The 57671-nt window shown below is 68.1% G+C and carries 45 protein-coding genes and 1 pseudogene (2 of these 46 running past the window's edge); 20 read left to right on the forward strand and 26 right to left on the reverse strand.

The window, feature by feature from the left end; translation table 11 throughout:
• Positions 1-782: the 3' portion of an ATP-binding protein gene (locus tag KY501_RS10315; RefSeq protein ID WP_224362599.1), read on the forward strand. It extends 1300 nt beyond the left edge of the window; 782 of the gene's 2082 nt are visible here — the last part of the coding sequence; its start codon lies beyond the left edge, outside the window; it ends in the stop codon at positions 780-782.
• Entirely contained in the window at positions 779-1891 is a 1113-nt protein-coding gene (locus KY501_RS10320; protein ID WP_224362600.1) for a hybrid sensor histidine kinase/response regulator, read from the forward strand. Before KY501_RS10315 ends, KY501_RS10320 begins: the two co-directional genes overlap by 4 nt.
• Before the next feature lie 32 nt (positions 1892-1923).
• On the opposite strand, the gene KY501_RS10325 is transcribed toward KY501_RS10320, so the two are convergent.
• From KY501_RS10325 to KY501_RS10345, 5 genes are all read right to left on the reverse strand, one after another.
• On the reverse strand, positions 1924-2073 hold the full coding sequence (locus KY501_RS10325; protein ID WP_224362601.1) for a hypothetical protein: 150 nt from the start codon (positions 2071-2073) through the stop codon (positions 1924-1926).
• Positions 2074-2195: 122 nt separating this feature from the next.
• Complete coding sequence (locus KY501_RS10330; protein ID WP_224362603.1) at positions 2196-3482, reverse strand: sensor histidine kinase; 1287 nt, start codon at positions 3480-3482, stop codon at positions 2196-2198.
• Positions 3483-3521: 39 nt separating this feature from the next.
• On the reverse strand, positions 3522-4709 hold the full coding sequence (locus tag KY501_RS10335; protein ID WP_224362605.1) for an FIST signal transduction protein: 1188 nt from the start codon (positions 4707-4709) through the stop codon (positions 3522-3524).
• Positions 4706-4930 (reverse strand): hypothetical protein, encoded by a 225-nt coding sequence (locus KY501_RS10340; protein WP_224362607.1) that lies wholly within the window; start codon positions 4928-4930, stop codon positions 4706-4708. Before KY501_RS10340 ends, KY501_RS10335 begins: the two co-directional genes overlap by 4 nt.
• A 214-nt stretch (positions 4931-5144) precedes the next feature.
• Positions 5145-7700, reverse strand: coding sequence for an ATP-binding protein (locus KY501_RS10345; RefSeq protein WP_224362608.1), 2556 nt, complete (start codon positions 7698-7700; stop codon positions 5145-5147).
• Between the two features lie 367 nt (positions 7701-8067).
• On the opposite strand from KY501_RS10345, the pseudogene KY501_RS54255 reads away from it, so the two are divergent.
• Positions 8068-8244: pseudogene (locus KY501_RS54255) on the forward strand (terpene synthase family protein); the annotation flags it as partial.
• Positions 8245-8344: 100 nt separating this feature from the next.
• Here KY501_RS54255 and KY501_RS10355 read toward each other — a convergent pair.
• Entirely contained in the window at positions 8345-9916 is a 1572-nt protein-coding gene (locus tag KY501_RS10355) for an FAD-dependent oxidoreductase (protein WP_224362610.1), read from the reverse strand.
• An 84-nt stretch (positions 9917-10000) separates the two neighbouring features.
• On the opposite strand from KY501_RS10355, the gene KY501_RS10360 reads away from it, so the two are divergent.
• Positions 10001-10933 (forward strand): TetR/AcrR family transcriptional regulator, encoded by a 933-nt coding sequence (locus tag KY501_RS10360; RefSeq protein WP_224362612.1) that lies wholly within the window; start codon positions 10001-10003, stop codon positions 10931-10933.
• A gap of 596 nt (positions 10934-11529) precedes the next feature.
• A complete protein-coding gene (locus KY501_RS10365) occupies positions 11530-12135 on the forward strand; it encodes a TetR/AcrR family transcriptional regulator (RefSeq protein ID WP_224362614.1) in 606 nt (201 codons plus the stop codon).
• Positions 12136-12139: 4 nt separating this feature from the next.
• On the opposite strand, the gene KY501_RS10370 is transcribed toward KY501_RS10365, so the two are convergent.
• The 12 genes from KY501_RS10370 to KY501_RS10425 all read right to left on the reverse strand — a co-directional run bounded on the left by KY501_RS10370 (position 12140) and on the right by KY501_RS10425 (position 27042).
• Entirely contained in the window at positions 12140-12991 is an 852-nt protein-coding gene (locus KY501_RS10370; RefSeq protein WP_224362615.1) for an NmrA family NAD(P)-binding protein, read from the reverse strand.
• On the reverse strand, positions 12988-13908 hold the full coding sequence (locus KY501_RS10375; RefSeq protein WP_224362617.1) for an SGNH/GDSL hydrolase family protein: 921 nt from the start codon (positions 13906-13908) through the stop codon (positions 12988-12990). The genes KY501_RS10370 and KY501_RS10375 overlap by 4 nt, the downstream gene beginning before the upstream one ends.
• A 603-nt stretch (positions 13909-14511) precedes the next feature.
• Positions 14512-15285, reverse strand: a complete 774-nt coding sequence (locus tag KY501_RS10380) for a hypothetical protein (protein WP_224362618.1) — start codon at positions 15283-15285, stop codon at positions 14512-14514.
• Positions 15282-15491 carry a hypothetical protein gene (locus tag KY501_RS10385; RefSeq protein WP_224362620.1) on the reverse strand — a complete coding sequence of 70 codons (210 nt, stop codon included), beginning with the start codon at positions 15489-15491 and terminating at the stop codon, positions 15282-15284. The genes KY501_RS10380 and KY501_RS10385 overlap by 4 nt, the downstream gene beginning before the upstream one ends.
• A gap of 553 nt (positions 15492-16044) precedes the next feature.
• Positions 16045-17388, reverse strand: coding sequence for a cellulose binding domain-containing protein (locus tag KY501_RS10390; RefSeq protein ID WP_224362622.1), 1344 nt, complete (start codon positions 17386-17388; stop codon positions 16045-16047).
• 64 nt (positions 17389-17452) lie between these two features.
• On the reverse strand, positions 17453-18490 hold the full coding sequence (gene cheB / locus KY501_RS10395; RefSeq protein ID WP_224362623.1) for a chemotaxis-specific protein-glutamate methyltransferase CheB: 1038 nt from the start codon (positions 18488-18490) through the stop codon (positions 17453-17455).
• A complete protein-coding gene (locus KY501_RS10400) occupies positions 18487-19311 on the reverse strand; it encodes a CheR family methyltransferase (RefSeq protein WP_224362624.1) in 825 nt (274 codons plus the stop codon). The genes cheB and KY501_RS10400 overlap by 4 nt, the downstream gene beginning before the upstream one ends.
• Positions 19311-21665: a HEAT repeat domain-containing protein gene (locus KY501_RS10405; RefSeq protein ID WP_224362625.1), complete on the reverse strand. Its 2355-nt coding sequence runs from the start codon at positions 21663-21665 to the stop codon at positions 19311-19313. The genes KY501_RS10400 and KY501_RS10405 overlap by 1 nt, the downstream gene beginning before the upstream one ends.
• A complete protein-coding gene (locus tag KY501_RS10410; RefSeq protein ID WP_224362626.1) occupies positions 21662-24208 on the reverse strand; it encodes a methyl-accepting chemotaxis protein in 2547 nt (848 codons plus the stop codon). Before KY501_RS10410 ends, KY501_RS10405 begins: the two co-directional genes overlap by 4 nt.
• Positions 24198-24635 (reverse strand): chemotaxis protein CheW, encoded by a 438-nt coding sequence (locus KY501_RS10415; protein WP_224362627.1) that lies wholly within the window; start codon positions 24633-24635, stop codon positions 24198-24200. Before KY501_RS10415 ends, KY501_RS10410 begins: the two co-directional genes overlap by 11 nt.
• On the reverse strand, positions 24632-26662 hold the full coding sequence (locus KY501_RS10420; RefSeq protein ID WP_224362938.1) for a chemotaxis protein CheA: 2031 nt from the start codon (positions 26660-26662) through the stop codon (positions 24632-24634). The genes KY501_RS10415 and KY501_RS10420 overlap by 4 nt, the downstream gene beginning before the upstream one ends.
• Positions 26663-26664: 2 nt before the next feature.
• A complete protein-coding gene (locus KY501_RS10425; RefSeq protein ID WP_224362628.1) occupies positions 26665-27042 on the reverse strand; it encodes a response regulator in 378 nt (125 codons plus the stop codon).
• 382 nt (positions 27043-27424) lie between these two features.
• Here KY501_RS10425 and KY501_RS10430 point away from each other — a divergent pair, with 382 nt between their 5' ends.
• The 3 genes from KY501_RS10430 to KY501_RS10440 all read left to right on the forward strand — a co-directional run bounded on the left by KY501_RS10430 (position 27425) and on the right by KY501_RS10440 (position 31267).
• A complete protein-coding gene (locus tag KY501_RS10430) occupies positions 27425-27940 on the forward strand; it encodes an Hsp20/alpha crystallin family protein (RefSeq protein ID WP_224362634.1) in 516 nt (171 codons plus the stop codon).
• A gap of 118 nt (positions 27941-28058) precedes the next feature.
• A complete protein-coding gene (locus KY501_RS10435) occupies positions 28059-29831 on the forward strand; it encodes an RCC1 domain-containing protein (RefSeq protein WP_224362636.1) in 1773 nt (590 codons plus the stop codon).
• Positions 29828-31267, forward strand: a complete 1440-nt coding sequence (locus tag KY501_RS10440; RefSeq protein WP_224362638.1) for a di-heme oxidoreductase family protein — start codon at positions 29828-29830, stop codon at positions 31265-31267. The genes KY501_RS10435 and KY501_RS10440 overlap by 4 nt, the downstream gene beginning before the upstream one ends.
• A gap of 12 nt (positions 31268-31279) precedes the next feature.
• Here the strand turns inward: KY501_RS10440 and KY501_RS10445 are convergent, their stop codons facing one another.
• Positions 31280-33256 carry an ATP-binding protein gene (locus tag KY501_RS10445; protein WP_224362640.1) on the reverse strand — a complete coding sequence of 659 codons (1977 nt, stop codon included), beginning with the start codon at positions 33254-33256 and terminating at the stop codon, positions 31280-31282.
• Between the two features lie 186 nt (positions 33257-33442).
• Here KY501_RS10445 and KY501_RS10450 point away from each other — a divergent pair, with 186 nt between their 5' ends.
• Positions 33443-34507, forward strand: a complete 1065-nt coding sequence (locus KY501_RS10450; protein ID WP_224362642.1) for a LysR family transcriptional regulator — start codon at positions 33443-33445, stop codon at positions 34505-34507.
• Here KY501_RS10450 and KY501_RS10455 read toward each other — a convergent pair.
• Positions 34426-35421, reverse strand: a complete 996-nt coding sequence (locus KY501_RS10455; RefSeq protein ID WP_224362644.1) for a cyclase family protein — start codon at positions 35419-35421, stop codon at positions 34426-34428. The genes KY501_RS10450 and KY501_RS10455 overlap by 82 nt on opposite strands.
• A 435-nt stretch (positions 35422-35856) precedes the next feature.
• On the opposite strand from KY501_RS10455, the gene KY501_RS10460 reads away from it, so the two are divergent.
• Positions 35857-36834 carry a hypothetical protein gene (locus KY501_RS10460; RefSeq protein WP_224362645.1) on the forward strand — a complete coding sequence of 326 codons (978 nt, stop codon included), beginning with the start codon at positions 35857-35859 and terminating at the stop codon, positions 36832-36834.
• 12 nt (positions 36835-36846) lie between these two features.
• On the opposite strand, the gene KY501_RS10465 is transcribed toward KY501_RS10460, so the two are convergent.
• Positions 36847-38496 (reverse strand): sigma-54-dependent Fis family transcriptional regulator, encoded by a 1650-nt coding sequence (locus tag KY501_RS10465; RefSeq protein WP_224362646.1) that lies wholly within the window; start codon positions 38494-38496, stop codon positions 36847-36849.
• A 163-nt stretch (positions 38497-38659) separates the two neighbouring features.
• Between KY501_RS10465 and KY501_RS10470 the strand changes: the two genes are divergently transcribed.
• The 7 genes from KY501_RS10470 to KY501_RS10500 all read left to right on the forward strand — a co-directional run bounded on the left by KY501_RS10470 (position 38660) and on the right by KY501_RS10500 (position 47347).
• On the forward strand, positions 38660-39862 hold the full coding sequence (locus tag KY501_RS10470; protein WP_224362647.1) for a cytochrome P450: 1203 nt from the start codon (positions 38660-38662) through the stop codon (positions 39860-39862).
• Positions 39863-40108: 246 nt separating this feature from the next.
• Positions 40109-41548 (forward strand): glutamine synthetase family protein, encoded by a 1440-nt coding sequence (locus KY501_RS10475; protein WP_224362648.1) that lies wholly within the window; start codon positions 40109-40111, stop codon positions 41546-41548.
• A gap of 343 nt (positions 41549-41891) precedes the next feature.
• Entirely contained in the window at positions 41892-42344 is a 453-nt protein-coding gene (locus KY501_RS10480) for a Fur family transcriptional regulator (RefSeq protein ID WP_224362649.1), read from the forward strand.
• Between the two features lie 174 nt (positions 42345-42518).
• Complete coding sequence (locus tag KY501_RS10485; protein ID WP_224362650.1) at positions 42519-43685, forward strand: TonB C-terminal domain-containing protein; 1167 nt, start codon at positions 42519-42521, stop codon at positions 43683-43685.
• Positions 43686-43832: 147 nt separating this feature from the next.
• A complete protein-coding gene (locus KY501_RS10490; protein WP_224362652.1) occupies positions 43833-44519 on the forward strand; it encodes a hypothetical protein in 687 nt (228 codons plus the stop codon).
• A 182-nt stretch (positions 44520-44701) separates the two neighbouring features.
• A complete protein-coding gene (locus KY501_RS10495; RefSeq protein WP_224362654.1) occupies positions 44702-46183 on the forward strand; it encodes a hypothetical protein in 1482 nt (493 codons plus the stop codon).
• A 267-nt stretch (positions 46184-46450) separates the two neighbouring features.
• Positions 46451-47347: a metallophosphoesterase gene (locus KY501_RS10500; protein WP_224362655.1), complete on the forward strand. Its 897-nt coding sequence runs from the start codon at positions 46451-46453 to the stop codon at positions 47345-47347.
• Here KY501_RS10500 and KY501_RS10505 read toward each other — a convergent pair.
• Both KY501_RS10505 and KY501_RS10510 read right to left on the reverse strand, forming a co-directional pair.
• Positions 47307-48473: a sensor histidine kinase gene (locus KY501_RS10505; RefSeq protein WP_224362656.1), complete on the reverse strand. Its 1167-nt coding sequence runs from the start codon at positions 48471-48473 to the stop codon at positions 47307-47309. The genes KY501_RS10500 and KY501_RS10505 overlap by 41 nt on opposite strands.
• A 195-nt stretch (positions 48474-48668) precedes the next feature.
• Positions 48669-51494 carry a TonB-dependent receptor domain-containing protein gene (locus KY501_RS10510; protein WP_373691586.1) on the reverse strand — a complete coding sequence of 942 codons (2826 nt, stop codon included), beginning with the start codon at positions 51492-51494 and terminating at the stop codon, positions 48669-48671.
• A 226-nt stretch (positions 51495-51720) separates the two neighbouring features.
• Between KY501_RS10510 and KY501_RS10515 the strand changes: the two genes are divergently transcribed.
• Positions 51721-52515 (forward strand): hypothetical protein, encoded by a 795-nt coding sequence (locus KY501_RS10515; RefSeq protein WP_224362658.1) that lies wholly within the window; start codon positions 51721-51723, stop codon positions 52513-52515.
• Positions 52516-52537: 22 nt separating this feature from the next.
• On the opposite strand, the gene KY501_RS10520 is transcribed toward KY501_RS10515, so the two are convergent.
• The gene (locus tag KY501_RS10520; RefSeq protein ID WP_373691581.1) at positions 52538-53026 is read right to left on the reverse strand and encodes a helix-turn-helix transcriptional regulator; all 489 of its coding nucleotides are present in this window, start codon (positions 53024-53026) and stop codon (positions 52538-52540) included.
• Between the two features lie 338 nt (positions 53027-53364).
• On the opposite strand from KY501_RS10520, the gene KY501_RS10525 reads away from it, so the two are divergent.
• Both KY501_RS10525 and KY501_RS10530 read left to right on the forward strand, forming a co-directional pair.
• Positions 53365-54522 carry a serine/threonine protein kinase gene (locus tag KY501_RS10525; RefSeq protein WP_224362660.1) on the forward strand — a complete coding sequence of 386 codons (1158 nt, stop codon included), beginning with the start codon at positions 53365-53367 and terminating at the stop codon, positions 54520-54522.
• A gap of 105 nt (positions 54523-54627) precedes the next feature.
• Positions 54628-55020 carry a response regulator gene (locus KY501_RS10530; RefSeq protein ID WP_224362661.1) on the forward strand — a complete coding sequence of 131 codons (393 nt, stop codon included), beginning with the start codon at positions 54628-54630 and terminating at the stop codon, positions 55018-55020.
• Between the two features lie 10 nt (positions 55021-55030).
• Here the strand turns inward: KY501_RS10530 and KY501_RS10535 are convergent, their stop codons facing one another.
• Together KY501_RS10535 and KY501_RS10540 are read right to left on the reverse strand one after the other, a co-directional pair.
• Complete coding sequence (locus KY501_RS10535; protein WP_224362663.1) at positions 55031-57472, reverse strand: PAS domain S-box protein; 2442 nt, start codon at positions 57470-57472, stop codon at positions 55031-55033.
• A gap of 44 nt (positions 57473-57516) precedes the next feature.
• Positions 57517-57671 carry the 3' portion of a hypothetical protein gene (locus KY501_RS10540; RefSeq protein ID WP_224362664.1) on the reverse strand. The gene runs 118 nt beyond the window's last position, so only the last 155 of its 273 coding nucleotides appear in the window; its start codon lies off the right edge, out of view; it ends in the stop codon at positions 57517-57519.

Raw genomic sequence — 57671 nt, forward strand, 5'->3', positions numbered from 1 at the left:
CGGAGGCACAGATCCGCGAGCTCAACGCCACCCTCGAGAAGCGGGTGGAGGAGCGCACCCGGCAGTTGGAGGAGAGCAACCGGGAGCTGGAGGCCTTCAGCTACTCGGTCTCCCATGACCTGCGCGCCCCGCTGCGCCACATCACCGGCTTCGCTCAACTCCTGGACAAGCGGGCCCGGGCAGCGCTCGACGCCAAGTCCCAGGGGTACTTGAAGACCATCTCGGAGGCGGCGCAGAAAGGAGGGCAGCTCGTGGACGACCTGCTCGACTTCAGCCGCATGTCGCGCGCGCAGATGCGGCTGGCGACGGTCCCCTTGAACACGCTGGTGGACGAGGTGCGGCGAGAGCTCCTGCCCGACATGGAGGGCCGCCGGGTGACGTGGAAGGTGGAGCGCTTGCCCGAGGTCCAGGCGGACGCGGCGCTGCTGCGGCTCGTCTTCAGGAACCTGCTGTCCAATGCCCTCAAGTACAGCCGGCCCCGGCCCGAGGCCGTCATCGAGATCTCCGCCCGCATGATTCCCGGAGAGCAGGAAGTCATCGTGCGAGACAACGGGGTGGGCTTCGAGATGCAGTACGTCGACAAGCTCTTCGGTGTCTTTCAGCGGCTCCACTCGGCCGAGGAGTTCGAAGGCACAGGCATCGGGCTGGCGAACGTGCGGCGCGTCGTGCAGCGCCATGGGGGCCGCGTGTGGGCCGAGAGCAGCCCCGGCGAGGGCGCCACGTTCCACTTCACGCTGCCCAGCTCTGGGGCTTCTCAGCAGAAGCAGGAAACGGCCTCATGACAGCAGCCAGGCGCGGGCCGCTGCGCATCCTCCTGTTGGAAGACAGCCCCCAGGACGAACAGCTCATCGAGGCCCAGCTCGAAGAGGCCGCGCTCGACTTCGAGCTGACGCGGGTAACGGGACAGGTGAGCTTCCAGAGAGCCCTCGGTGAGGGTCGCCATGACATCATCCTCTCCGACTACACCGTCCCCGGCTTCGACGGAGAGACGGCGCTCTCCCTGTCGCAGAGCGCCCACCCCGATGTGCCCTTCCTCTTCGTCTCGGGAGCGCTGGGCGAGGAGCGAGCCATCGAGCTGCTCAAGCGGGGGGCGACGGACTACGTCCTCAAGAACAGGCTGGAGCGTCTGGTCCCAAGCATCCAACGCGCGCTGCGCGAAGCGCGGGAGAAGGCCGACCGCAAGCGCGCCGAGGAGGAACTCCGCGCACGCGTCGAGTTCGAGCAGCAGCTCATCGGCATCGTGAGCCATGATCTGCGCAATCCGCTCAGCGCCATCCTCCTGGCGGCAAGCAACCTCTTGCGGCGGGAAGACCTGGACGACCGTGTCCTCAAGTCGATCCTGCGCATCCAGACCTCGGGCGAGCGCGCGGCGCGGATGATTCGAGACCTGCTCGACTTCACCCAGGCGCGAATGGGAGGGGGCCTGCGGCTGGAGCGAAAGTCCGTGGCCCTCAGCGAGCTCGTCCAACAGGTCGTCGAGGAGGCAGAGACCGTTCATCCCGGCCGGCAGATCCGCACGCACCACGAGGGCGACAGCGAGGGAGAGTGGGACCCGGATCGCCTGTCCCAGGCGGTGGACAACCTCGTGGTGAATGCCCTGCGCTACAGCCCCGAGGCCACGCCCGTGACGGTGAGGACACGGGGCGAAGGGGACTTCGTGACGCTCGAAGTCCACAACGAGGGGGAGCCCATCTCCCCCGAACTCCGCGCGCGCCTGTTCCAGCCGATGCAGCGAGGTGTCACCCGAAGCAGCGCCAGCCGAAGCGTGGGCCTGGGCCTGTACATCGTGGACCACATCGCTCGGGCCCACGGCGGGGACGTGGACGTCCACTCCTCGCATTCCGAAGGCACCACCTTCCGTCTCCGCATCCCCAGACACACGGGGAGATGAGACGCATTCAGCAGCCCATGGCGCTCCAGGGCTTAGCTGTCGTCCCCGGAGGAGAGCCCGCGGACAGCCATGATTCCGCCCCAGATGATGGCGCCGTACCAGATGTAGCCGGTGTTGACGATGAAGGTGAAGAAGATGCCGGCCGCGCAGATGGCCAGACCCATGATGGCTCGTCCGTTCATGAAAGTACCCCCTCAATGGCGGGAGACACTCGCCCCCGTTGCACTAACGGGAGAGCCAGCGAGGGGAAAAATGATGCAGAGAATCTGCAGTGCCTCGATAAAGGACCGCCAACAGGGCGTGTTCACTCCCCGCCGATGGGCAGGAAGACCCGGAAGGTGCTGCCACGGCCTGGCTCGCTCTCAACGGAGATGTGCCCGCCCAGGCCCGAGACGATTCCATGAACAATGGACAGGCCCAGTCCCGTGCCCACCCCCACGGGCTTGGTGGTGAAGAAGGGATCGAACAGCCGGTGCCGGTTCTCCGGTGCAATGCCCACACCGGTGTCCTTGATCGCCACCTCGATCCCTCCCTCCGCGCGCCTCGTGGTGATGCGCACCTCGTGAGCGTTCACGTCCTCTCCCTCGGGGATGGCCTGCGCGGCATTGACGATGAGGTTCAGGAAGAGCTGCGCTAGCCGGGACTCGCTGGCGTGGATGGGAGGCAGCTCACCGTAGTCCTTCACCAGACGGGCACGGTGGCGGAGCTGGTTCCGAGCGATGTTCGCGCACAGGTCCAACACCGCGTGGACATCCACGGGCCCTCCCCTCCCTTCATCCCCTCGCGAGAAGGTCCTCAGGTCGCGCACGATGTCACTGACCCGATCGCCTCCCGTGAGCGTCTCCTCCAGTGCCTCCTGCACTTCGCGGAGACGCTCCTGCGTCCGAGCATCCGCCACCTCGGCGAACTCTCGCAGTTCGTCCCGAACGAAGCGCACGTTGCTCAGCATGAAGGACAGAGGGTTGTTGATCTCGTGAGCCACACCCGCCGCCATGGTCCCCAGCGAGGCCATGCGGTCGGCGGAGTTCAGCTTGTCCTGCATCTGCTTGCGCTCGGTGATGTCGCGCACGATGGACACCCGGACCCTCTGCCGCTCGAAGATCACGGTGAAGGTGACGACCTCTCCCAACACCTGCCGGCCCGAGCGGTGCAACCAGCGGATCTCGCGAGGCACGCCCTCTTCCTCAGGGCCTGTCAGCAACGAGAGCTCTTCGGGTAGCACCCACGCGTCGATCTGCCGGCCCTGGAGCTCCACGGCCCGCTCGTACCCCAACAGCGCGGCCGCCGCCGCGTTGGTGAACACCACCTGGCCGTTCCAGTGGATGAAGATGGCATCGGGCGAGCGTTCGATCAGCGTCTGGAAGCGCTCTTCGTTCTCCTCGAGCCGCTCGCGATTGCGGCCGATCTGCTCGGCGATCTCTTCGAAGGCCCGGCGGCGGAGGCGGCGTCCCCGGAGAAACTGGAAGATGAGCCCCACTCCTCCTACGAACACCAGCAGCGCGGTGGAGCGGACCACTGCGGACACGCCCAGCAGCAACAGGGGGAGGAGAAAACTCCAGAGCCAGTCAGAGCGCGGGGGCGAGGTCCTCATCCGTCGGAGCCAGGGGGGACGCGAGCTTCCAACCGAAGCTCAGGCAAACAGGGTGAGACACAGAGACAGATCCTGGTGCACGTTCCCCAATTCCGGGATGTAGCCCTGCTCGCCGAAGGTACACAGCCCCAACATGGGAACCCCCGGCAGCAGACGATGGAAGGAGCGCAGCCCCTCGTTGATGCGATTCCCCAGGGCACCCGCGCACCCAGCGCAGAAGATGAGCGTTGCCCCCTTCACGTCTCGCGTCGTGAGGTTGCCCTGCTCCAGAGCCACGTCGATGAGATGCGCCACCTCACTCACGAGCGCCTCCGGGCTGCTGGACATCAAGCACACCTCGTCCCCCGGCTCGATGCGGGCAAAGACGTCCACCGTCCCCGCCTCCGCGTGGATCTGGGCTGGATGCACGGTGACGTAGTGGTCCTTCTTGCCAGCGGTCCGGCGCACGGCGATGGGGCGCAACGCGGTCTGGGCCAGGATGTTGCCACCCATGCGAACCTGGCGCTGGATGGCATCCCCGAGCCAACCTCCCAGCACCTGCGAGGCCGGCTGTCCGTCGAGCGTCTTCAAAGAGCGCCCCTCGGCGCCCGTGGCCTTGGCCCGAATCCCCGTGGGGGCGTAGGGAGTCGACAACGCCGTGCCGAGCTTCACCTCGCCGAAGAATCCCAGGAGCGAGACTCCCTCCAAAGCCACACCCTCTCGGGTGAAGACGCGCCACTGTCCAGCGATGGCGTGATCCGCGGCGCTTCCGCCCTGGCAGGGCACTCCAGGGCAAACCTTCTCCAATCCCTGGAGCATGTCCTCCTCCAGACCGGGCGAGGCGTTGAAGAGGATCAGCCTGGGCTGCTTCCCACCGGCCTGCTGCACGAGCGCTTTCGCTGCGGCCTCCCCTGCCTGGCGCCCATCCTTCTCCAAAGAGGAAGCGGCGAAGACAGCCCCGGGCTCGCCGCCAAAGAGCATCACCGCCACCGCGCCGCTCCCCGGGTTGAGGACTCCCTCCGGCGTGAGGACTCCCAGCGAGGTGGTGACTCCGTGCAGAGCCACCTCTCCCAGCGCGCTCTTGAAGGCGGCGTGCACCTGCGCGGCATCGTGGTCCACGGTGCAGGTGATGTAGGCCGCCAGCGGAGGTGTCCGGCCCAACTGAGCCCGGGCCTGCTCTACCGCGGAGCGAACGGCCAGCACGGCGTCCGATTGATCCCCGACTCCCACTCCGATGCAGAGCGTCATCTTCCTTCCTCCTCGAGAAAACGTTCGAGCTCCTGGAGCTCCTTCTCCGACAACAGTTCGGGCAGCGCCTGCTGGACGCGCGCGAGGGGTTCGGGTTGCTCCGAGTCATGAGGGCCGAACGAACGCACGTTCACGCCGCTCATCATCATGAGTCGCGCGATTCCGAACCCGGTCTTCCGCTTCTCGACGAACTGGGTGATCAGGCAGATCCGATTGAGCATCGTGCCCCCCATCCCCTGGGCAATGGGACCGGCCTACAAGGTATCAAAGGGCCATGCTCCTCGGATACTGAGGGACGAACATCACCACATCTGCACCCAACACAGCCCTGCCGACTCGAACTCACTCCGTCATCTGAGGTGTCGACCTCAAATCTGCCCACTGGCAGGCCCATGCTTGGGCTGTCCGGATAGTCCGAACTGCTGAAGGCTGCCCCTAAGGGGCGGGGATTCGGGGCAAGCGGACGAAGAAGGTGGTGCCCTGATCCGGGGCCGTCTCGAAGCGGATGTCTCCGCGCATGCGCTCCACCAACATGCGCGTCAGGTACAAACCCAGGCCCGTGCCGCGCTGACGCCGCGAGTCCGAGCTGTCCGCCTGGGAGAACTTGCGGAACACCAGCGGCTGGAACTCCACCGGAATCCCGGCGCCATGGTCCCTCACGCTCACCTCCACCCAGGCCGGCTCCAGCTTCAGCCCCACCTCCACCATCCCTCCGGACGGTGAGAACTTGATCGCGTTGGAGAGCAGGTTGCTCATCACCTGGCCGAAGCGACCCTCGTCCACCTCGGCCCACGCACTGGCCCCCTCGGCAACCAGCAAGCGCAGGGTCACCTGGAAACGCTCGGCATAGCCGCGGTTCTCCTCCTGAGCTCGAGCCAGCAGGGGGGACACCTCCGCCGGCCGACACCTCAGGGCGAGCTCCCCCGCCTCCATCTTGTCCACATCCAGCAGATCATTGATGAGGTGCAGCAGCCGCTGGGCGTTGGTCTCCGCGATGGTGAGCAGCTGAGGCGCCACATCGGGCTGCTCGCCCATGCCTCCACGGTTGATGAGGCTCAGCGCGCCCAGGATGGACGTGAGCGGGGTACGCAACTCGTGGCTCACCGTGGACACAAACTCATCCTTCATGCGGATGACACGCGTGCGCTCGGACACATCGTGCAGCAGGCACACGTAGGTCCGCCGACCGCTCGTCGAGGCATTGCTGAGCGCCACCTCCACGGGCACCTCGGTGCCATCCCAGCGCCGAGCGTGGGTCTCCCGCCTGAGGCCCGGCGACTGGCTCGAGAGCCCGTCCAGCTCGGCGCTCAGCGAGGCCCAGTCCAGCGAGGGCAGCACCTCGACCAGGGAGCGCCCCTCCCACTCGGGCCCGGTGAGCCCCAGCAGACGGCACGCCGCCGGGTTCGCGCTGTGCACCCTCCCCTCCTCATCCAGGGTGAGCAGGCCGTCCAGTGCGGACTGCAGCACCGTGCTGAGGAACAGCTCGCGCTGGTGCAGCGTCTCGGTGCGCTCGGCCACCAAGGAGGCCACGCGTGTCTTCTCTCCGCCCTGCTCCATCAGCAGCACCGCGAGGAGCGCCGTGAACAACAGGCAGGACACCATCAGCCCCCAGAGTTGCCAGTGAGAGAAGCTGCGGAGAGGGCCCGGCAGCGCATGAGCCCGCAGCTCCCACCGGCGGCCTCCCACCTCCAGCGGTATGCGGACCAGCGGCTCCTCCTCCCAGGATTGCGGCCCCACCGAGCCGCCGAGTCGCTGAGGCGACAGGCCCGTCATGTCCCAGAAGGAGAAGGCGAGCGAGCGCACCTGCTGGGGCCCGACGCTGCGGGCGATGATGTCCTGCGGCCGCAGGGCCACCGCGAGCACGCCGTCCACATGTCCGGAGCCATCATGGAGAGGGAGGATGGCGAGCGTGGCCCCTTCCGTCTCGGGCTGCCCCGGCAGTTGCAGCCACGCGCTGAGGGACAGCTCATCCCGCGCCAGCGCCGCGAGCACGGCCTGGCGGCGGACCGGCTCCGAGAGCAGGTCGCTTCCGCGCAGTTGCAGAGCCAGCGAGGCGGGCTCCACGAAGGTCAGCGGGAATGACTCGGTGCCTCCCTCAGTCACGACCCGGGACGCCCAAGCCACCATGCCGAGCCCTGGCAGGAGCGACAGCTCGCCCCGCACGAAGTTTCGAAACCGCTCCTCCCGATTGTGCTCCGCCAGCTCCAGCGAGCGTCCCATCGCAAGAGCGGAATGGAGGGAGTGCTTCACCTGGGCCTCGATGACCCGTGCGGTGCCCTCGGCCCGAAGCGTCAACTCGGTCCGGGGCCGGCTCCGCTCGAACCGGGCGACGTAGGTGAAGAGCACCATCGTCCCAGCCAGGCACACCACCACGGGCCACAGCACGCTGTGTCGGCGTCCCGTCCAGGCCTGCGCGGGCCAGCCGCACACCGCCAGGGTGAGCGGCAGCATCACCAGGACGCCGATCGTGTCGCACACCCAGAAGAGCAGCCAGATGATGGGGGTCTCGCTCGGAGGAAAGACGCCTGCCTTGCGGAGCATCAGGGTGGTGATGCTGGCGTTGATGACACAGGCGACTGGCCCTCCCCACCCCAGGACGGAGAGGATCTCCCGGAGCTTCTGCAGCTTCGGCTCGCGCCCCACGAATCTGCGGATGAGGAAGAGGCCCGCGGAGACCTGAAGCGTGGCCGCCAGGCCGGAGAACACGGCCACCACGATGAGCTGCGGCGAGACTCGACCCTGCAGCTTCCACGTGAGCCACAGGGACAAGGCGCTGGCACCGAGCCAGACCCCGGGCGCCATGCGATAGCCGCCCATCATCATCCCGGCCAGCCCCACGCCGACCGACGGCATGAAGATGGTGGCCAGGTAAGGAGGGATCGCCAGCTTCAGGCTCGCGATTCCCAGCAGGGCGTAGGCCAGCGCAAGGAGCAGCACTGCCAGCCCGTATGGCAGCGCACTTCGTCGATGCGGAGCGCGAAGCGCCGGCATGTGTCTCCTATCCTCAGCCTGCGTAGACCGCCCGTGGGCGCCCAGCATAGAAGGCCCGTGGACGCCCCCCAAGGGCCCTATTCTGGTGAGGTTGCTCCTGCTCGCGCTCCTCGGGTGTGCGACTCCTCAGCCAGTCGCTCCCACCCAGGAGCTGCACATCTCGGACGACGCCGTTGGACGCGCCCGGCCTGTATGCGGAGCTGGCTCGGTATAAGGAAGCGCTTCCCTCCGAACTCCTGCACGGAGACCTGCTCTCCACCGAGACCAACACCAGTCCCGCCACGGAGAAGATCAACTTCTCCGTCAACGCCAAGCAACCTTTCAATTGCCAGACTTCTACGTCCCCTGGCCGGCGCGCCTGAATCCCAACCTCGAGGAGCACGCCGTCTTCGCGGAGATTCCCGACCGGATCGCGGAATCCCGGCCGATGCGCGTCCTCAAGGACTCGTTCTCCGACGGCGTGCACCTGCGCAACGAGCTCTTCTCCTACGAGCGAGAAATCCTGGAGGAGGGGGAACTCTCCAACTGCGTCCTGGTAAGGGAGCTCACCTTGTGCCCCTTCTTGAGACAGTTCCGGCCGATCGCCTCGACCCGCTGGGCAGTCACCTCCCAGGAATTGGGTGAGAATCGATCGAACTGGCCGTTCATGGTTCCACCTGGAGTTGTGTAGATGCGATCGCGGCGAGGTAGTCCGATACTGCCGCGACGTCGCCAGCATCGGAGATCAGCGCGACATAGCCGTCGGGACGGATCAGCACGAGGGTGTGGTCGGCCGCGCCATAGGCGCTGGCAAGATGGCCTTCCGTGTCGGCGATGTCGTTGGGACCGGTCGGTTGCCCAACGACATGGAGAGTCCTGAGGTCGAACGGAGAGGCTTCGACCGCAGGGGTGGCCCCAAAGCTCAGTAACGTGAACCGCCCACCGCGCGTCAGGTCGAACAGCCGGCGTTCGCCTTCCACCGTCGTCAGCCTGGTCGCATCGGGGGCGCGGTCGCCAGCGCGCAGCAGGGCCATCTCGTCGCGGTCGTCGCGCGCCAAGGCAGAGCCGCGATAGTTGATGTCGAGCTGGATCGTGCTCGCATCGCGGCGGGCGGCAATGCCCTTCTGCTCGATCGCCTGCTTGAGGCGCGCGTTCGAGAGCGCGAGCACGCCGACTGCCACCGGTCGCCGCTCGGCCTCGTAGCTGTCGAGCAGCGCTGGCGAGGCGCCCTTCACGACCGCCGCGAGCTTCCAGCCGAGGTTGTGCGCGTCCTGGATGCCGGTGTTCATCCCCTGGCCGCCGGCAGGCGAATGGATGTGTGCCGCGTCGCCGGCGATGAACACGCGACCCTCGCGATAGCGATCAACGAGGCGGATGTTGGCGCGCCACAGCGACGACCACTCCGGCCCGTGGAGGCGGACGTCGGTGCGGCCGCTCCGCCGCTCGAGGATCGCCTGCATGTTTGCGAGGCTGAGCTCTGGGTCCTGTCCCGGCGCGATGCTGGCCTGGTATTGGAAGGCGTTGGTCGAGGGCAGTGGGCAGAGGCTGACCAGGCCCTCCTCATGCCGCCACATATGCCAGGCGTCGCGATCGAGGCCGTCGACCTCGACATCAGAGACGATCATCCGCACCTCCTCGCGGGTCTCGCCTTCGAAAGCGATACCGGCCTGCTGACGGACGAGGCTGTGGCCGCCGTCGCAGCCGACCAGCCAGCGCGCGGTGACCGTCTCGGCCTCGCCGTCCTTGACGACCACCGCCGACACGCCCTCGTCCGACTGCTCGAAGCGGCTGAGCGCAGTGCCAAACTCGACCGCGCCGCCGAGCTCCGCCAACCGCTGCCTCAGCGCTTCTTCGGTCCGCCATTCGGGCGTGATCAGGCTCGCCGGATAAGGCATGTCTGGGCGATCCCTCAACGCCTCGGGGATGGCGCCTCCCAGCGTCACCCGGCCATCGGGAGCCGTCGAACAGATCGGCATCGCCATCCGGCCGTTGGCGATCACGCGATCGACGATGCCGAGATCGCCGAACACCTCGAGGGTGCGCGGCTGGATGCCCTTGCCGCGCGAGCCGGGCTGCGGGCCGGGGGCAGCCTCGATCAGGCGGAAGGAGACGCCGCTGCGGGCGAGCTCGCAGGCCAGCGTCAATCCGGTCGGGCCGGCGCCGACGATCAGCACCCTCAGCGCGTTCCGCACTTGCGGCGACAGCTTCGTCTCAGGCTCTGCGCGCATCGCGGTCATTTGTTCGTCTCCGGGCGAAGAGGGTTATTTCTCTCTTATCATGGGCGCCTTGATAAGAAAGTAAAGCCTCTCTAAAGTGGGCACATGACGACCGGAACGCAGAACCCAGTCCGGCACCGACGGCGCGGCCAGCAGCTCGAATCCGAGCTCCTCGACGCGACCTGGGATGAGCTGGTCAAGGTCGGCTTCGCGAACCTGACCATGGAATCGGTTGCCGCACGCGCTCGTACCGGGATCGCCGTGCTGTATCGCCGGTGGGCCAACAAGGACCAGCTCGTGTTCGCCGCCCTCGGGCACCACCGGAACAGCAACCCGGTCGCCGTCCCCGACACCGGCGGCCTGCGCAGCGACCTGATCGCCCAACTGACGGCCTTGAGCGAAGCCCTTGCCGGCTTCTTCGCCATCGCCGCGGCGGCCGCCTTCTCGGGGCTGCTGGCCAACACCGGCCTCACCCCCTCGCAGGCCCGCAACAAGGTCATGAACACCCAGCGGCTTCCGGGTGTCCGGATCATCTATCAACGCGCTCACGATCGCGGCGAGCTCACCCTCGAGCGCATCCCCTCAGCGGTGCTCGCCATGCCGTTCGACCTGGTGCGACACGACCTGCTCATGGACCTCCGCCCCCTGAAGCCCGCACGCATCCAGTCGATCGTCGACGAACTCTTCCTACCCCTCGTGCAGAACCATCAGGCGGGCCAACCTCGTGTCGACTCCAAAACGGAGGGGTTCGCCCGGGAAACGGGTGACTTGCGGGTCCAGCTTCCTTCTCAGCTTCGGGCGGCCATCTCGGCTCTCGGTGGACGCCCGGCGCCCACGGCACTTCGCAAGGTCATCGTGTCCCTCTGCTCGCTGCGATGGTGGACACCGGCGGAGCTCGCCCGTGTGCTGGGACGGAAGAAGGCAGCTCACCTCACGGAGAAGCACTTCGGGCCACTCGTGAAGGAGGGCCTGCTGGAGCGTCGCTACCCCAACAACCCGGCACACCCGCACCAGGCGTACCGCGCCGTCGGTCGCTGAAACATGGTGACGATCCAGGGGAAGCGCGGAGTTTCGCTCGCGGCGAGCGGGATCGCCCAGGCCCCGGGGACGCTTCGCGTCGGATCGAGCACTGCGAGGCGAGCTCGCTCGTGCGTTGCCTGAACTCGGACTGTATGGGTTGGGAAATCCTCCAATCCATTGCTTGAAGCGCGCGTGAGAGGGTTTTCATGTCAGGGCAGGCAGATATGGAGAGGGTGTTTCATCTCCCTCTCAGCGAGCCCTATGACAACCTCAAGCCCGCCCATGCTCCCGGCGCTGATGCTGAGCGCCCTGCTGCCTCTCGCCCTCTTGCTCGCGGGATGCCCTTCCTCCAACCCCTGTGACGCGTCCAATTGCTCTAGCTACTGCCAGGATGACGGCACCTGCGCGCCCGGCAACCAGGCCTCGGCCTGCGGTGGCGCTGCCTGTGGCAGTTGCGCGGACGGCCAGCAGTGCAGCAGCGCCGGGGGGTGTGGGTGGGGCAGGACTGTGCAGCGATCGTACTTTCAAGTATTGACATGGTTTCAAGTCCTGTTCGCCTGACGTTCGGTGGCTTGAGCTGTCCCTGGCGTGGTAGTCCCTGAACAGGTCCTCAAATGAAGAACGAACAGAGCACGCAGAGCCGCCGCCAGCCGCAGCAGGATCGCTCGCGGCAGACGGTGGAGGCCGTCCTCGATGCCGTCCCCAAAGTGCTCAAGAGGCACGGAGCCGGAGCGGTCACCACCAACCGCATTGCGGAGGTGGCGGGGGTCAGCATCGGCTCTCTGTACCAGTACTTCCCGGACAAGCAGGCCATCTTCAACGCCCTTCATGAGCGCCATGTGGAGGATGTGAAGCACAGAATGGAACGTGCCGTGGCACAATGCGCCTCGAGTACCATCGAGGAGTTTGCGGCCTGCCTGGTGGAAGGACTGGCGGATGCCCACATCGTAGAGCCTGAGCTCCACGAGATGATCTCCGCCGCAGTCCCGGCTTCCTCGCTCGGGTTCAAGGAAGCCCTTCAGATAGCATTCGAGCTGGTGATTCCATCGCCCGAGTTCGGCACGTCCCGCCCGCATACGGGCGACCGGATGTTGTTCGTCCTGCCTCACCTGGTCGAGGCGCTGATACACGCTGTGCCCCAGGCGCGCCCTCCCTTCACGGTTGATCGCGCCAAGGGCGAAGTCATCCGGACGGTCCTCCATTACCTGGACCGGCCATGACCCCTCACTGAAAGGCTTCGGCGTTCTGATGGATCCAGCGGTCGAAGGCGAGGGGCTTGCGGCCGAGGATCCGCTCAACGCCGTCAGAGACAGTCGTCAGTCTGCCGTCTCGGATGGCACGCCAGATGTCCACAAGAGCGTCCGCATACTGCCGCCCACCCCCGTATGCGAGTGCAGCCTCGTGGGCTTCTTCGTCTGAGAGCTTCTCGTAGCGGACCTCCTTCCCAATGACCGCGCCAATCTTGGCCGCCATGGCTGCGTAGCTCAGCGCCTCGGGTCCGGTGACCACCCGTGACTCTCCTATGTGCTCGCCCGTCGTGAGTGCGTGGGTGATGACGTCGGCGAGGTCGTCGGGATGAATGAATGCGATCCTCCCTTGCCCGGTAGAGGAACGGAGGACCCCCTCCGTGGCAATCGACTGAGCCCAACCGAGCACGTTCGACATGAAGGCGGCTGACTGGATGAACGTGTACGGGATACCGCTCTGCCGGACCGCGTCCTCGCCGCGCGCGTGCCATGGGCCGGTCCCCACCCCGGTCCGGACATCCAGCGTCGAGAGCTTCACCATGTGCTTGACACCCGCATCCACAGCGACCTGAACGACGACTCGGTCCCGACCGGCGAGGCGTGGCCCGCTGTTGAGGAGAAACACGCCGTCGCTGCCGGCGAGTGCCTTCCGTAGAGCGGGGCCTGGCTTGGCCAGGTCGCCGACGTGCATGTCAACCTCGTCGCCGAACAGCGCCCGTGCTCGGGCTGCATCCCGGACAAAGACGCGGGGACGATGCCCACCTCTGATGAGGCGATGGGTGACGAGAGAGCCGATATTTCCTGTCGCGCCAGTCACCAAGAATGTCATTGAACGCGGCTCCAGGTTCGCATGAGCTCAAGGACGACCTTTCGCTGACCGGCAAGCGAGAGGTGCAGGCCATCCTCCGTGAAGAGCTCAGGCGATGGAGATGCGCCGAAGGCCGCAAAGAGGTCGACCGTGGGCTCCTCGAGGGCACGGATGGCCTCCGCGACACGGCGGACGTCCTCGTTGCGGAAGTGGACTCCGAAGCGGGAAAGCCCCCAGTGCTTCGACGCGCGATCCTCAAGGACCGGGGGTGGCGTCATCCACAGGCGACGTGCCTGCGTCCCCTGTGCAGCACGGGAGCGAAGCTCCTCAAGGTTGCGCGCAGTCTCACGGGCGTCAACGAGAGTCTTGCCCGCGTTCGGGCCTTGAGTCCGCGCGTCATTCACGCCGATGAAGAAGATGATCCAATCCGGCTCCTGGATGAGGGCGTTCCCTATCCGCACCAACCCATGCGTGGTCGTCTCACCACCTACAGCATTGATGGCCACTGAGACATCATCATGGGGACGCTGAGCAGCCACCAGCTCCTGGAGAATGACCGCCCAAGATTGAGGATCTGCCGTGTGACTGTCGCCGAACGTGACAATGCGTGCGCTCTTGCGCAACGGTAGTTTTTCCAGCATCCGGCTGAACTCGGGTTCCGCGAGCAGCCCCTGTGCGGCTTCTCTTGCGCCCTTCTGGCTCTGAGCGAGCTCGGCGCGGTACGTCTCCAGCTCGAGGCCGAGCAAGGCGGCGCACGTCTCGGCAGATACTTTGCCGCCGCCCGGAAGCGACGAGACGGTCCTCTCCGGTTGAAGGACTTTCACGAGCCAGCGCCTCTGTTCAGTTGACCATTCCATGTGCTCCATCTCCGGCGATTGGGGAGGCATAGAGGTACCGGACAGGGACCGCACGGTCAGCTCGCGTTGCCCCGCGGCCAAACCCTTGAAATGACTCCTTCCTTTCGCAGCGGCGAGTGACTTGCTCAGGTTCCACGCCCAAACGCGCAGGGGTCGTGCTCGCGGAGGCCCGTGATCGTCAGGCCATCAGCCGTCATTGGGGAATGAGACATAGGTCCGTGGCCGTCGCGGCGAGCAGGTGCAGGACACCGCTCTGGTTCACTACCGTGCGCGTCCCCTCTAGGGGACAAGGAAGGCCTCGGGCTCGACATCGAACTCGGGGCCTTCTTGCTTTGGGTCATTCATCTGCGGCAGCGCCGGCGTGCGACGGCCCCCTACCGCGCCACCCATGGGAGGGCGGCCTGGGCAGGCGTGTACCTCAGCCCTCGTTCTCAGAGGGTGGCGCCTTGAAAGCGGCGGGTTGCTCTGTGTAGAAGCGGCGGGAATCCAACCTGCTGCTCGGAGTTTCTGGCGAGAGCGATCCAACTCGGTCGAGCGCCGTTTCCGTTAATTCGTGGCGGGCGCTCTGCCACAGACATCACCTTTCCGCTCTTCGTGCGCGACTCCCTGGCGTGGACGGAGACCTCGGGAGCGCGCGTGTACCTGGTCTTCGCGGCGCACGGGCTGAGCTGATGCCTCTGGCTCTTAAGCCGAGGCCTCAGCGTCCTCGACCATGGAGAGTGGGTAGAGGGCTCGATGGCCGATGTTGGGGTAATACGCCGCGAGATAGAGTTCGCCTGCGATGGACACCCACGCGTGCGTGGCGGGCTCGGGCTGCTCCCAGAGCCAGGCTATTGCCTCCTCACGTGTGGCGAAGGATGCGATGGCAACGGGCGGCTCCACTTGCTTGAGCTCCGCGAGATAGTCATGGATATCGCGGTTCCGTGGCAGACGGCGGATGTTCGTCTTCCGATCATGAACCACGTCGTGAGAACGATCCCCAATCAAAATCCTGGCGGGATCGGGTGGATGCGGGTGGTTTTGGAGCCAGAACTCTGCCTCGCCTGGCGTCTCGAACCAGGCCACTACGAAAGGGGGACCATGAGACTCCACATGCTTCAAGTACACATCCAAGGCTTGGTACTGGTTGGTCACAGAAACGAAGCGGATGGCTTCAAGGATGGCATGGATTCGAGCGGCCTCGCCAGCGGTTGTTGGCGGCTGAAGGAGTCTCTCGAAAAAACTCGCTGCGCTCTTCAGGCGGAGACTCAATCCTGTCAGGCCCTGCGGGGGAGGTTCAACGCTCTCCTGGAGATGATGCGAAAAATCCTCGAAGCGGTGACTCTGCCCAGTGGCGAAAATGAAGTCCAGGATGTCTCGCGCCAGCTCGAGGGTCCGCTTTTCATCGGGTGAAGGACCACCGCTCCACCGGATTCCGATGAGTTCATGAGCATCCGCCAGTTCAGAGAGTGTCGTCACGGCTCTTTCTCTACGGCGTAGGGCATGGGAGGAACCTCGGAGGAGACGAGAAGCACCGCCGGCACAAGAACCAGGGCAGAGCCTGCGCTGCCAACGATGACCACGGTGAAGGCTACCCCTGCGATGACGATAACCGTCCCCAGCAAGAGCTCCTCGCGATGCCGTTTGAGCCAATCCACTGCTTTGTCAGTGACTGGGAACTTCACAGCATCGGCTTGCTCACGGAGCCGGCTGCAATCCAGATAGGCAGGCCTGCACCGGCTGCGGCATATCTCTGCCTTTGAGCCCGCACTTGCATGAGACCAATTGCGGCCTTTGAGACTCGCCTTGCACATCTCTTCACATTGCTCGCGCTCGTCCTCGCAGTCTCGGCTGAAGGATGCGTGGACGATCCTTCGCTCGGCACCTCCAGCTCTGGGGCGGTACGCATACTGTGACAGGTCGAAGTTGCTGGCAGGGACCCAGGAATGGATCACCTGCCCATCTGCCGTCTCTTCGATGACCAGAGCGTACCTGGATAACTCTTGTGGGACTGACGGGCCAGTCCCTACATGCGAGGGAGTGCTACATGAGACGAGGAAGATGATAAGGCTCATCGCTGTGAGCCTCTGAAGCATCCATGTGGCACGCGCAGAAGAGGGAGGGCACCGGAGCATCGCCTGACGCTGCCACGGTGCGTACTTCCTCAGCAAGCGTCCATGCTGTGTCCCATGAGGTGGGGTAGTGCCCGGGGGGAGAGGTGCTTGCTCCTGCCGGAGATCAGGGCACGGTGTCCTTGCGCGTAATCGAAGCGGCGCGGAAGCTGGACACCTTCGCGTCCACCTCGTTGGGCGATAGGAACGCGTCCTTCGCGAAGTAGATCCAATCCGCATCCTCGTAATAGGTGCGCGCGCTGCCGTTGCTCGTATCCAGTTCGATGAACCACAACTGGAAGGCCAGGTACTGGCCAATCGCCGGTGCGAACTGCGAGCCATGGCTCGCCCGCTGCACGCCGTCGATGAAGTACACCGTCCCCGCCGACGACACCTGCAACACCAGCGTGTGCCACCCGTCATGGCTCGCCGAGACCTTGCTCTCCGGGCTCGCCGCCTTGTTCTTGTCCCACGACGTCAGGAACATCGTGCTCGTGTTGCCCTGCCCCCAACCGCCGTTGGGCAGGTACTCGAAGTCCTGCTCCGAGTAGTTGGGATCGTTGTAGGACGTGATGGTGAAGAAGGTCTCCACCGGCTTGTCCGCCAGGAGGCGCGAGCCGCTCAGCGGCGTGTTGTTGAACCGGAACCGCGTCGCGTAGGTGCCGAAGCGGAACTTCTGGGCCTTCGAGAGCACCTCGGAATGCGACGTCCCGCCCGCCGTCCCGTTCGTGCTCGCCACCAACCGCATCAACCGGTTGCTCGTGCCACCGTCGCTCACCACCGAGATGTTCGAGGCCTTCCACTGGGCGCCGCCAACTCCGGGCGCTCCCTGGTACGAGCGCAAGGTCCACCGGTTCTGGAAGTCGGCCTCCGCCGCGCTCGAGTAGCTGAAGTCGTCGAAGAACTCTGCCGACACCGTTCCACCACCACTCGCGCTGGGAGGCGTGCCGCCACGCACTCCACCCAGGGCCGCCGAGCCCGCGTCGTGCACGGTGATCTTGCTCCAGGCAGCGAGCGCGGTCTGCGTGCCGTAGGAGTAGTCATCCGTCTCGCTGACGGAGGCACCAAACGTGATGCCCAGATCGATGGGCACCGTCGTCGCTCCCGCCGCCAGGCTCCCTGCGGCACTGGTGAAGCGGACTTCCACGTACTGATCCGCTCCCGTGGCGGACACACTCCCGCTCGTCACCGTGAGGCCCGCGCAGTCCGCCGCCTTCCACCACCAGCACGCTGGCGTCGCGGTCCGGCCGTTGTTCGTGAACCAGTAGCGCACCACGATGCTGCTCAGGGGAATGGAGGCAGCGGTGTTGTTGCGCAACTGGATGCCCGCTTCGACGATGTCGTCGTTCGGTCCGGCGGCATTGTAGTTCTGATACAGAACCGTGAGGTCTGCGGTTCCCGCGAGGCTCTCGCCCGCAGGCACCATCAACGCAAACACGGCCAACAGGCTCGGCTTCCAGAATGTCTTCATGATACGGGGATAAGAGGAAAGTCCGGGTCTTTTCGGGTTTTCCGTGTGTCCCCGTAGCGTTGGCTCACCGCACGTAGCGCTCGATCAGTGCCACCATCTCCTCCAACGAAGCGCTCGCGTGGGAGAGGCCCGCCTCCGTCACCGCACGCGGCATGCCGTACACCACGCAGGACTCGGGCGCCTCCGTCAGTACGTGGCCCCCCGCCGCACGGATGGCGCGCGCTCCCTCGAGCCCGTCATCCCCCATGCCCGTGAGCACCACCCCCACCGCGTCCGCCCCCCACCCCGCCGCCGCGCTCGCGAAGAGCACGTCCACGGAGGGGTGGTGCGGTGACTGCATCGGCACCCGGGAGAGCCGCGCCTGTGCGCTCTCTCCATCCCGCTCGACCCGCAGGTGCATGCCCGCCCGCGCCAGCACCGCCCGCCCTGGCCTCAGCTCCAGGCCGTCCGTGGCCTCCAGCACCTCCAGCGAGCTCAGGTTGTTGAGCCGCCGCGCCAGCGCCTCCGTGTAGCCCGCGGGAATGTGCAGCGCGAGCGCCAGCGGCGCGGGAAAGTCCCCAGGCAGCGTCGCCATCAACCGCGTCAGCGCGGCCGGGCCTCCCGTCGAAGTCCCCACCACCACCAGCTTCCGCGCCGTCGCCGGCTCCCTCGAAGCCTGGGGCTTTTCCACAGGCCGCGCCTCCGCCGCCGCGCGCACCTGAGCCCCCGCCGCCATCCGCACCTTGCTCACCAGCTCCGCGCCCAGCTCGTAGAGCCGCTCCGTGGCCAGCGCCGTGGGCTTGTGCACCAACTCCACCGCTCCCGCCTGGAGCGCGGCCACCGCCAGCTCGCTCTCCTCGTCCGCGCTGCTCACCACCACCACCCGCGGCGTGGCAGCCCCCGCCAGGGACTTCAGCACTCCCAGCCCGTCCAGTTGCGGCATCACCAGATCCAGCGTCACCACGTCCGGGCGCAGCGCGGCGATCTTCTCCAGCGCGTCCAGCCCGTCCCGCGCCGTGTCCACCACGCGGATGCCCTCCGCGGAGGACAGCACCTGCCTCATGACCTTGCGCGCAAAAGCCGAGTCGTCCACGACCAGAACCTGGATGGGAGACGACGTCATACGCCCTCCTTGGGGCGAGTGTAGAAGAAGGCGCCGCGCCGCTCCTCGCAGTTCAACGCCGTGCCGAAGCGCAGCAGGGACTCGGAGGTGCCTACCACCAGGCTCCCGCCGGGCACCAGGGCCCGGGTCAACGACTCCGCCACGCGCCGCGAGGTGTCGTCCTGGAAGTAGATGAGGACGTTGCGGCAGAGAATCACGTCGAAGGTGCCCAGCGCGGCGATGGCCTCCGCGTCCACCAGGTTCATCCGGCGCCAATCCACCGCGGCGACAAGCTCCGAGCGGACCCGCGGCTTCCCATCCACCAACTCCAGGTACCGGCCCTCGATGCCCGGAGGCAGCGCCCGCATCGCGCGCAGGTTGTGCTCCCCTGCCCGAGCCCGCTCCAACACCCGCTGGCTGTAGTCCGTCGCCAACAGGGACACGCCCTCCAGGACACCCCGCTGGTGGAGCATCATCGCCAGCGTGAGGGGTTCCTCCCCCGTGGAGCATGCCGCGCACCACACCCGCGGCCTCCGGCCCATTCGCACCGCGAGCGCCATCTCGTCCGAGATCACCTCCAGAGGCAGCGGATCCCGGAAGAAGTACGTCTCGTGCACCAGCAGCGCGTCCACGAGGGAATCCAGCGCGGCAGGCCCGCCCGGGTCGTACTTGAGAAAGCAGTAGTAGTCGTAGAGCGACTCGAAGCCCGCCTCCAGCGCTCGGGTGGAGACCTTGTCCGCCACGAGCTCCCGATCACCGGGCTCGTAGTGCAGCCCCGCGCGCTGCTCGACGAGCGACGTGATGATGGCGAAGACCTGTGGAGACAGCGGGAGCGAGGGCATCAGCGGCTCAGAGCCAGGAGGCAGGCACGGCGCACCTCGGGGTCATCGTCCTGGGCAGCGGCCCGCTCCAGCGCCTCGCGGGACTCCACCGTGCCCAGCGCCGCCACCGCCACCGCCACCGCGCGTCGGCCCGCGGGGCTGCTCGACTGGAGCGCCGCGAGCAGTGCCGCGCGCGCATCCGCCCGCTGCATCCGTGCCAGGGCCGCCACCAACAGCGGCGCCACCACCTCGTCCGCGGACTCCAATGCCGCGAGCAAGCCGGGGATGCGGCCCTCGGCCGGCAGCGCCAGCGCGCTCACCACCCGCTCGCGCAGGGCTGGATCCGACAACAACGACACGAGCGCCTGGGTGGCGGCCGTGCCCGAACGGGTGGCCAGGAAGCCCACGGCCGCGCTGCGCACGCTCTCGTCGGGATCCCCCGCCGAGCGCAGCAGCGCCGTCACCGTCTCCGGCGCGTCGTACTCCGCCACCGCCGAGAGGGCCACCAGCCGCGTGGCCGGATCGCCCGTGGTGGCGGCCGCCATCAGCACGGGCAGGGCATCCGGGCGCTTGGACACGCCCAGCCCCAGCAGCGCCGCGCGGCGCACGTCCGAGTCTTCCGAGGCGGCTGCCCGCCGCAGCGCCACCATGGCGCTCTCGGTGTGCAGGTGGGCCAGCGCGTCCACCACCGCCACGCGCACCTGGCCCGCGTCGTCATTGGCCAGCGCGACGATGGCGTCCGCGGCGGCCTCCTCGTTCAACTTCCCGAGGGACTGGCACGCGTAGTAGCGCACCCAGGGATCCTTGTCGTTGAGGCCTCCCAGCAGGCACGAGGTGACGCGCGCCTCCTTCTCCGTCTGTCCCAAGGCGCGCATGGCCGCCGCGCGCGTGCGCTCCGAGTCGTGGCGCGCGGCCTCCAACAGCGCGTCCACCGCGCGCGGATCATCGATGAAGGGCAGGCCGTAGATGGCCGCGTCCCGCAGCCGCTCGTCCTGCTCACGCATGGCCTGGAGCAGCACGTCCAGCCCACGGGGATAACCGAAGTAGGAGATGATCCGCAGGGCCGCGCGGCGGCGGCGCGGATCCGCGGAGCGTGCCGCGGACAAGGCCAGCTCCTCCGTCTGCGCACTGCCGAGCGACTGGATGGCACCCACCGCTGCCTGAGCCACCCGCTGATCCTCGTCCCCCAGGTGCTCGAAGAGAGCGGCCACGGCGGATGGATCTCCAATCCGGGAGAGGGTGTCCGCTGCCAGCGCCCGCACCGAGGGGTCTCGATCCTGCAGGCAGAGCACCACATCCGGCACCGCGGAGGTACGCCGGGCCACCAGGGGCAGCAGCACCAACCGGCGGGCGCTGTCTCCTTCCCGCAGGGCCTGGAGGATGGGACCGTCCGCCTCGGGGCCCAATTCCATGAGGGCGTTGGCCGCCGCGCGAGCCACCGTCGGCTCCGCGTCGAGCAGCGCCAGCAACCCCGTGGCCGCATCCGGCCCGCCCACCCAGCCCAGCAGCCGCGAGAGGGCCGCCTTCTCCGCCGCGTCCGCGCCCGAGATGCACCGGGCCAGCCGGCGCCCCAGGTCCGCCGTGGTCGAGCGCACGCGCAGCGCCGTCTGCACCACCCGCGTCCCACCAAAGCGCTGCACCTGGGCCTCGTGGATCTCCACCAAGGCCACCGCCGCCACGCGCGTCACCGCGTCCGTGCCCCGCTGCAACAGTCCCACCAGGGCAGGCACGGCGGCCTCCTGGCCGGTGCGGCCCAGGGCACGCGCCGACTCGGTGGCGTAGAAGGGATCCGCCAGCAGGCCCAGCAGCGGCGGCACCACGGAGGGATCGCCGGAGCGCCCGAGCACGTCGATGGCCGGGAAGATGCGGAAGAAGTTGCCGCTGCCCAGCGCCGCCAGCAGCGCGTCCACCGCGGCGCCGCCTCCGATGCGCCCGAGCGCCTCGATGGCGGCCACCGCGACGTTGTCATCCGGGTGCACCGTCAGCTTCGACAGCAGAGGCACGGACCGCCGACTGCGGCGCCGGCCCAGCACCTGCGCCACATCACAGACGATGGCGGGGTTGGGATCCTCTCCAAGAGAGATGACGCACTCGTCCACCTCGCCCGTGGAGGCCACCAGTGCCTCCACGGCCGCGGCCAGCCGCGACTCACTGTCACGTCGGCGGCGGAGCACCTCGCACAGCGGCTCCACCGCGGGAGTACCCATGCGCGCCAGCACGCCGATGACGGCGCGGCGCACCGCCCAGCTCGGCGTCTCCAGGTCCGAGAGGAGCGCATCCAGGCTGGTGGCGCCCCGGCGCGCGAGCGCTTCGACGGCCTCCACCTGGGCGCGGTCATCCGCGGACAGGGACAGGGGATGGGTGGAAGGACTCACGCCTGCTCCATCGTGCGGGCGGTCTTCCCTTCGGCCTTCCACGCACCTCGCAGCAGCCCGCTCAGCCGCGAGAGGTGCTCCACCTGCTCGCCATGCATCCTCGAGAGCTGCGTCAGCCGGCTCGTCACCTCACGCACCTCGCCGGCAGTATTGGCCGTCCCGCGAGACTGCTGCGCCGTGGTACTGGCGATCTCCCGGGAGCGTATGCGCATGTCCTCCACCGAGCGGGCGATCTGCTCGCTCATCGTCGCCTGCTCCGTGGAGGCGCGAGCCACCGCGGCCAGGGACGCCGCCTGCCGGCTGGAGGAGGTGGTGATGGCAGTGAGCGTCTCGGCCTGCTCATCCAGCGCTCGCGCCGTCTGCTTGGCCACGCGGCGCACCTCCTCGCCGCCTCGGGTGAGCGAGGCGAGCGACTGGCTCTGCTCCTCGGTAGCGCGAGTCACCTCCGCGGCGAGCTTCGCCACCTGGCGCGCGGCCGTCTCGCTCTGCTTCACGGCCCGGCCCTGCTCGACCACCGCCTTGGCCACGTGGGCCACCTGCTTGCGCGTGTCCTCCATGGCCCGAGCCACCTCCGCCGCACCCTTGGACTGCTCGGCGAGAGCGGCCATGGTGCGCTGGGTGACGGACGTCACCTCCTGAGCGAGCGCGGCCACGCCGCTCACCTCCTTGCTCTGCGCCACCATCGAGGAGCTCACCTGGTGCACCAACGCGCGCATCTGCGAGGCCGCCTTCGCCAGCTCTCCGGCCGCCGTGGCCTGCTCCTGCATCGCGCGGGACACCTGCTCCGCCGCCGCGGCGAGCTGCCCGTTGGAGCGTACCGCGTCCCTGAGCGCGCGGGCCTGGTCCGCCGTGGCCTGCGTCGTCTGCTTGGCCATGCGGCGCATCTCCGCCGCGCCCTGCGCCAGCGCCTGCGCCGCCTGCGCCTGCTCCGTGGCCGAAGCGGCGATGATCCGGCCCTGCTCGCTCACGCGGGCCGTGGCCTGCGAGAGGGACTGCACCGCCTGCACCTGCTCGCTGGTGGCGCGGGACACCTCGCGCACCGTCGTCCCCAACTCCTCCACGCCCTTGAGGATGGAGCCGAGCGCCCGCTCCGCGTCCGTCGCCAGAGAGGCCCCCTCGTCCGCCGCGCGCACACCGTCTCCCGTGGCCGCTGCCGCCTCGCGCGCGGTGTTCTGCAGACCCCGGACGATCTTCGCCACGTCCGCGCTGGCCGCCGCCGCCCGGTCCGCCAGCGCGCGGATCTCCTCGGCCACCACGGCGAAACCGCGCCCGTGCTCACCCGCCCGCGCTGCCTCGATGCTGGCGTTGAGCGAGAGCAGGTTGGTGCGGTCCGCGATGAGGTTGATCGTCTGGACGATGTCGCCAATCTCCTCGGCGCGTCGGCCCATCTCCTTCATGACGCCTGCGGACTCGGTGATGGACTGGCGGATGCGGCTGAAGCCGGCGATGGAGCGGGCCACGGTGGCGCCGCCCTCGCGGGCCGTGGTGCTGACGCGCTCACCCGTGGTGCGCGCCTCCTCGGCCATCTGCGCGATGCGCCGCGTGGCGGTCTCCAACTGGCCAGAGGAGGTGGCGCTGGTGGCCGCCAGGCCGTTGATCTGCTCGGCGCCGCGGGCCACCGCCTGCGCGGAGCGCGCGAGCTGCTCGATGGTGGCGGCGTTGGCGTCCACGGTGGCGGCGTTCTTCTCCGCGGTGGCGGCTACTTCCTCGACGCTGGCGGCCACCTCCGTCACGGTGGAGGCGGTGGAGGCGGCGGACGTCTCCAGGGTGCGGGCGTGCTCGGCCAACCCGCGCACCGAGCGCGCGAGTTCCTCGGTGGTGGAGGCCGTCTCTTCCACGCTGGCGGCCATGCTGGTGGCATCCCGGGACACCTCGCTCAACGCCCGGCCAATACCCGTCACGGCCGTCGTCACCGTGGCCACGCGCTCGCCCACGCCCTGCGCGTCCGTGGCCAGCCGGCTGACTCCTTTGGACATCTCCTCCATGGTGGCGGCCACCTGCTCGGTGGCGGCGGAGCTGGCCTGGTTGCGCGCCACCACGTCCGTCACGGTGGCGCTCATCTGCGTCATGGTGGACAGCAGCTCCTCGCTGGAGGCGGCCAGGTCCTCCGCGCTGACGCTCACGCCCTTCACGGAGCGGGCCGTCTCCTCCAAGGTGGCGGCGGTGTTCTCCGCGCTGGTGGCCAGCAGGGTCGCGTCCTTGCGCACCCCCGAGACGGAGGCGGTCAGCTCCTGCAGCGCGCCCGCCGTCTGCTCGGCCTCCTGTTGCACGCCGCGGGCGGACTCGCTCACCGTCCGCTGCGAGCGCACCAGCGATTGCAGCGAGGCGGAGGTCTCCTCCACGCTGGCGGCCACGGACTCGATGGAGACACGCACCTGCTCACTGGCGGCGGCCTGCTCGTTGCCGCTGGCCGCCAGCTTCGTGGTGAGCTGCTCCAGCGTCTGCAGCACGCCGACGCTCTCCTGCACCGCGCGGGATGCGCTCTCGGCGAGCTGGTGCGGCTCCTCCACCACCGGGTTGCCACTCACGTTCTCAACCGCCATGAACCTTCTCCTCCCCGATGACTCGGGAGAAATCGATGAGCATCACCAGCCGCTGGCCAATCTGGGCCACGGCCTTCACGAAACCTCGGGCCTGCTCCGCCACCAGCGGGGGCGGCGGCTGGAGCTGGTCGGGCGCCAGCTTCATCACCTCGCGTGCGCTGTCCACGAGCAGTCCCACGGTGCGCGCGCCGAGCTGTCCCACCACCACTCGCGAGTCCAATGTCCGCTCCGCGGGCGGCAGGCCGAAGCGCGCTCGCGCATCCACCACCGGCACCACGCGGCCACGCACCTGCACCAGGCCCGCCACATGCGAGGGAGCCCCCGGCACGGGCGTGGCACCGCTGAAGGACTCCATCTGAAGCACCTCGGAGGCCGGAATCGCGTACTCGGCGCCGGCTACCTTGAACACGACGTGGAGTGTGCTCATGCCACCCCTCCTCTCTGGCGCTCCTGACGGAGGGTTCCCTGGGCCGCGCTGAGCGTCGGCAGGTCCAACACCAACGTGGGCTGGCCATCCCCCAGGTCCGTGGCCCCCGCCACCCCAGGCACCTGGACGAGCGGATCCTCGAGCGGCCGCAGGACGATCTCCTGCTGTCCGAGCAGCCGGTCGACGGCGAAGGCCACGGGGGCGCCGCGCTGCCGCACGACGAAGGCCTTGGAGCCGGGGCCCTCGCGTCCGGCATCCCGACGCAGCAGCCGCTCCAACGGCACGAGCGGGACAGCGTGGCCTCGCCGCTCCACCAACGTCACCCCGCCTTCCGCGAGCCCTGGGGGACGGATGATGCGAGTGGAGTCCACTTCGATGATCTCCTCCACCGCGCTCACGGGTACGGCGTAGCGCAGGGCGGCGCACTCGAAGACGAAGGCATCCAGGATGGTGATGGTGAGGGGCACGCACAGCGAGAACGTCGTCCCCTTGCCGGGCTGCGTCTCGAGGTTCAGCTCGCCGCCAAGCTGATCCACGGTGATGCGCTTGACGATGTCCATGCCCATGCCGCGCCCGCTGGTGGAGTCCGCGGACACGCGGGTGGAGAGCCCCGGACGGCAGAGCAGCTCCAGCAATTCCTCGGGGGAGGTGGGCACGGGCACCCCGGCGCGCGCGGCCACGGCGGCGGCATCCACGCCCCGGCCATCATCGCTCACCTTCAGCTCGAGCCTGCCGTTCGTGCGTGCATGGCAGGACAGCCGCACCACGCCCTCCTCGGGCTTGCCGGCGGCGCGGCGCTCCTCGGGGCGCTCCACGGCGTGATCGACGGCGTTGCGCACCAGGTGGACGAGCGCGGGCAGCAGTCGATCCGCCACGCCCTTGTCCAGCTCCGCGTCCCCCACGTCCATCACGAGCCGCACCTGCTTGCCAGTGGTGCGGCGCAGCCCTCGGACAAGCAGAGGCATCCGCTCCAGCACATCGCCCACCCGCACCATGCGCAGGTGGAGGATGGCAGCGCGCAGATCCCGGAGCTGGCGCGCGTTCTCCTGGAGCACCTGGACCAGCTCGCGCGTGGGAGCCCCCATTGCAGTGAGCGTAGCCACGGCGCGCGCGAGCTTCGAGCGGTTGACGACGAGCGCGGCCAGCCGCTCCAGCGCATCGTCCAGGCGCGACACCTCCACGCGCAGCACCCCGCCGCGACGAGGCTCCGCGGCGGCGCTCTCCTCCTCGAACGGGGCTGGCTCGTCGGCAGGCGAAGCGGAAGGAGGGGACTGGGGAGCGGACGCGAGCACCCGTAGGGTCGCGGGTGGACCGCCCACCGCGCCGAGCAGCACCGAGTCCTCGGCATTCGTGAGCAACAGCAACGCGAAGGTGAGGTTCCCCGAGCCCGAGGTGGGACCGGCCAGGGGGACGACCTTGACGATCTCGGCGAGCTGCGCCAGGCGCTCGCGCACCGAGTTGATGGTGAGGCCCGCGGAGGCCCGCTCGGCGGAGGGCACATAGTCCAGCCGGATCGCCCTGCGTCCTGACTGCACGCCCGTCATGAGCTGCTCCTGCTCGGACGCGGAGAGCTTCGAGGCGACCGCGGGCTCCAACTCCAGCGTCACAGCCGCCGTCCGGCCCGCGCGAGAGGCGGCATGGACGTCCAGGGCCTCCAGCCGGTCCAGCAACGCCTTGGGCACTTCGGAGATGGGCTTGCCCAGAGCCAGCTGGCGCACCCGCTGCTCGATGGCACGCAGGCCCTCCATCAGTGGCTCGATGCTGGTCTCGGGCAGCCGTCCGCCCGCGTGATCGGCCTGGCGCAGGCTGGTCTCCATCCAGTGCGCGATGGAGACGACCGGCTCCACGTCGATCATCGCCGACAGGCCCTTGATGGTGTGGAGGGCGCGAAACAGCTCGCGGACACTGCGCGGACTGGCGGAGCGCTGCTTCGCGGCCGTCTCCAGCGCGAGCAGGTGGGTATTCGCGGCTCCGAGCAGCTCCTCCACCTCGGTGAGGTAGGCGGGGAGGAAGTCCGCCAGCTCCACGCTCAACCGCGCCCCCTCTCGAGCAGCCCCCTCACCTCGGTGAGGATGGTGTCCGGAGTGAAGGGCTTGGTCATGAAGCGGTCCGCCCCCACCTCGAGGGCCCGGGCCCGGGACGCCTCGTCTCCACGGGTGGTGACGATGACGATGGGCAGGTGGCGCAGTGTGTCCTGGCTGCGCACGAACTCGACGACCTCGATGCCGCCAATGTCCGGCATGTTCAGGTCGAGGATGATGAGATCATACGGCTTGAGGGACAGCCTCTCGATGGCTTCCAGTCCACTGGAGGCATGGGTGAAGGCGAGGCCAGGGTAGGGCCGCAAGCAGGCCACCACCATGTCCCTCATCACCTTGCTGTCATCGACGACGAGTACTTCGGGCATGAACGTCCTCTGGCAACGGCTGGCCAACCTAGAGAGATTCCACGGGAGGGAAAGCTCTCACCGTCCGGCGTACCATGGCATCGCCCAGTGGCCGACATTCCGGTGGGGTTGATACGGGGATGTAGCGAGCGATCTCGCCCGCGCCACACATAGCGCCTGCCCTGTGGTTGGGCGGCCTGGCGGGCAACCCCGAGGGCGCCTGCCGCGAGAAGAGCGGCGGTGTCGGCCACTCGACAGGAGACCCTGGGTGGCCCGCGGAGACCGCCCGCCCTTCCGCTCGCAGGCATCGAGCCTTGCAGCGATCGGATCCTGCTTTACGGTTCGAAGAGACGGCGGCGAGTCCCCGTGACTTCGCTGCCAAAGCGAAGAAGGAGGAACCGTCATGGCTGATCTACCTGTTCGTCGTGGTGGTGGCACCGGGGGTCTTCAGAGAACCCGCGAGTGGGATCCCTTCCAGCGCATGCAGGAACTGATGGGGTGGGATCCGTTCGAGTTGATGAACCAGTGGTTGACGGGTGGTGGGCGAGAGAGCGCGCTCACCTTCGTCCCGGCCTTCGAGGTGAAGGAGACGAAGGACGCCTTCATCTTCAAGGCGGACCTGCCGGGAGTGGAGGAGAAGGACATCGAGGTGACGCTCACCGGTGACCGCATCGTCGTGAGCGGCAAGCGGGAGAGCGAGAAGCGCGAGGAGTCCGACCGCTTCTACACCTACGAGCGCAACTACGGCTCGTTCAGCCGCGCCTTCACCCTGCCGGAGGGCGTGAACCCGGACGCGGTGAACGCGGAGCTGAAGAGCGGCGTGCTGACGCTCACGCTGCCCAAGCGCCCCGAGGTCCAGCCCAAGCGCATCAAGCTGGGCCTGGGCACCTCGGAGAAGAAGGACCAGATCAAGGCGTAGTGGCCTGGGCCTGAAGGGAAGTGGCCCGGCTGCCATCCGGGGCGGCCGGGCCTCCGCAGGCCTGGGGCTCGGCCGCCCCAATTGATAATGACTATTAATAGCGATATTCCCGGCGGCGATGAACTCTCGCCTCCTGACGGTATTGCCTGCGCTGCTGCTGTTCGCCTGTGACTCGGCGTCTCCTCCTCCCCCGCCTCCTGACCAGCCCGAAGCGCCGTCCTTCGTGGTGCTCTCACCCGGACCCGTGGCGGAGACCCACGAGTCGTCCCTCGAAATCTCTGGCCGGGTGAAAGCCGACGGCGGTCTGGCCGAGCTCACCTGGCAAGTGGATGAGGGCGCCCCTCAAGCCCTGCAGATCGAACCAGGCACGGTGGATTTCCCCTTCTCGTTTGCTCTCCCTCTGGCCGAGGGCGAGCACCTGCTCCACCTGCGCGCGGTGGACGGCTACGGAGGCGTGGGGACCTCGGAGGTGCGCATCACCCGCAGCCCTCCCCCGGATACGCAGGCACCCGAGGTGCAGGTGCTCTCGCCCATGGAGGGACAGAGCATCACCGTGCGGCGCGTGCGCCTGGAGGGAACCGCCACGGACGCGCTGCACCTGGCCTCCCTCACGTGGGCGCTCAACGGCTCGGAGCCCGAGGCGCTGGATGTGGCGGCGCTGGGAACGGGCGGGGCCTTTGCCTTCGAGGTGACGCCTCGGCCCGGAGCCAACAAGGTGCTGCTTCGTGCCACGGACGCGAGCGGCAATGCCACCGAGGTGACGGCCTCCTTCTACTACGGGAGCCGGAGCGGTGCGGGCGGGCTGCACACCGGCGTGGTGCGGGACGGCTTCCTCTACACGTGGGGCCGCAACAACCGGGGACAGCTCGGCCTGGGGGCCTCGGTGACGGCGGATCAGAAGCTGCCGCTGAAGGTGCCGGACTTCGAAGGCGTTGCCGCCATGGCCTTCAACCAGAACAACTCCCTGGCGCTGAAGGCGGATGGCACCGTGTGGTCCTGGGGCGAGAACGCACAGGGGCAACTCGGCCTGGGCGCGCCTCCCGATCCCGAACATCCGCACACACCGGACCTCACGGCTCGCTGGAGCCCCACGCTCATCTCCAGCCTGAGCGGTGTGGTGGCCATCACGGTGGGCTATCGCCATGCCCTGGTGCTGATGGAGGACGGCACCGTGCGCGCCTTTGGGGACAACAGCACGGGCCAGCTCGGCGACGGGTCCTCGGCGAGCCTCGCGGACTACCCCGTGGCGGTGTCGGGGCTCTCGGACGTGGTGAAGGTGGTCGCGGGCTCCATGCACTCGGTGGCGCTGCGGCGCGATGGCACCGTGTGGGTATGGGGCCGGAACTCGTACGGCAACCTGGGCGGGGGCACCGTGGACAGTACGCCTCACTCCACGCCCACGCAGGTGCCCGGTTTGACGGGGGTGGTGGACATCGCCACGGGAAGGGATCACGTGCTCGCCCTGCACTCGGATGGGACGGTGTCCGGCTGGGGACTCGACGCCAGTGGCCAGCTGGGCTCCGGCGAGACGTTCCCCGATGATCAGAGCGCTTCACCCCTGAAGGTAAAGGGGCTGGCGGACGCGCGCGCCGTCTTCGCCAACGGAAACATGAGCTATGCGCAGCGGGCGGATGGCTCGCTCATCTCCTGGGGACAGAACTTCAACGGCCAGCTCGGCAACGGAGGCAAGACGGACATGAACGAGCCCACGCCCTCCGTCTCCGGTCTGACGGGGCTGCTCACCCTGGCCCCGGGCGCCACGCACGTCATCTCCATCCGGAAGGATGGGGCGATCTTCGCCTGGGGATGGAGCTCCCGTGGCAGCCTCGGACGGGATGATCTGTTGGACAACTGGTCCTATCCCGAGCCGGTCCAGGTCACGCTGCCTTGAGGCACCTGCTCCTGCCGCTGCTGGCGTTGTGGCTCGCGGCCTCGGCCTGCAGCTCCGAGGAGTCTCCCCCGCAGTCTCCCCCCGATGACGGGCCCGAGATTCCAGAGGGTCCGCGCCATGACTTCGTCGAGCCGGGCGAGGACCAGCCCGGCGGAGCGACGACCGTGACGGACACGAGCCGTAACGCCTTCACCCACCCGGCGGGCAACCTGTCGGTGGAGCGGCGCTCGGAGTTCAACGTGGGCGAGGCCTTCTTCGAGGCGGACTGGTTCCCCGCGCCGAACAGCCGGACGGATCGGGACGGGTTGGGGCCCCTCTACAACGCCGTCTCCTGCATGGAGTGCCATCAGCGCAACGGGCGAGGCGCACCGCCGGGTCCCTCCGAGCGGGCATCCTCGCTGCTGGTGCGGTTGAGCATCCCCGGTACGGACTCCCGAGGAGCCCCCGTGCCCGAGCCCACGTACGGAGATCAACTCCAGTCCCGCGCCGTGTCGGGCGTCTCGCCGGAGGTCCGCGTGGAGGTGCGGACCAGCGAGCAGTTGGGGGCCTTCGAAGACGGCGTGTCCTACTCGCTCCAGGTCCCCGAGTATGTCCTTCTGCAACTGGCGCACGGTCCGCTGAGGCCGGACACACGGCTGTCTCCGCGAGTGGCGCAACCGATGTTCGGGTTGGGACTGCTGGCCGCCGTCCCCGAGGCCACCCTGCTCGAGTGGGCGGATCCGGATGACGCGAATGGTGATGGCATCTCCGGCCGGCCCAACCGCGTGTGGAACAAGCGACTCGGGGAGACCGTGCTGGGGCGCTTCGGCTGGAAGGCGAACCAACCGGACCTGGAGCACCAGAACGCGGGCGCCATGGCGGGAGACATGGGCATCACCTCGCCGCTGGCGCCCGACGAGCCCTGCACGGCCACGCAGGCCGAGTGCCTCGCGGCGCCGAATGGCGGCACGCCGGAGCTGGAGGCGCGCAAGCTGGAGGCGCTCACCTTCTATACACACGTCATCGGCGTGCCCGCGCGCCAGGGTGTGGACGCGGCGGAGACCCTGCGCGGCAAGGACGTCTTCCATCGCGTAGGGTGCACGGGCTGCCACCGGCCGTCGATGGTGACGGGCTCGCTGGAGGGCTACCCGGAACTCTCGGGCCAGCGCATCTGGCCGTACACGGACCTGCTGCTGCATGACCTGGGCGAAGGGCTGGCGGACGGGCGCGAGGACTTCGCAGCCTCCGGGCAGGAGTGGCGCACGCCGCCTCTCTGGGGCCTGGGGCTGACGGCGACGGTGAGCGGCCACACGCGCCTGCTGCACGATGGACGGGCGCGCTCGGTGATGGAGGCCATCCTCTGGCACGGCGGTGAGGCCGAGCCCGCGCGCGAGCGGTTCCGGCGCCTCTCGGGCGAGGACCGGGCGGTCCTGCTCACCTTCCTGAACTCCCTCTGATTCGGAGCAGGCTCAGGCCTGCGCGGGCGGCATGAGGCTGGCGTTCGCCGTGACGCCTCCGCGAGGCAGGTGGACGCGGAAGGTGGCGCCCTGCCCCGGTATGCTGTGCACCGTCACCGCGCCACCATGGGCCTCGACGATGCGGCGCACCCGGTACAGCCCCAGGCCCAGCCCTCCATAGTGGCGAGCCGAGACGGCGCGCTCGAAGCGCTGGAAGAGCCCCTCCACCCGCTCGGGCGCGATGCCGATGCCGTGGTCTCGCACCTGCAGCACCGCCGTGTCGGACGCGGACTCGAGCACTACCTCCACGGGCTTGCCGGGACCGAACTTCATCGCGTTGGCCAGCAGGTGCTTCACCACCTGGGCCATGCGCACGCGGTCCCACCGCCCCGGAGTGCTGGGCAGCGTGCTCAGCACCAGGTGGCAGCCCGCGCGCGCGGCCTCCTGCTCCGAGCGGGACACCACCTCGCGCACCACCACGGCCAGGTCCACATCCTCCAGCTCCAACCTTGGCGCCTGCTGGAGCTGGGACACGTCCAGCAGCGTATCGACGAGGCTGGCGAGCCGCTCCACCTGACGGTCCGCGGACCCCAACGCCTGGGTGATGCGCTCCGGAGACCAGGGCCGCTCCTCCTGCAGCGTCGCGTTCACGCCCTGGAGCCGCAGTCGGAGCGCCGTCAGCGGGGTACGCAGCTCGTGGGCCGCCACGCTGAGGAATTCGTCTCGGGTGCGGACCGCCTCCTGGGCCTCGCGCAGCAGGCGGAGCCGCTCGGTGACGTCATCGATGATGCCCGCCATGCGCACTGGCCGGCCCGCGGTGTCGCGCTGGGCGCGGCCCCGGCTCACACAGGAGCGGTAGCCACCCTCGGCGTGGAGCAACCGGAACGAGACGTCATACGGCACCTCCTGCTCCAGGTGCGCGGACAGGGCATTCACCACCGTGTCGCGATCCTCCGGGTGCAGGCGCTCCACGAAGGCCTCGTAGGTGCCGGGGAATTCCTCCGGCGACAGGCCGAGCATCTCCAGCAGGCGCGGGCTGCACCAGAACGTGCGGCGGCGCAGATCCCAGTCCCAGACGCCATCGAAGGAGCCGGCGACGATGAGCCGGTAGCGCTCCTCGCTCTCGCTCACGGCGCGCTCGGCCTGGGTGAGCAGGCCCACCTGGCGCTCGAGCCGCCGCACCATGCCGTGCAGGTGCTCGTCCACGGAGGGGCTCTGCTCCGAGGCGACGGAGATGGAGCCTCCGTAGCGCAGCTCTCGCAGCAGCGCGCCGAGAATCTCATCCCCTTCCTGAGAGCGGCGCACGAAGCCGTTGGCGCCCACGTTCTGGGCCATGCGCAGGTCCAGCTCGTCCGGCGCGCCGATGTGCGTGAGGAGCACGGGCACATGGGCCAGCCGAGGCTCCTTGCGCAGGGCCAGACACAGCCGGAAGCCGTCCATTCCCGGCATGAGCACATCCGCGAGCACCGCGTCCGGGAGCCTCCGCCGGGCCACTTCCAGGGCGGCCAGGCCGTCGTGGGCCATCACCACATCGAAGCGGAGGGGAGCCAGCAGCAGCAGCAGCAGCTTGCGCGAGACGGGATCGTCATCGGCGAGCAGGATCTTCGGGCGGTGCGGGCCGACGGGAGCCTGGACCTCGGGCGGCAGCACGGTGCGGACGGCCTCCACCAGCGCGCCGAGGGACAATGGGTGTCCCAGGAAGACAGCGCGGAGCTTGAGCCGGGTGAGCCGCTCCTGCTCCGCCGCGGAGGCGATGACGAGCAGGGGAACGCCCAGGGCCTCCAGCGCGCGGCGGGGCGCATCCTCGGAGGCCAGGCCCTCCAGTGGCGCACTGGACTCCAGGACAATGGCATCTGGCCGGGGGCCCCATGGAATAATGGCCGAGACGCTGTCTGCTTCATGCACCTGCCAGCCCTGGCTCTCCAGCGCGAGGGTCTGGAGGGCTCGGACATGGGGGGAGCCCGAAATAAGGAGAATGAGGGGCTTCATCTCAGGAGCACGAGCACGTTGCGGAAAAGGGGCGTCCCTCTGCCAGGATGGGGAATTGCCAGTCTCGGCATCCTTGACGCTGAGTCAAGCCGCCATTCCAGCAGATGTTGAGAGTTGCAACCCGTGAGGCGCGGTGCACCTGAAGGTGGAGCGGTACCCTGCCTGCTCCCTGTTAAGTGGAGAGCCGTGACGCCGATCGACCACGCGAACCTCTCCCGCCTCGACCTCAACCTCCTGGTGGCCTTCGATGCCTTGCTGCAGGAGCGGCACCTGACGCGAGCCGCCGCACGCATCGGCATCGGGCAGCCTGCCATGAGCCATCACCTCGGCCGGCTCCGGGAGCTGCTCGGGGACGAGCTCTTCCGGCGCAGCCCTGGCGGCATGGAGCCGACGCCTCATGCTCGGGCGTTGGCGGAAACGGTCCGGGAGGTGCTCGCCCGCATCCAGACCCTGACGCTCCTGGAGCGGCGCTTCGATCCGGCGACGGACGAGCGCCACTTCCGGATCGGCATCCCGGATGGACTCGAGATCGCACTGATGCCGCCCTTCATGGCGCATGTGGCTCGGGAGGCGCCGGGGGTCTCCTTCTCGCTGACGCCCGTGGATGAAGCCACGAGCCTTCGAATGCTGGACGAGGGTGAGCTGGACCTGCTGGTGGGGCCTCTGCTGGAGGGCGCGCCCCACCACAAACGCCGCCAAGTGTGCTCCGAGGGCTATCTGTGCCTCTTCCACCCCGAACTGGTGCGTGTCCGCCTACCCCTCTCTTTGGATGACTTCCTCGCGCTTCCCCACGTGCGCATCTCTCGACGCGCCGATGCATTCGACGTGGTGGATGATGCGCTGGCGAAGCTTCGGAAGCGTCGGCGCGTGGTGATGCACACGTCCCACTCGCTCACGGTGCCCTACGTGCTGAGACAGTCGGCCCTGCTCGCATGCCTACCGCGGCGCGCGGCGTTGACCACGGCGGAGGCGTTCGACCTGGCGGTCAGCCCACCTCCCATCCCTCTGCCTGAGAACAGCATCGCGATGCGCTGGCACGGCTCGCGTCACACGGACGCCGGGCACATCTGGTTGCGCGAGACGTTGCTCCGCAGCGCTGCCGAGCTTGGCGCCGCTGACCCGGGAAAGCAGGGGGTGGCACGCCGCCGCGTCATGCCGCGGCAACTGCCTCAGAAGAGCGCGATGGGGTTGACGGGAGAACCCGTTCCTCCCTCCACGGCCAGCGGAGCGACGGTGAGGAGGAAGTCGTAGCGGTGCCGTTCGGCGGCGGCTTTCTTCAGCGCCTCGGGGTCGACGTTGTCGATGATGTAGATGCCGAGGGTGTTGATCAGCAACACGTGCACGGGCATGGGGTTGCCCTCGATGCCCGAGGGGAGCATGTCCGCTCCGACATCCGTGGCAACGAGGGAGACGCCGCGCTTGTGGAACCACTCAGCGGTGGAGGCATGCAGCCCGGCCGAGTGCTTCGAGACATCCCACGGCCCCACAGCGGCCCGGCGAGCCCAGCGGCCTGTGCGGATGATGACGGCATCACCGCTCGACACCTGCACCTTCGTCTTCTTCTCCCAGGCATCGAGGTCCTCCGCCCGGATGGGAGTGCCGGGCTCGAGGTAGGGGACACCCTTGAACTCGGCCATGTCGATGAGCACTCCGCGCGTGACAAGGCCGTTCTTGAGCGCGTTCACCGAAAGCACGGAGCAACCCGACGCGTTGACGCGGCTCTGGTCGTATCCATTGAACGTCTTGCCGCCATCGAAGATGTGGCACAGCGCATCGATGTGCGTATGTGACCAACCGTGGAAGCCGATGGAGAGCGAGTCCGCGCTGTACTGGGAGTCCGCGGGCTCTCCGCTGGCGAGCATGGTGTGGACGAGCGGAGACGGGACGTCCTCGGCCTGATGGGTTTCGATGGTCCGAGCGAGGGAGACGGACACTCCGTCCTGGACGAGCCGTGCGGCCTGCTTCCGCTTGGCGGGAGAGATGAGGTTGGCGGAGCCGAGTTCGTCCTTGGGCCCCCAGCGCTGCCAGTTCGAGTTCTTCACCTTCCACGCACGGATTCCCTCCGAGGTCGTGAGTGGAGGAGTGGTGGTGGAGGCTTCTTGCGCTGTGCTCGGCGATGAAGCGAACACTATTGCCGCAAGCACGAGCGGAGGAAGGAGCTTCATGGTGATGGCGTCTCCATGCACGGCATCGCCAGGAGCGGCGATGCGGCCACCGAGCCTCGGTGTCCCGGGAGATGGCGGCGCTCACTACCTATTGTCATGAGAGAGCCGTGCCCAATCGATGAGGTCGATGACCGTTATCGACGCTGCTCGTGAACCCACACGGGGTCCTCCCTCCGGGAGCGATTCGAGCCAACTGGTATGCTTGTCATACCAGTTCAGCTCATTGCCGCCGCCTGCGGGGCTGCTCTTGCCATCGGGTCTACCCGCTCAAAGGTAGGCGTTCCAGGATCCAGTCTCCGACTCTCGGACCTGGGAGCATGCAGAACCGATGCGGTTCGGGTGGGTGCTCGCTCTTCATGAGGTTTCTCGTAGGGCTGATTGGGATGGTGACAGGTAGGCCGTTCGTGTCAGACCTATTGCGTAGGCTACCATCTCATGGCATCGATGCAGCATGAGGGGCTGGTGCTCCTGTTCCGCAACCGTCCGACGCTGGCGCCCGAGCTACTGCACGACGTGCTAGGTCTCGATGTGCCGACCTATTCGGAGGCTCGAGTGGAGTCCGCCGAGCTGACCGAGGTGGTGCCCACCGAGTACCGAGCGGACCTGGTGGTGCTGCTGTTGGACGGCAAGCCCATCTTCGCCATCGTGGTGGAGGTGCAGCTGTCGCGGGATGAGGACAAGCGCAAGACATGGCCGCTGTACCTGACGAGCCTGCGCTCGCGGGTGGGATGTCCCACGGCCCTGTTGGTGGTCGCGCCAGACGAGGCGGTGGCTCGCTGGTGTGCTCGACCTATCAACCTGGGCCATCCCGGCTTCGTACTCCAGCCGCTGGTAGCGGGACCGGACGTCATTCCGATCCTTGTTGACGAGCAGGCAGCCAGAAAGGACCCGGAGCTGGCGGTGTTGTCGGCCATGGCGCACGGGCACGAAAAAGTGGGCCCGTCCATCATCCAAGCAGTCTTGAGCACAGCTCCAGGTCTTGATGCGGAGCGGTTCCGCCTTTACCTTGACCTGGCTGTATCCTCGCTGAGCGAGGCGGCCCGCAGAGCCTTGGAGGCGCTGATGCAGAGTGGCAACTACGAGGTCCAGACCGAACTCTTCCGCCGGTGGATGGCTCAGGGGCACCAGGAAGGCCACAAGAAGGGGCTCCAGGAAGGCCTCCAGAAGGGCGAGACGACAGCGCTGCTCGAGGTGCTCGACGCTCGGGGCATCGAGGTGGATTCCACTTCGCGCCAGCAGATCCTCGCTTGCACGGAATTCTCACAGCTCAAACTCTGGCTACGCAGGGCAGTGACAGTGCGATCGATCCAGGAACTCTTCGAACCTGAGGCCCCTCCGAAGCGCCCGGCGCGCAAAGACGCCAGCAAGCATGGCCGGAATCCGAAGGCTCGAAAGTCAGCATCCAAGCGGTAGGAGTGAACGGGCTCAACTCCGCACAGGAACCTCCCGCTCGCGGTCCCGTGCCAGAGCGCCATACTGCTTGAGCTTCCGATACAACGTGGCGGCTCCAATCCCGAGCTGCCGGGCTGTCACCGTCTGGTTGCCTCCATTGTGCTCCAGCGCTGCCAGGATGTAGTCCCGCTCCAGTTCCTCCAACTTACGGACACCACCGCTGACAACAGCCCCTGGTAGAGCACCACGAACGTCCTCGGGCAGATCCTCCCGCTCGATGTGCCGCCTCTGAGCCAGGGCGATGGATCGCTCCATCGCATTCTCCAACTCCCGGACATTGCCGGGCCAGTCGTATCGCACGAGTTGATCTGCCGCCCGGGGCGTGAGGGTGGGCACCGGCCGTCCCATCCTTTCCGCGGCACTCGCGAGCAGCCCCCGAGCCAGAGGCAGGATGTCCTCTCGCCGGTCGCGCAACGGGGGCACGTCCAGCTCCACCACCCGCAGCCGATAGAACAGGTCCTTCCGAAACCGACCCGTCTCCACCTCGCGAGCCAGCGCACGGTGGGTGGCCGCGAGCACCCGCACCCGGATGGGCCTGTCTCGGTTCTCTCCCACGCGCCGGATCTGCCGCTCCTGCAACGCTCGCAACAGCCGGACCTGCACGGAGGCCGGCATCTCTCCAACCTCGTCCAGCAGTAGCGTCCCGCCGCTGGCCGCCTCCAGCAACCCGGGCCGGTCTCGCACCGCGCCCGTGAAAGCTCCTCGCGCATGACCGAAGAGCTCGCTCTCCAGCAGCGTCTCCGAGAGCGCTCCGCAGTTGATAGCCAGGAATGGACCGGATGCTCGCGAGGACTCCTCATGGATGAGCCGCGCCACCCGCTCCTTGCCCACGCCACTCTCTCCCGTGATGAGCACGGTGGAGTCCACCTGTGCCACCCTCCGTGCCAACTCGATCACTCGCTGCATCCGCTGGCTGCGTGCCACCAGCCCCGAGGGCAATTCGGGCTCTCGGGCCGCGCTCGCCAGTGCACGCTTCTTCGCGGCGAGTTCCCGTTCCGCTCGCACCAACTCCGCGGTGACCTGGCGCAGTGCTCCCTCCAGTCCCTCCTGCTCGAAGAACGTCAGGTGCGGCTCCACCGCCGCGCCCCAATCCTCTCGAGTCCTCGCGCGAAAGCGACAGCTCGCATCCCCTCGCCCGATGCAGCGATCCTCCAGGACGTAGATGCGCTCACCCTCGACACGGCTGAGATACCCGCTCGCGAAGCCACACAGCGTCCAGCACACCGGCTCGGACGAGCGCCCCGCATGCAACAGGTGCTGCTCCGCCTCATACGACGCCTCCAACGTCGCCCCCTCCTCCGAGAACGGATCCTCCGCGCCCGGCGCCAGCCGGATCAGCCCCTGAAGCGTGTGGATGAGCCCGCCCGCGGCTCGCCAGTCTCCCGCGCTCTCCCAGGTGAAGCTCGAACACAGCGCCTCGGCCATGCGCCAGCCGTGCGCGAAGCTGAACCTCGTGAAGATGGCTCGCGCCGCCGTCGGCCCCAACGTCTCCAGCAGTTGCTTGCGCAGCAGCCCCATCGCTACCGCGTCCAGGATCAGCGCACGCTGCCCCGCGAAGCGAACCGTGCCTCCCTCCGAATCGATCTCCAACAGTGAGTGGATGTCCAAGTCGGCCAGTCGCATCCGGCACTCCTTCAAATTGAAGGACCCTCTACTTCGATTCGATGGAGTCCCGGAGAGCCCACGGGCGCCCGGCGCTCGGTAACCAACGGAAACACCAAGGAGCAAGGTGCTGGCACGGAACGTGGTGTCCGGTGACAGACCCTTCACCGCGAGGACCGCACCGATGCCTCCCTCCCTGGACCTGATGAGCCCTGAAACCCGTGCCAACCCCTACCCCCTCTACGCCGAGCTGCGCAGGAGCGGCATCCGCCAGGTCGAACCCGGCGGCATGTGGGCCGTCAGCCGCTACGACGACGTGGTCACCGTGATGAAGGATCCGCGCCGCTTCTCCTCCGCAGGGCTCGGCCAGGGCTTCCTGCCTCCATGGCTCCCGCGCAATCCCGTCGCCCAGTCCCTCGTGATGCAGGATCCTCCCCTACACACCCGCCTGCGCGGGCGCGTCAGCCGGACGTTCGGCCCCGCCGCCCTCGCCGTGCTGGAACCGAAGATCCGCGCCATCGCGGATCAGCTCACGCGGCAACTCCTCCGCCACGACGGCTCGGTGGACTTCATGTCCGAGTTCGCCCTCCACCTGCCAGTGAACGTGCTCGGCCTGCTGCTGGGCCTTCACCCCGAGCAGTCCCCACAGCTCAAGCAGTGGGCGGACGACCTGATCAACCTGCCCGCCGGGCGCCACCCGCCCGAGGAGCAACACCGGGTCCGCGAGAGCCTCGCGAGCCTCGAGCAGTGCTTCGAAGAGCTCCTCTCCACCCGCCGCGCCAGCCCCGGAGATGACCTCGTGAGCGAGCTGCTCCGCCCGGACGCCGAGGGCGCGATGCTCTCTCACGACGAACTCATGAGCTTCCTCTTCGCCCTGCTGCCCGCGGGCGTGGAGACCACGGTGTACCTGCTCGCCAACACCCTGGTCGTCCTCTCCGAGCACCCCGAGGACCGCGCCCGCGTCCTCAAGAACCCGGCCCTGCTCCCACAACTCCTCGAAGAGGTCCTTCGCTACGAGCCCCCCGCACACTCCAGCCTCCGGCTCGTCACCGAGGACACGGAGCTCTCCGGAGTGCGCCTGCCCCAAGGCTCCCTCGTCGTCGTCCTCCTGGCCTCAGCCCTGCGCGACGAGCGCCACTTCCCAGACGCGGACCGCTTCCGCCTCGATCGCGAGCGCTCCTCCCACCTCGCCTTCGGCCATGGCATCCACTACTGCCTGGGAGCCCTGCTCGCGCGGCTGGAGGCACGCCTCGGCCTGGAGGCCCTCTTCTCCCAGCTCCGCGACTTCTCCCGGGCCAGCGCCGAACTCCACTGGGCTCCCTCGCTGATCGCACGAGGCCCGCTCGCCCTCCCGCTCCACCTCACCCCAACCCACCCCAGGGAGTAGGAACTTCAGCCCTCGCCCCAAAGCCAGGCCAAGCAGGCGGACACGTCTGTCCACTCCTCGCCATGCCACCGCCCACCAGGGGGTCGGAACAGGTCGGATGCAGCCCCACAGGCCAGCAGAGCAAGCGTTTAGAATAAGTCTCCGCGACTTTAGCCTTGATTCCGGCCCGCGAAGTGCAAATAGATGGACCCGCAGATCATCGCCCCGATGTGAATCCTACGGGGCGGCTGCTCGGAGGCACACACAATGGAGACGAAGGGGCTGCGCGACTTCCTCGAGATTCCGTACGACGAGCTGGAGGGGATGAACCTCCGTGTGAAGGAGCAGCGTCTGCGGCGCGAGTCTCCGGACAAGCTGCGCGAGGAGCGCGCCAAGTACCTCACGGACGAGAAGCGCATCAAGGCCGTGACCGTGTGCTTCACCGACCTCGAGGGTCGGCTGCACATGCTGGATTACGACAAGAAGTTCCTCCTCAAGAGCTCGGACAACCTCACGTTCGACGGCTCGTCCATCCGCGGCTTCTCGGCCCAGGCCGAGAGCGACCTGCGCCTCAACCTCGACTGGCCCTCCTTCTACTGGCTGCCCGCCGACATCTTCGGCCCCGGCAAGGTCCTCATGTTCAGCGAGGTGCTCGAGCGTGACGGCACCCCGTACCACTCGGACATGCGCGGCCTGCTCAAGCGCATCACCGATCAGATGTACGCCAAGGACGGCACCGTCTTTCACGCCGCCCCCGAAATCGAGGGCTTCCTATTCAAGGGCCGTGACGCCGAGCGTCACTACCACGAGACGGACAAGTTCGAGTTCATCTCCACCGGCGGCTACTACCACTCGCTGCCGGGTGACGCGCTGCGCGCCTTCATCGACAAGGCCGCCGAGGCCCAGCGCGCCATGGGCTTCCAGAACGAGAAGGATCACCCCGAGGTGGCGCCCAGCCAGTTCGAGATGAACTTCTCCTACAGCGAGGCCCTCATCGCCGCAGATCAGATCCAGCTCTACAAGCTGTTGTGTCGCCAGGTCGCCGCGCAGCTGGACCTGACGGCCAGCTTCCTGCCCAAGCCCATGACGGGCATCAACGGCAACGGCATGCACATGAACATGTCGCTGTCCAAGGGCGGCAAGAACCTGTTCTACGACAAGAACGGGCAGGACGGCCTGAGTCAGATGGGTTGGGACTTCATCGACCGCATCCTCAACAACGCCAACGACATCTGCCTGGTGCTCAACTCGAGCGTCAACTCGTACCGCCGGTTGGATCCGCACTACGAGGCGCCCAACCAGATCAAGGCCAGCCCGAACAACCGCGGCGCCATGGTGCGCATCCCGTTCGGCAACGAGCGCAGCGCCCGCATCGAGTGCCGCTCGGTGGCCCCGGACGCCAACCCGTACATGGTGCTCTTCACCCTGCTGAAGACCGGCCTGGAGGGCCCGCAGCCCCAGGAGGACGCGGAGACCAAGCGCAGCCGCACCCGCTTCCTGCCGGACAACATCTTCGACGCCATCCGCCTCTTCAAGGGCAGCCAGTTCATCGCCCAGACGCTGGGTGAGAACGTGCAGGGCAAGTACGCCGAGCTGAAGGTGGGCTCCGCCGAGCGCTGCCCCAAGCAGCTGGGCACCCGCGTGAAGTCCTCGGAGATCCAGTTCCACCACGAGGTGACGAACCAGTACCTCTGGAACCAGTTCTAGCCCTCCACGGCCAGAGCTGAAGTGAATGGGGCCGCCGCCTCCCGCCGGATGGGGAGGGGCGGCCCTGTTGCTTTCCAGGCAACCAGCCCGAAGGTCCATCCGCGCACAACCCGTACTCCCGAGCGCTGGACAGGTGGAATCCGTTCGCGCTATCGCCCCGCGCGTGCAAATGAAATCGAGCTACATGAGTGCCGCGCAGAGCCCCTCCTCTCGAAGGAAGGCTTCCCCTTCGTCCCGAGTCCGGATGCACCCATCCCGTGGAAAGAGCGTGACGCCAGGGGTCCTGCACGACTCCCCCGAGGAGCGCGTGAAAGGGTCGAGCAGATCGGCTATGCGAGCGGCCATGGGAGAAAAGAAGGGCTCCGCCCAGTCGACGAAGCTCGCTGACTTCCAGGAGAAGATTCGCGGAGTGGGCCTGCGCAGCACGGCGCCTCGCGTGGCCGTGCTCCGCGAGTTGGAGGGCGCCTCGGCGCCGCTGAGCCATGCGGACCTCGTCGAGTCCCTGGGGGACCAGGGCTACGATCGCGTCACCATCTACCGGAACCTGACGGACCTGACCGAGGCCGGGCTGGTGGTGCGTGCGGACCTGGGCGACCACGTGTGGCGCTTCGAGCTGCGGCGCGCGGGCAAGGCGCACAGCGGCACCCACCCGCACTTTACCTGCACCGACTGCGGCACGGTGTCCTGTCTCCCCGAGGAGTCCGTGCGGATCTCCTCGGCGAAGGGGGCTCCGAAGGCCGTGGCCGCCCGCGCCGTTGAGGTCCACCTCCGCGGCCTGTGCGACCGGTGTGACTGAGTCCTGAGGCGGACGGTGCCTCCCGGGCTGTCCACCCCGTGACGGACCGGAGTTGAGCGAGGGCTGGCTTTCTGGGAGCGTGGGGCCATGCGGCGCTCACGCCTCAGGTGGGCCGGCCTCGTTTCGGTCCTGCTTCATGCGGCGCTCCTGGCTCTGCTCTGGGAGCATGAGCCCGTGCGCCCTGAAGCGCCGCCCCCTCCACCGTCCCCGCTGGTGGTCGAGGTCATCTCCTCGCCTCCTGAGCCCCCCGCTCCGTCCCCCGCGCCCCCTCCTGCCGCCCCGGTGCGGCCCGTGCGCCCCCGCCCCACGCCCCGGCCACCTCCGCCTGCTCTGGCCCGGCCGACGCCTCCGCCTCGCGAAGCGGCCGAGCCGCCTGCGCAGCCAGCACCTGCTCCCTCGCCTCCTTCCCAGACTTCGCCCGCTCCGGACGCACCGCTCGCCGAGCAGACGAAGCGTCCCTCGCTCGTGCCTCCCACACCTTCGGGAGGCTGGAGCCTGCCAGAGACCGTGGAGGCTCCCCGGGGACGCACCCTCCACCCCGACGATCCCAGCCTCGCTCCCGAGGTGCTGGCCGCCGAGGAGAAGGCCCGCGTCACCGAACGGGTGCAGACCTTCGTCGAGGACGAGCTCGCGCAGCTCCGGGTGGAGAACGGCCTGGTGCACCCCTACTTCAGTGAAATCCGCACCGCCCTGGAGAAGCAGATGGAGAAGCCGCCGCTCTTCGACGTGAAGGGCAACTCCCAGCGGCTCGCCCAGTCCTATGTGAAGAGGGCCCAGCAGTACGGCGCCACAGGCACCCTGGCGCCCTCGCGCACCCCCAAAGGTCCCCTCGGCCGCGAACCTCCCACGGCCTCCGAGCGGTTCGAGTCCATCTCTCACGGCAACCCGGCGCACGACTCGATGCGCGCCTTCTTCCAGGCGGGCGAGGCCATGCAGGAGCTCGCCGAGCCCGCGCCGGACCTCGTCATCGTCCTGGAGCTGCAGCAGGCCGCGGATGGCCAGTTGCGCTCGGTGCAGGTGGTGCAGCCCAGCGGCAACAAGGCTTTCGATGCGTACGTGCTGGACTCGGTGCCTCCCGCACTGGCCCGGCTCACGCCTCCGCCCGAGAACGCCCTGGGCGTGCACAAGGACGGCGTTCGCAGCCTCTGGGCCGTGGAGGGCCGCGTCGTCTACCTCCGCCACCTCAAGGAACTCGAAGGCCAGGACACCTGGTACCTCGCCTCCGCGGCGGCCCTGGGCGTGCTCTCCGGCCGCTTCGAGGAGACCACCGGCGATCTCTACGTGATTGACCTGCGCAACCCGAAGTTCGTCTGCCGTCCCCGACTGATGAAGGTCTGGTAGGCAGAGCAGGGCCTGCCTGCCTGCCCGCCCTGCCTGGCTGCTCTCCGAACGAGGCGATTCCGGAGCGGTGCAACCGGTTGGCACGCGGGGATCGACTCCCCACCGTTCTCCCCGAAGTTCATTCCATTCTTTCAAGGGGATTCGGCAATGAAGAAGCTCATTGCAGCGCTGGCCATCTGCGTGGGAACTGCGGCCTTCGCGAACGATACGGCAGGGGACAAGGTTCAGAAGGAACAGCAGGCGCAGCAGTCGAAGACGCGCGACGCCACCCAGGTGTTTACGCAGCAGCCGGGCGACTCCATCCGCGAGTCACAACGCGACGCCGAGAAGGGCGTCGACGCCACCGAGGTGGGCCCGAAGATCGGCAAGGCCGCCAAGGACGCGACGGGCATGCAGACCGAGAGCGAGGGCACCTTCAAGGCGGCCCAGGCCTTCTCGCTGACGGGCACGCTCAAGGACAAGACGATGGAGGGCGTCACCATCGAGCGCAAGGGCCTGCCGGCCGCGGACCTGGACATCCGCGACAAGACGGCGCTGTGGCTGGATGGCAAGAAGGTGAGCAAGGACGCACTGCCCGAGGGGGCTCAGGTCCGCGCGAAGTTCCAGCTCGAGGGCCAGGACATCGTCGCGGTGGAGCTGCGCGCCACCAGCCCCAAGGGCACCAAGGCCATCGAGAAGGACTCGATGAACAAGGAAGGCACCGGCGGCGCGGGCCTGCGCGATGACGCGCGCGACCTGGGCAACGACGTGAAGAGCGGCGCCAAGGACGTCGGCAAGGACGTCAAGGACAGCGCCAACGACACCAGCGAGGACATCAACAAGCCGCTGAAGTAGCGCCGCTGATCCACCCCACGCACCCGGGCCCGCTTCCCACTCTGGGGAGCGGGCCCTTCTGCTTCTGGGAAAAGTGCTTCCCTCCCTGGGACAGCGAGCACCCTTTCTCTCCCGCCCACCCCCGCCTTCAGGCCGGTACGGCGTTTGCTCTGGATGGCCCGGGTCAGGGGAGGCACCAGAACGTGAGACGGAGACTGTTGGCGGCGTGTGCGGTCGTGGCGGTGGCAGTGACGTGGGCGTGCGGAGACACCGGGAAGCCGGTCCAGCCCATCGGGCAGAAGCCGGAGGTACCTCAGGTCCCCGCGCCAACTCCGGAAGACCCGGTCAATCCACCGAGCTCCAATCCGGATGAGGAGCAGCCGCCAGTGAACAACCCACCGGATCCGGTCCCCCCCGAGGATCCCAGCAACCCGCCGATCCCGAACCCTCCGCCGCAGGCTGGCCCCGGCCCCTGGCCGGACGAGCCCGTGGTCAACTACACCCAGCGCTACAACCTGGGGCGCGTGCGCTCGGTGGGCGTGGATGACGCGTACAACATCTGGCTGCTGGACGGCGAGCGCATCGGCGTGCTCAAGCCCGGCGACACCCAACCCACCTGGGTGAGCAACATCGGCCAGGCGCGCCTGGGCTTCGGGCCCGACACGCTGGCAGTGAGCTCCACCGTCATCTGCGGCGGCAGCGCGGGCCGGGCCTACGTGGGCTACACCGCCCCGGACCTGTCGCCCTCGTTCATCTACAGCCCGGATGGGCGCTCGCACCCCAACTACGATGATCCGGATCCCACCCGCTTCGATCCCGTGCGCTACGAGGAGTACCAGAAGGGCGACATGGACGCGGTGAAGCTCAACACGGACGGCTCCATCGTCCTCGAGGAGCACCTGCAGAAGTCCGCGCGCTCCAACGGGCCGCAGAACATCGGCATCCGCAACACCAATGATCACCACTTCGACGAGGATCGCTCGGTGCTCACCTGCACCAAGGTGATGAGCGGCCCGTTCAAGGGTGAGGTGTACATCGGCACCAACCACGGCGTCACCCGCATCCGCGGGCTCGTCTACAACAGCCACCGGCACCCGGTGTGGTTCAAGGAGAAGTACGACGACCAGGGCAACGTGACGGGCAAGACGCAGATGACGGGCCTGAGCCAGGCGCTGGGCATCGGCCAGAACGGCGAGGTGCTCATCGGCAACGACTGGAACATCGGCGTGGTGGTGCCGTCGCAGAACCTGGCGGACTGGGACCGCGTGGACGAGACGCTCAACCCGGAGAAGCTCAGCAGCACCTATCTGCCCCAGCTCAACAGCATCGAGGAGTTCGACTACTGGCGCGGCTTCCAGCAGACGAAGGACGGCACCTACTACCTGGCCAGCCGCGACTTCGGCCTGTGGCAGATGACCATTGCCCGCCGCTCGGAGGCGCGCGGCACCAAGGTGGCGGGCCTGCCCACGGACTCGCTGCTGTCGCTGGCGGCCACGGATGACGGCTCACTCTTCATCGGCACGAGTGGCGGTGGCCTGTGGCGCCTGGATGCCAACAAGCAGCTCACCAAGGTAGGCGGCGTGACGGGCAGCACCGTGAAGGAGCTGCACTATGATCCGACGGTGAAGCCGGCCATGCTCTACGTCCTCACGGACGCGGGCCTCACCGTGCTGCGCGGCTACTGAGTCCGCTTCCCACACCGCGAAGTCCAGGAACGGGGCGAGGGTGCACAAGCACCCTCCCCCGTTTCCCTTTTCGGCAGGTGCCCGGCCCCCAGCCCGGGGAGCGGCCCTCCATGGAGGCGCCGGAATTTCCTGAGGCATTTCGGGTTTTTTCTCCCACCGGGTCTCTGGATGCTCGTGGGGCAAGCGGCTCTGTTCCCCCACCTTCATCCGCGTGGGACCTGTTCTCTAGAATCCACGACTCCACCCTGCCCCGATGGAAGGAACAGCATGCCTCTGAGACTCTCCCGACGCCGCGCCGCGCGCCCGGCATCCTTCTCCACGGGGCGCAACGCGCTGGCGCGGAATGAGGTGGTCGCGAGAGGCGTCGAGGATCCGCTCCGCCCCGAGCTGCGCTTGCGGTGGCGCGACCACTTCGCGCTCAACGAGTACGAGTTCCATGTCCCCGGGCTGCACCCGGCGCATGACGGACTCCGGGTGGCGCAGCTCTCGGACATCCACGTGGGGCAGGCCACCTCGGACGTGCGCATCCGCCGCGCGGTGATGGCGGTGAACGCGTCGGCGCCGGACCTCGTGTTCCTCACGGGCGACTATGTGACGCACAGCCCCAAGCCGCTGCCGCGCGTGCGCGAGGTGCTCTCGGGGCTGCAGGGCCCCGTCTTCGTGGTGCTGGGCAACCATGACCACTGGGTGAATGCGTCCTACCTGCGCGACGGCTTCCAACAGTTGGGCTACACGGTGCTGCAGAACGAGCACCGTGTGGTGCATGTGCGAGGCGCTCCCGCCACCATCCTGGGCGTCGATGACGGGCGTACCGGGCGCGACGACGTGGAGGCCACCTTCCGAGGCGCTCCTACCTCCGGCACGCGCCTGGTGCTGGCTCACACGCCGCCCACGGTGGAGAAGCTGCCTCCACACGCGGGGCTGGTGCAGTTCTCCGGACACACGCACGGCGGCCAGTTCGTGGTGCGAGGCCTCACCGAGGCCCTCTTCCGCCGCGCCGGCCAGCCCTACATCCGCGGGCACTACGCGGTGCGGGGCAACCAGCTCTATGTGAACCAGGGGCTGGGCTTCGGCTTCGGTGGGCCGTACCTCCGCCGCGGCACCCAGCCGGAGGTCGCCTTCTTCACCCTGCGTGCCGCTCCGGCCCTCCAGGCCATGGAGTAGCCTGGCGCGCGTCTCGGGGCAGTAGCACGGTGAAGGTGGTGCCCTCATCCTCCGTAGAGCGGACCGCCACGCGTCCTCCGTGCGCGTGGACGAGCTCCCGGACGATGTAGAGGCCCAATCCCAGCCCGCTGCAGCGCCTGCTCCCACCCGAGGCGCTCGCGCGCTGGAAGGGCTCGAAGAGCGTGGCCAGTTGGTTCTCCGGGATGGGCACGCCGGGATTGTGGACCTCCAGCGTCAGCAGCTCACCTCGGGGATGGGCGCGCACGAACACAGGCACGTCCTCGCCCCCGTGCTCCAGCGCGTTGGCCACCAGGTTGCTCACCACCTGCGCCAACCGCTCCGCGTCCCACACGCCCTCGCTGGGGCCCGCCTCCTCATAGGTGATGTAGCGATCCGGGTGGGACGTGGCCAGCTCGTCCACCACCTGGCGACACACCGTGCCCAGGCTCGCGGGAGCCACGGACAGCGGGATGCCGCTCGAGCGCCTCGCCCGCGTCAGGTCCAGGATGTCGGCCACCATCTTCGCCATACGGGCCGCGCTCGCCTCGACACGCTGGCTCAGTTCCTGCTGCATGGACGAGAGTGGGCCGCACTGCGCGAGGGCCTGCACCGAGAGGGTGATGGCGTTGATGGGGCTGCGCAGATCATGCCCCAGGATGCCGATGAAGCGCTCGCGGAGCTCGGCCTCTTCCACCATGCGCTCCTCGCGGGCCTGGGCCTGCTCCAGCGCCTCGAGGGCCTCGCGCTCCTCCAGCCGTTCGCGAGACACATCCCGCAGCCACAGCGCGAAGCCATCTCCTCTCTGCACCCCCGTGGCGAGCCAGCACGTCCGCGTCCCTCCCGAGCGCCGGTGCAGCTCGGTGACGTAGGGCTCTCCCGTCTCCACCACCCGGGCGCATGCGGGGAGCTCCAGCATGCCCGCCACCGACTCCACCCAGCGAGAGAGCCCTCCGGTGCCCTCCTCCCTCCAGGCCTGCGCCTCCGCGGCGAGATTTGCCGCCACGCACCGGAACGCGAGCAGATCCCCATCGCTGTCGCGCACCGCCTCGAAGAGCAGGCACGGCGTATGGCTCTCGACGCAGAGCCCTCTCCCCAGGGAACTCCCTGGAATAGGAGACATGTTCATGGATGCAACCCCCCAGCTCACCGCCATCTCGCCAGCGAATCGGGCACAGAAGAGGGCGGCGCGGCCGCCAGCACCCTGCCACATTTCCGGGAAGTCATGATCCGGCACGGCACCGGATCCACCTCTGGATGATCAGCGCCAGACATTGGCAGCGTCTCGAACTGGATGCTGTCTGGTGCCGGACGGTGCTCCTGATCAGTAGCGCCCCTTGAGCCCGAGGATGGGCAGCACGACGGGGATGCCGATGGGCCGCTTCTCCAGCGGCGCACCGGAGGGCCCCGTGCCCAGATAGTCGAAGCCCACCACCTCGCGGCTGATCGTCACGTTCAGCATGTCCAGGTAGGCCTCGAGCGTGAACGTCTCGTAGGCCCAGGCCTTCGCCAGGCGCACGTCGAACCGGAAGAAGGCCGGGAGCCGGTCCACCTGATCCCGGTCCACCTGGATCCAGTCCGGGTGCGAGCTGCCATCCGGCTCCTGCCGGATGCCCTCGCGATGCGTGGCGGTGCCCAGCACGCTCGTCTCCGGACGCCCCGTGTTGAAGTGCAGCACCCCACCCAAGGTCACGTTGTTGGCGAACTTGTAGCTGACCACCATGTTCAGGATGTGCGTCTGGTCGAACACGAAGGGCAGGTTCTTCGCCTCCACGTTCACCGAGTCGCCGAGCTCGTCGTGCCGGACGAAGCGCGTGTAACGCGTGCTGCGCTGCAACGAGTACGAGAGCCATCCAAACCAGTTGCCTCCCAGCGGGCGGCGGATCAGCACCTCCATGCCGTAGGCCAGGCCGTGGCTGACCAGGTCCGACAGATCTTCGTCATCGATCAGAATCTGCGAGGCCCTCACCTGGGAACTCCGGGGGGTGCGAGGCAGTCCACCCTCGCCGCCGCCGTCGAGGAGCGTCTCATCCGCGAAGGGCGTCAACTCCACCGTGCGCAGCATCGGGTTGACGTAGAAGTCCAGGCCCACCTCGAAGTTCCTGGGCGCCTTCCACTCGGCTCCCATGGAGAGCTGGAGCGCCTCCTGGACTCCCTGCGTGAGCCCCGCGATGTCCACCACGGGCACGCTGATGATCGTCGTGGGCGCCTGGTGGAAGAGCCCCGCGCCGGCCTTGAGCGTCAGGTCCTCCCGGAGCTTGTAGCGAGCGGTGAGCCGAGGCTCGACGGCGAAGTGATTGGTGCCCCCCGACAGATGGTAGTTGTCCAGGCGCAGGCCGGGGATGAGCGTCCACCGCTCGTCCGGCTGCCACAGCAGCTCGCCCCAGGCTCCCGAGAAGAGGCCTACCGCCACCGGCTGATCGAACTTCACATCGTCGACGTCGTCGAACGGATCGTCGGAGGAGATCGTCGCCGCCGCACGCTTGCGGTCCACATCCGCGCCGCTGCGCAGGCTCAGGCGCTCGGTGAGCTTCGCCTCGTAGCCCACTCGCACCGCCAGGGTCCTCTGATCGATGTTGAACTCGGCATTGTCACTCGCGTCATTGCTCACCGTCGCCAGCCGATCGACACCCCACGTCACCCCGGTCTCCAGCTCACCGGGCCCCACCCGCCGCCGGTCCCGGAGGTCCAGGCGGTGGAAGAGGATGGTCTGCAGTGTGGTGGTACCGAATGCGTCCTGCGCCTTCGTACCGAACGTGTCCGAGGAGCCGAACGCCAGCAGCCGCAGCTTCCCGCCCGCCAGGTCCTGCTCGATGCGCGTCTGGTAGTCCCAGAAGTCGAGGACAAGCTTGTCGTTCTTCCGGCCGGGCGCCGGCGGATCCTGGAACGCGTTGGCCGCCAGGGCGATGATCCATGGCGTGTACGAGTAGCGCCCCGCGATGGAAATGTTGGTGCCCGTGGACTTGAAGGGGTACTCGAGGAAGACACCCGCGTTGATGAGGTCCGCGTAGGCGCTACCGTGGACACGGTCATCCCTCGGACGGCTCAGTCGGCCATCGATGGCGCCTCCCATCAGCCGCCCATACTGGGGTGGCGGCGTGCCCGGGTAGAAGTCGATGGTGTCGATAAAGTCCGGGTGGACCACCGCCGGCCCCAGAAAGAGGTGGAAGAGAATGGGGACGCGGATGCCGTCCAGGTAGTAGCCCGTGGACGAGGGCTGGCTGCCTCGCACCACCGGGTACGCCACTCCCGAGACCATGCTGCCCACTCCGGGCAGCAGCATCACCACGCGGAAGGGATCTCCCATGGTGCCGGGCACGTCTCGCAGCTCCGCCTCTCGCAGCGTGACGCGGGAGACCTCCGTGCGCTCGCGATCCCCTCTCACCACTGTCTCGTAGGGATTGATGACCAGCGGCTCCAGGCCGTAGACCACCTCCAGCGTCTCGCCCCGGCTCAGGTTCTCGATGAAGCTGCCGGGCTTGTGTCCCGAGGCTGCCACCCGCACCTTCTGGGCCGACGCGGGCCAGCGCGCCTCGAAGCGCCCCTCAGCATCCGTCTCCACGGGCATGTCCGGCGCGGCGTCCGAGATGAGCACCGCCCCAGGCAGCGGCCGACGGTTGCCCTTCTCGCGTACCAGTCCTCGCAACAACACGGGAGCGAGCGTTGGAGCCGTGCCTCCGTCCCCGGCCGTGGCCACCGTGTCGGTGGGGGCCTCGAAGCGATACTCGAAGCCGATGCGTACCGGCACCGGCTGACCGTCGAGCAGGGCCGGGGTGAAGCGCAGCCTCGTGGCGGCGTGCAGTGCGGCGTCATCGAGCAGCGGGTGGGAGCCCGCTACCAGCGTCGCGGACTCCACCTCGCCTGCCTCGTCCAGCAGCAACTCCAAGCGCACCGTGCCCGTCACCCGCTCCGCGGCAAGCTGAGTCGGATAGGTCGCCGGTGAATCCGCCAGCAGCATGGGTGCCTGGAACGTCGACTCCGAGCCCGCATCCGCCGGCCCCGTCGCCTCCAGCTCGAGCCCCGCATCCGTCCGGCGGACGCCCACCTCCGTGAGGGTGCCCGCGTCGGAAGTGCCCGCATCCGCGCCCCACGCTCGCAGCGCGAACAGCGCCAGGCCGAGCACCAGCCCGAGCTCGAGGGACCTGCCCATCCCGAGGTGTTGGCTCAGCCCGGCCCCCCTATCGGCCATATCCCATCCGCGGCTCGCGCATGGGGGCATGAGGCCAGGGTTCCCGAGGGGATGACAAGTCTGATCACCTGCCGAGGCGTCACCCGCGAAGTCCTCCTCTGTCAGACGCTGGACCGTTAGCCTGCTCCCCTCCCACCCCGAGTGCGTGTCACCCGCATGGCGCAGCGCCCCATCCCCGGAGCCCCTGATGAAGAGCCTCGCCCTCTGGCTGACCTGCTTGAGCCTCTTGTGGCTGCCGCTCGCGGCACGTGCCGAGTCCGGCGCTCCCACGCCGGAGAGCACCGACACCGGCAAGTGGATCCGGGAGCGCGTGCGCAACGCCAGCCAGGGCCAACCCGAGCGAGTCCGCCTGCACGTCACCGGCTGCATGCCCTCCGCTACCTGCCCGACCTGGTTCTACGTGGGCCGTGCCGATGTCGAGGATGACGAGGAACGCAGTCACGGCGTCATCCTCCTCCCGGAGAAGGGCGTGGTGCTGCCAACGCGCCAGAGCGGACGCGAGGCCTCGTGGGGGCCGGAACTGGTGATTGAAGGCTCCTTCACCGGTGTGGTCCGCGCGCCGAAGACCTCCGAGGGCTCTGGCGATCCCGACTCAGCCGAGCCCTCCCCCGAGTTCAAGGTGGCGAGCGCGATGCTCCTCCACCCGTCACGGAACGAGCCCACCCTCCAGGTGCTCCTCTCTGGAGAGGAGGCACGCAAGCAGGTCTCTCCCTTCGGCGACAAGCGGCGCTGGCTGGTGCTGGTGAGCAACAAGCCGCTCTTCGAGCCCGAGAGCGAGAAGCAATCCCAGGACGCGAAGAAGCAACTGCTCGAAGCAGGCTTCAAGGACGCGGAGGTCTTCGACAGCCGCAAGGCGCCCCAGCTGCTGTGCTGCTACCTGTCCGTGGCCGCGGGCCGCTACGAGACCGAGGCGCAGGCCCAGACGACCCTCAAGGCCCTCAAGAAGAAGGGCTTCCAGGCGTACATCCGTCAGGGCTGGTAGCGCCGCGCCGGGCGGGTGCGCCTCACGCGCCCGCGATGATGGCGGTGGCCACGAGGTGCATCAGCTTGATTTGGGGCCGCTTCAGCCGGCGCAGGCTGCGCAACAGCCGCCGCATCTCCGGCGTGTCGTCCAGCCCCTCCGGCACCTCGTCCGCCCAGGGAGATTCCTCGGGCGAGCCATTGCGCGGCGCCAGGCCCATCAACTCGTCCGGGCCGCTGCGCAGCGCCACGCACAGCCTCAGCAGGGTGGGCACGCTGGGCAACATCTTCCCCCGCTCCATCCGCCCATACACCTCGGTGGCCACGCCGATCTTCTCGGCTACATCCGCCTGCGTCAGTCCGGCGCGCATCCGCGCCATCCGGGACGCCTCGCCCACCGTCGTTGCCAGCCGCTTCTCCATGCGCCGCACGGCTTGAGGCAGGACAGGCCCCTTGCGGCGGGCACTGCGCCGCGCCGGGGCGGGGGCCGAGGAGAACGAGATCGTAGAACCTTTCAGGTTGGCTCTCAACACACGAACCTTGCGCACGTTGCAGGTTGGGCGGGAGTCACCTGCTGGCCCTCGCCGCCTGGCGCGCCGTTATAACCCGCTACGTCGGGAGCAGGTAACCCTATTTACCAGGTCGGGCCCTATTTCATGGGTTGGGTCCTACACCCCTGGGCCCGTCTAAACCCTGGATTTTCCGTTTAGGCCGCGCCTTCGTGACGCAATGCATCACACAGGCCCTATCAGGTAGGGCGGCTGTCCTGCGGTCAGGGGTGCTCCCAGGTCGTCTTGGACGACCCAATAGGTGACGCCAGCCTGCTGACGAACCATACTCTCCAGGTTCTCTCCGTCGCAGGAGTGCCGTCATGCCGTCCCTGTCCTCCGAGCCCGCCGTGCCCGAGGTGCTGCTGCGGTCCGGGCCCACGTCGTACGAGTTCGTCCGGACGCTGGGAGCTGCCCGAAACGGGGAGCTGGTCCTCGCCCGGCGCCGCTACGACGAGGGCTTCGGCGGCTTGAGCATCATCAAGCGTCCCCTGCCCCCCGTGTCCGAAGAGGCGCGGCGCCGGCTGGTGGACGAGGCCCGCGTCAGCTCGCAGCTGCACCACCCCAACCTCCTCACCATGCTCCAGCTCAAGGGGCCGGATGGCATGCCTCACCTCATCCTCGAACACGTGCCTGGCTATCGATTGGATGTGCTGTTGGAAGCCTCGGAACACTCGCGCCAACCGCTCTCCGAGGGCTTCGCCTGCCATGTGGTGGCGGAGATCGCCGATGCGCTGCACCATGCCCACACCCTGGTGGATGAGCACGGGAGAGACCTGGGCATCGTCCACCGGGACGTGACGCCCCACAACATCCTCCTGGGAGAGCACGGCGAGGTGAAGCTGCTGGACTTCGGCGCCGCGTGGTCCCGCCTGGCCGGACGCGTGAGCAGCGAGGGACCCGCCGTGCAGGGTAGTCTCGCCTACGCCGCTCCCGAGCACGTCCACCATCTGTCGTTGGATGGGCGCGCGGACCAGTTCTCCCTGGGCATCGTCCTGCTCCAGCTCCTCACTGGCCGCCACCTCTTCGAGGGCGCCGAGAGCTTCGATGCGCGGCAGCGCCAGCCTCCCGTGGCCGAGGATGCCGTGACGCGGTTGTGCGCCCATGAGCTGGCCGAGCGCATCCGCAACTACACGGTGACGGACCTGGAGGCCGCCACGCGCGCCGTGCCCGAGGCGCTGCGCGCCATCGTCCACCGCATGCTCTCGCCCGAGCGCACGGGCCGCTTTCCCTCTTGTGCGAGTCTCTCCCGCGCGCTGCGTGAATACCTGCGAGAGACGGAGCAACCGTTCGGACGGCACGAGGTGCTCGCCGAGCTCGTCAGCCTGCGCTACGTGGCCCTGCGGGTGGCGGCGGGGGAGACTCCGGACGATGCCGTCAACGATCGGCTGCTGCCCGAGCCGCCTTCCCCCCGGTCGGCGCCTCGTTCCGTCGCGCACCACCGGGCTGCGCGCATGAGGGGCACACCGCGCCGCCGTTGATCATCGAGTAGCCAACATCCCCGGGTTCGAAGACTTTCCTCTTCCTCATCTTCGGATGAGGCTAGGAGCGAGCTCGCACGCCTTTGAGTCGGGGGTCGGATCGCAATGAAGGAGCACTTCCGTGTCTTAGTTGTCGAGGACCACAGCGACAGCCGGGAGATGCTGGAGGAGTTCCTCTCCGAGGAGGGCTTCATCGTCGAGAGCGCTGTCAACGGGCTGCAGGCCCTGGAGCGCCTGATGCGCGCTCCTCGCCCGGACGTGGTGCTGTTGGATTTGATGATGCCGGTGATGACGGGCTGGGACTTGATGGCCCGTGTGGCCGAGGAGCCCTCGCTGTGGGGGCTGCCGGTCATCGTCGTCTCGGGCGCGGGCGCCACGCGGCCCCTCCCGCAAGGCATCCTCACCTCCATCCCCAAGCCGTTGGATCTCAACCTCTTGATGGAGACGCTCGGAAACCTGCGTCCGGCCTCCGACGCCGCCATGGCCGCCGGCCGCTAGCCCTGGCTGCTCAGGGCGCCGTCACGCTCAGGGTCATCGTCGCCACGCGAGGCAGGAGGACCCGGAACGTCGTGCCCGCCCCCGCGGTGGACGTCACCTCGATGTGTCCGCCGTGCCCCTTCACCACCTGCTCGACGATGTAGAGGCCCAGCCCCAGGCCGCCTCCCTCGGAGGAAGCGCGGCGGAAGGGATCGAACAGGTGCGGCAGGGCCTCGGGCGGGATGGGGTTGCCCCCGTTGTGCACCTCCAGCTCCACCATCTCCCCGCGATCCTGGAGCGCGAAGCTGATGGGCGTGTCCGGCGGGCTGTACTGGAGCGCGTTGCCCCCCAGGTTGCTCACCACCTGCACGAGCCGGCCCGCGTCCCACTCGCCCTCGTAGCGCCCCCCCTCCGAGCGCAGGCGCACGGTGCGGTCCGGCCATGCGGCCTCCAGCTCCTCCACACCCTGGCGCAGCACCTGGCGTAGATCTCCGGGCGTGCGGTGGATGGGGATGCCGCCTCCCAGCCGGCCGCGGGTGAAGTCCAGCAGCTCGGCGATCATCCGCTTCATCCGGTCGGTCGACTTGGCCACGCGGGCCGCGGCGCGCTGGTCCCGGGCGGACAGCGTCTCGCTGTGCAGCAACTGGGTGGCGGACAGGTGGATGGCGTTGAGCGGATTGCGCAGATCATGGCTGACGATGCCGATCAGCTTCCCGCCGAACTCGGCGGCCTGACGCGCGGCGGCCTCGGCGCGGCGCAGCTCCGTCACGTCCACGAACGTCACCATGCCCGCGATGATCTGCCCCATCCGATCCCGGATGGGGGCGCTGGAGGTGAGGATGGCGGTGCGCTGGCCATCCTGGTTGCGGAACTCGATCTCCTCGCCCTGCACCACCTCGCCCGTGCGCAGCGAGCGCGCCAGCGGCCACTCCTCGGGCTGATAGGGACGGCCGTTCGCGTGGTAGCCCGGGTAGGAGGAATAATCGCCGATATGCTCGGCCTGGATGAAGGGCATGCGCAGGACGCTCTCCACCTGCCGGTTGCCCAGGACGACGCGCCCGGAGGGAGCCTCGGCGAGCATGACGCCCACCGGGAGCTGATCCAGCACCGTCGCCAGACGGGAGCGCTCCGCCTCGATGTCGGCCAGGAGCCGCTGGCGCTCGAGTTCCGCCGTGCGGCGCTGGGTGATGTCCACGAAGGTGCCCGCGCGCTGGACCACCTTGCCGGACGCGTCCCGCAGCGCTGTCACGTGCGTGAGGACGGGGAAGCGGGTGCCGTCCTTGCGCAGGTGCATGGACTCGTATTCGTGGTGGAGCTTGGAGGAGGAGGCGGCCACGTGCCGAGCGAGCACCCCGCGAGACTCGGGGGCGAAGACGTCCACCAGCGGCCGGCCGATGAGCTCCTCGCGCGAGTAGCCGTGCATCTGCGCGAAGGCCGGGTTCACGTCCTCCAGCACGTTGTCCCCGGCACGGGCGAGCGCCACGCCCACGCCCACGTGGGTGAAGATCTCCTCCCACCGCTCGCGCTGGGCCTCGCTGGCCCGCAGCCGGGCCAGGGATTGCTCGGCCTGGATCCGGGCGGCCTGTTCTCGCGCGTGGGCCTGTGCCCGGGCGATCATCGACGTGGTGCGCGCCGCCATGGTGCGGAAGAGCAGCCGGTCCTCATCGGAGAACTCGTGGCTGGTGCGGCTGCCCATGAGCACCACGCCCAGCATCTCCTCCTCGAGCAGCAGCGGCACGGCGTACAGGGCCCGAATGCCACTGTCGCGCAGCGCGGGGCTCACCACCCGGGGGTCGGTGGCCACATTGTGCACGGTGACGGGCTGGCGGGTGGCTGCCGCCTCGCCGGAGAAGCCCTCGCCAATGAGCACGCGAAAGTCTGGTTCGAGCGTGAGCCCCACCGCGCTCTCCAGCTGGAGCTGGTTGCCTTCGCGCACCAGCACGGCCACCGAGTCCACCACGGGGACGTTCTCTCGCAGCACCTGCAGCAGCCGAGGCAGGAAGGTGGAGAGATCCGGGCTGCCGATGGCCGCGGCGGAGATGCGATCCAGTGCCTGGAAGGTGCGCTCCCGGACTTCCATATAGCGGGTGACCGAGGCGGCCACCGCTTCGTCCACGGCCTCGTGGAAGACGAACGCGGCTTCCCATGAGTCGGTGGGCTGCTGTTGTGCCCACAGCCGGAGCACGCACTGGCGCAGCAACTGGTATTCCGCCACCACCTGCCGCAGATCGAAGCCCTCGCCCAGCCGCTCCAGTGCGTGCGCATCCGAGACGTGGCTGAGCGCGTCGGCCACCTCTGCCGCGCGGGGCCGGGCCATCAGCTCCGCGATGCGCTCCAACAACTGGGGCAGGTGGTCACGCAGGACCCGCTGCGACAGGCCCTGGGCCGCGGGCATCCGGCGCGCCTCCACCTCCCACGCTTCGAGGATGGTGTCGCGATGGGTGCGGAGGAAGTCTGCCAGGGGTGGAGGCACGCGAGGAGACTCGTACAAGAGAACAGAGCGCCAGGCCCGGGCTTTCAGGAGAGTGGAGCTGACAACTCGTCATCCGGGCTTTTGAGTTCCAACAAGTGGAGAAGCCCATGCTTCCAGTCCACGGCGTAATGCACATGAAAGCCCGACGGAAGCAGGCACGCACCAGAGTGCTCCGCTCCCGCTGTCTGGCCCTGTGTTC

This window comes from Hyalangium versicolor, assembly GCF_020103695.1.
GTDB classification, from domain to species: Bacteria; Myxococcota; Myxococcia; order Myxococcales; family Myxococcaceae; genus Hyalangium; species Hyalangium versicolor.

Coding starts and splice junctions, on each gene's coding strand:
- KY501_RS10445 (WP_224362640.1), bottom strand. CDS start 33,256: ATGAAGCCCCTCATTCTCCTTATTTCGGGCTCCCCCCATGTCCGAGCC.
- KY501_RS10320 (WP_224362600.1), top strand. CDS start 779: ATGACAGCAGCCAGGCGCGGGCCGCTGCGCATCCTCCTGTTGGAAGAC.
- cheB (WP_224362623.1), bottom strand. CDS start 18,490: ATGACGTCGTCTCCCATCCAGGTTCTGGTCGTGGACGACTCGGCTTTT.
- KY501_RS10430 (WP_224362634.1), top strand. CDS start 27,425: ATGGCTGATCTACCTGTTCGTCGTGGTGGTGGCACCGGGGGTCTTCAG.
- KY501_RS10425 (WP_224362628.1), bottom strand. CDS start 27,042: ATGCCCGAAGTACTCGTCGTCGATGACAGCAAGGTGATGAGGGACATG.
- KY501_RS10500 (WP_224362655.1), top strand. CDS start 46,451: ATGCCTCTGAGACTCTCCCGACGCCGCGCCGCGCGCCCGGCATCCTTC.
- KY501_RS10390 (WP_224362622.1), bottom strand. CDS start 17,388: ATGAAGACATTCTGGAAGCCGAGCCTGTTGGCCGTGTTTGCGTTGATG.
- KY501_RS10505 (WP_224362656.1), bottom strand. CDS start 48,473: ATGAACATGTCTCCTATTCCAGGGAGTTCCCTGGGGAGAGGGCTCTGC.
- KY501_RS10470 (WP_224362647.1), top strand. CDS start 38,660: ATGCCTCCCTCCCTGGACCTGATGAGCCCTGAAACCCGTGCCAACCCC.
- KY501_RS10410 (WP_224362626.1), bottom strand. CDS start 24,208: ATGGCGGTTGAGAACGTGAGTGGCAACCCGGTGGTGGAGGAGCCGCAC.
- KY501_RS10490 (WP_224362652.1), top strand. CDS start 43,833: ATGAAGAAGCTCATTGCAGCGCTGGCCATCTGCGTGGGAACTGCGGCC.
- KY501_RS10355 (WP_224362610.1), bottom strand. CDS start 9,916: ATGACCGCGATGCGCGCAGAGCCTGAGACGAAGCTGTCGCCGCAAGTG.
- KY501_RS10335 (WP_224362605.1), bottom strand. CDS start 4,709: ATGACGCTCTGCATCGGAGTGGGAGTCGGGGATCAATCGGACGCCGTG.
- KY501_RS10340 (WP_224362607.1), bottom strand. CDS start 4,930: ATGCTCAATCGGATCTGCCTGATCACCCAGTTCGTCGAGAAGCGGAAG.
- KY501_RS10435 (WP_224362636.1), top strand. CDS start 28,059: ATGAACTCTCGCCTCCTGACGGTATTGCCTGCGCTGCTGCTGTTCGCC.
- KY501_RS10360 (WP_224362612.1), top strand. CDS start 10,001: ATGACGACCGGAACGCAGAACCCAGTCCGGCACCGACGGCGCGGCCAG.
- KY501_RS10510 (WP_373691586.1), bottom strand. CDS start 51,494: ATGGGCAGGTCCCTCGAGCTCGGGCTGGTGCTCGGCCTGGCGCTGTTC.
- KY501_RS10330 (WP_224362603.1), bottom strand. CDS start 3,482: ATGAGGACCTCGCCCCCGCGCTCTGACTGGCTCTGGAGTTTTCTCCTC.
- KY501_RS10465 (WP_224362646.1), bottom strand. CDS start 38,496: ATGCGACTGGCCGACTTGGACATCCACTCACTGTTGGAGATCGATTCG.
- KY501_RS10530 (WP_224362661.1), top strand. CDS start 54,628: ATGAAGGAGCACTTCCGTGTCTTAGTTGTCGAGGACCACAGCGACAGC.
- KY501_RS10460 (WP_224362645.1), top strand. CDS start 35,857: ATGGCATCGATGCAGCATGAGGGGCTGGTGCTCCTGTTCCGCAACCGT.
- KY501_RS10400 (WP_224362624.1), bottom strand. CDS start 19,311: ATGCCCTCGCTCCCGCTGTCTCCACAGGTCTTCGCCATCATCACGTCG.
- KY501_RS10415 (WP_224362627.1), bottom strand. CDS start 24,635: ATGAGCACACTCCACGTCGTGTTCAAGGTAGCCGGCGCCGAGTACGCG.
- KY501_RS10475 (WP_224362648.1), top strand. CDS start 40,109: ATGGAGACGAAGGGGCTGCGCGACTTCCTCGAGATTCCGTACGACGAG.
- KY501_RS10525 (WP_224362660.1), top strand. CDS start 53,365: ATGCCGTCCCTGTCCTCCGAGCCCGCCGTGCCCGAGGTGCTGCTGCGG.
- KY501_RS10325 (WP_224362601.1), bottom strand. CDS start 2,073: ATGAACGGACGAGCCATCATGGGTCTGGCCATCTGCGCGGCCGGCATC.
- KY501_RS10480 (WP_224362649.1), top strand. CDS start 41,892: ATGGGAGAAAAGAAGGGCTCCGCCCAGTCGACGAAGCTCGCTGACTTC.
- KY501_RS10370 (WP_224362615.1), bottom strand. CDS start 12,991: ATGACATTCTTGGTGACTGGCGCGACAGGAAATATCGGCTCTCTCGTC.
- KY501_RS10455 (WP_224362644.1), bottom strand. CDS start 35,421: ATGAAGCTCCTTCCTCCGCTCGTGCTTGCGGCAATAGTGTTCGCTTCA.
- KY501_RS10515 (WP_224362658.1), top strand. CDS start 51,721: ATGAAGAGCCTCGCCCTCTGGCTGACCTGCTTGAGCCTCTTGTGGCTG.
- KY501_RS10365 (WP_224362614.1), top strand. CDS start 11,530: ATGAAGAACGAACAGAGCACGCAGAGCCGCCGCCAGCCGCAGCAGGAT.
- KY501_RS10345 (WP_224362608.1), bottom strand. CDS start 7,700: ATGCCGGCGCTTCGCGCTCCGCATCGACGAAGTGCGCTGCCATACGGG.